The sequence below is a fragment of the Allobosea sp. R86505 genome, from assembly GCF_042466375.1.
In the GTDB taxonomy this organism is placed as follows: Bacteria; Pseudomonadota; Alphaproteobacteria; order Rhizobiales; family Beijerinckiaceae; genus Allobosea.
In genome coordinates this window covers 4473970-4529843 of sequence record NZ_JAXHPY010000001.1, presented here as the reverse complement: position 1 = coordinate 4529843, position 55874 = coordinate 4473970, and the positions used below count along the sequence as shown (strand labels likewise).

53 protein-coding genes and 1 pseudogene (2 of these 54 only partly in view) are annotated in these 55874 nt (G+C 67.5%); 26 read left to right on the top strand and 28 right to left on the bottom strand.

Annotated features, from left to right (window positions below; translation table 11 throughout):
• Positions 1 to 750, top strand: the 3' portion of a protein-coding gene (locus SJY11_RS21855; protein WP_376988836.1) for a ligase-associated DNA damage response exonuclease. 327 nt of this gene lie to the left of the window's left edge; only the last 750 of its 1077 coding nucleotides appear in the window; its start codon lies off the left edge, out of view; its stop codon occupies positions 748 to 750.
• Positions 751 to 760: 10 nt separating this feature from the next.
• On the opposite strand, the gene SJY11_RS21850 is transcribed toward SJY11_RS21855, so the two are convergent.
• Positions 761 to 1534 (bottom strand): SGNH/GDSL hydrolase family protein, encoded by a 774-nt coding sequence (locus SJY11_RS21850; protein WP_376988835.1) that lies wholly within the window; start codon positions 1532 to 1534, stop codon positions 761 to 763.
• Positions 1535 to 1644: 110 nt separating this feature from the next.
• Here SJY11_RS21850 and SJY11_RS21845 point away from each other — a divergent pair, with 110 nt between their 5' ends.
• From SJY11_RS21845 to SJY11_RS21830, 4 genes are all read left to right on the top strand, one after another.
• Positions 1645 to 3282, top strand: coding sequence for a cisplatin damage response ATP-dependent DNA ligase (locus SJY11_RS21845; RefSeq protein WP_376988833.1), 1638 nt, complete (start codon positions 1645 to 1647; stop codon positions 3280 to 3282).
• A gap of 116 nt (positions 3283 to 3398) precedes the next feature.
• Positions 3399 to 4079: a response regulator gene (locus SJY11_RS21840; RefSeq protein ID WP_067996465.1), complete on the top strand. Its 681-nt coding sequence runs from the start codon at positions 3399 to 3401 to the stop codon at positions 4077 to 4079.
• 83 nt (positions 4080 to 4162) lie between these two features.
• A complete protein-coding gene (locus SJY11_RS21835; RefSeq protein ID WP_376988832.1) occupies positions 4163 to 4432 on the top strand; it encodes a DUF6460 domain-containing protein in 270 nt (89 codons plus the stop codon).
• Positions 4433 to 4562: 130 nt separating this feature from the next.
• A complete protein-coding gene (locus tag SJY11_RS21830; protein WP_376988831.1) occupies positions 4563 to 5225 on the top strand; it encodes a DUF2306 domain-containing protein in 663 nt (220 codons plus the stop codon).
• 263 nt (positions 5226 to 5488) lie between these two features.
• Here the strand turns inward: SJY11_RS21830 and SJY11_RS21825 are convergent.
• The 3 genes and pseudogenes from SJY11_RS21825 to SJY11_RS21815 all read right to left on the bottom strand — a co-directional run.
• A pseudogene (locus SJY11_RS21825) lies at positions 5489 to 6141 on the bottom strand (transposase); the annotation flags it as partial.
• 94 nt (positions 6142 to 6235) lie between these two features.
• Positions 6236 to 7324 carry a quinone-dependent dihydroorotate dehydrogenase gene (locus SJY11_RS21820; RefSeq protein ID WP_376988830.1) on the bottom strand — a complete coding sequence of 363 codons (1089 nt, stop codon included), beginning with the start codon at positions 7322 to 7324 and terminating at the stop codon, positions 6236 to 6238.
• Positions 7321 to 7665 (bottom strand): DUF952 domain-containing protein, encoded by a 345-nt coding sequence (locus tag SJY11_RS21815; RefSeq protein WP_376988829.1) that lies wholly within the window; start codon positions 7663 to 7665, stop codon positions 7321 to 7323. Before SJY11_RS21815 ends, SJY11_RS21820 begins: the two co-directional genes overlap by 4 nt.
• 166 nt (positions 7666 to 7831) lie before the next feature.
• Between SJY11_RS21815 and SJY11_RS21810 the strand changes: the two genes are divergently transcribed.
• The gene (locus SJY11_RS21810; protein ID WP_326908252.1) at positions 7832 to 8461 is read left to right on the top strand and encodes a S24 family peptidase; all 630 of its coding nucleotides are present in this window, start codon (positions 7832 to 7834) and stop codon (positions 8459 to 8461) included.
• 15 nt (positions 8462 to 8476) lie between these two features.
• Here SJY11_RS21810 and SJY11_RS21805 read toward each other — a convergent pair whose 3' ends face one another.
• From SJY11_RS21805 to SJY11_RS21790, 4 genes are all read right to left on the bottom strand, one after another.
• Positions 8477 to 9925 carry a sensor histidine kinase gene (locus SJY11_RS21805; protein ID WP_376988828.1) on the bottom strand — a complete coding sequence of 483 codons (1449 nt, stop codon included), beginning with the start codon at positions 9923 to 9925 and terminating at the stop codon, positions 8477 to 8479.
• A gap of 23 nt (positions 9926 to 9948) precedes the next feature.
• Entirely contained in the window at positions 9949 to 11349 is a 1401-nt protein-coding gene (locus SJY11_RS21800; protein WP_376988827.1) for a dihydrolipoyl dehydrogenase family protein, read from the bottom strand.
• 286 nt (positions 11350 to 11635) lie between these two features.
• Entirely contained in the window at positions 11636 to 13960 is a 2325-nt protein-coding gene (locus SJY11_RS21795; protein WP_376988826.1) for a putative bifunctional diguanylate cyclase/phosphodiesterase, read from the bottom strand.
• 134 nt (positions 13961 to 14094) lie between these two features.
• Positions 14095 to 15051 (bottom strand): enoyl-CoA hydratase-related protein, encoded by a 957-nt coding sequence (locus SJY11_RS21790; protein WP_376988825.1) that lies wholly within the window; start codon positions 15049 to 15051, stop codon positions 14095 to 14097.
• Between the two features lie 294 nt (positions 15052 to 15345).
• Here SJY11_RS21790 and SJY11_RS21785 point away from each other — a divergent pair, with 294 nt between their 5' ends.
• The 6 genes from SJY11_RS21785 to SJY11_RS21760 all read left to right on the top strand — a co-directional run bounded on the left by SJY11_RS21785 (position 15346) and on the right by SJY11_RS21760 (position 19682).
• Positions 15346 to 15510 (top strand): hypothetical protein, encoded by a 165-nt coding sequence (locus SJY11_RS21785; RefSeq protein WP_376988824.1) that lies wholly within the window; start codon positions 15346 to 15348, stop codon positions 15508 to 15510.
• Between the two features lie 54 nt (positions 15511 to 15564).
• Positions 15565 to 16854 (top strand): UDP-N-acetylglucosamine 1-carboxyvinyltransferase, encoded by a 1290-nt coding sequence (gene murA / locus SJY11_RS21780; protein ID WP_326908428.1) that lies wholly within the window; start codon positions 15565 to 15567, stop codon positions 16852 to 16854.
• Between the two features lie 32 nt (positions 16855 to 16886).
• Positions 16887 to 17333, top strand: coding sequence for a DUF2948 family protein (locus tag SJY11_RS21775; RefSeq protein WP_376988823.1), 447 nt, complete (start codon positions 16887 to 16889; stop codon positions 17331 to 17333).
• Between the two features lie 67 nt (positions 17334 to 17400).
• A complete protein-coding gene (gene hisD / locus SJY11_RS21770; RefSeq protein WP_376988822.1) occupies positions 17401 to 18693 on the top strand; it encodes a histidinol dehydrogenase in 1293 nt (430 codons plus the stop codon).
• A gap of 50 nt (positions 18694 to 18743) precedes the next feature.
• Positions 18744 to 19232: a UPF0262 family protein gene (locus SJY11_RS21765; protein ID WP_376988821.1), complete on the top strand. Its 489-nt coding sequence runs from the start codon at positions 18744 to 18746 to the stop codon at positions 19230 to 19232.
• Between the two features lie 45 nt (positions 19233 to 19277).
• Positions 19278 to 19682 (top strand): arsenate reductase/protein-tyrosine-phosphatase family protein, encoded by a 405-nt coding sequence (locus tag SJY11_RS21760; RefSeq protein ID WP_376989391.1) that lies wholly within the window; start codon positions 19278 to 19280, stop codon positions 19680 to 19682.
• 39 nt (positions 19683 to 19721) lie between these two features.
• On the opposite strand, the gene SJY11_RS21755 is transcribed toward SJY11_RS21760, so the two are convergent.
• The 8 genes from SJY11_RS21755 to SJY11_RS21720 form a co-directional block, all read right to left on the bottom strand.
• The gene (locus SJY11_RS21755) at positions 19722 to 20939 is read right to left on the bottom strand and encodes a phosphopentomutase (RefSeq protein ID WP_376988820.1); all 1218 of its coding nucleotides are present in this window, start codon (positions 20937 to 20939) and stop codon (positions 19722 to 19724) included.
• Between the two features lie 2 nt (positions 20940 to 20941).
• Positions 20942 to 22573, bottom strand: a complete 1632-nt coding sequence (locus tag SJY11_RS21750; RefSeq protein WP_376988818.1) for an ABC transporter ATP-binding protein — start codon at positions 22571 to 22573, stop codon at positions 20942 to 20944.
• Complete coding sequence (locus SJY11_RS21745; protein WP_376988817.1) at positions 22570 to 23745, bottom strand: ABC transporter permease; 1176 nt, start codon at positions 23743 to 23745, stop codon at positions 22570 to 22572. Before SJY11_RS21745 ends, SJY11_RS21750 begins: the two co-directional genes overlap by 4 nt.
• Position 23746: 1 nt before the next feature.
• Positions 23747 to 24844 (bottom strand): microcin C ABC transporter permease YejB, encoded by a 1098-nt coding sequence (locus SJY11_RS21740; protein ID WP_376988816.1) that lies wholly within the window; start codon positions 24842 to 24844, stop codon positions 23747 to 23749.
• The gene (locus tag SJY11_RS21735; RefSeq protein WP_376988815.1) at positions 24838 to 25212 is read right to left on the bottom strand and encodes a HepT-like ribonuclease domain-containing protein; all 375 of its coding nucleotides are present in this window, start codon (positions 25210 to 25212) and stop codon (positions 24838 to 24840) included. The genes SJY11_RS21740 and SJY11_RS21735 overlap by 7 nt, the downstream gene beginning before the upstream one ends.
• Entirely contained in the window at positions 25209 to 25499 is a 291-nt protein-coding gene (locus SJY11_RS21730) for a nucleotidyltransferase family protein (RefSeq protein WP_376988814.1), read from the bottom strand. The genes SJY11_RS21735 and SJY11_RS21730 overlap by 4 nt, the downstream gene beginning before the upstream one ends.
• 46 nt (positions 25500 to 25545) lie before the next feature.
• A complete protein-coding gene (locus SJY11_RS21725; RefSeq protein WP_376988813.1) occupies positions 25546 to 27414 on the bottom strand; it encodes an extracellular solute-binding protein in 1869 nt (622 codons plus the stop codon).
• 195 nt (positions 27415 to 27609) lie between these two features.
• Positions 27610 to 28149 (bottom strand): c-type cytochrome, encoded by a 540-nt coding sequence (locus SJY11_RS21720; RefSeq protein WP_376988812.1) that lies wholly within the window; start codon positions 28147 to 28149, stop codon positions 27610 to 27612.
• A gap of 200 nt (positions 28150 to 28349) precedes the next feature.
• Here SJY11_RS21720 and SJY11_RS21715 point away from each other — a divergent pair, with 200 nt between their 5' ends.
• Genes SJY11_RS21715 through SJY11_RS21705 form a run of 3 tightly spaced genes read left to right on the top strand, consistent with a single transcriptional unit; the run spans position 28350 to position 30651 of the window.
• Positions 28350 to 29087: a 3-deoxy-manno-octulosonate cytidylyltransferase gene (locus tag SJY11_RS21715; protein ID WP_376988811.1), complete on the top strand. Its 738-nt coding sequence runs from the start codon at positions 28350 to 28352 to the stop codon at positions 29085 to 29087.
• Between the two features lie 18 nt (positions 29088 to 29105).
• The gene (locus tag SJY11_RS21710) at positions 29106 to 29960 is read left to right on the top strand and encodes a prephenate dehydratase (RefSeq protein WP_376988810.1); all 855 of its coding nucleotides are present in this window, start codon (positions 29106 to 29108) and stop codon (positions 29958 to 29960) included.
• Positions 29961 to 29973: 13 nt separating this feature from the next.
• Entirely contained in the window at positions 29974 to 30651 is a 678-nt protein-coding gene (locus tag SJY11_RS21705; protein WP_376988809.1) for a VOC family protein, read from the top strand.
• On the opposite strand, the gene nudC is transcribed toward SJY11_RS21705, so the two are convergent.
• Both nudC and mmsB read right to left on the bottom strand, forming a co-directional pair.
• Positions 30648 to 31604, bottom strand: a complete 957-nt coding sequence (gene nudC / locus SJY11_RS21700; RefSeq protein ID WP_376988808.1) for an NAD(+) diphosphatase — start codon at positions 31602 to 31604, stop codon at positions 30648 to 30650. The genes SJY11_RS21705 and nudC overlap by 4 nt on opposite strands.
• A 43-nt stretch (positions 31605 to 31647) precedes the next feature.
• The gene (mmsB, locus tag SJY11_RS21695) at positions 31648 to 32535 is read right to left on the bottom strand and encodes a 3-hydroxyisobutyrate dehydrogenase (protein ID WP_376988807.1); all 888 of its coding nucleotides are present in this window, start codon (positions 32533 to 32535) and stop codon (positions 31648 to 31650) included.
• Positions 32536 to 32593: 58 nt separating this feature from the next.
• Between mmsB and SJY11_RS21690 the strand changes: the two genes are divergently transcribed.
• Positions 32594 to 32872, top strand: a complete 279-nt coding sequence (locus tag SJY11_RS21690; protein WP_376988806.1) for a type II toxin-antitoxin system RelE/ParE family toxin — start codon at positions 32594 to 32596, stop codon at positions 32870 to 32872.
• Positions 32844 to 33182 carry a HigA family addiction module antitoxin gene (locus tag SJY11_RS21685; RefSeq protein ID WP_305678669.1) on the top strand — a complete coding sequence of 113 codons (339 nt, stop codon included), beginning with the start codon at positions 32844 to 32846 and terminating at the stop codon, positions 33180 to 33182. Before SJY11_RS21690 ends, SJY11_RS21685 begins: the two co-directional genes overlap by 29 nt.
• A gap of 3 nt (positions 33183 to 33185) precedes the next feature.
• Here SJY11_RS21685 and SJY11_RS21680 read toward each other — a convergent pair whose 3' ends face one another.
• On the bottom strand, positions 33186 to 34334 hold the full coding sequence (locus SJY11_RS21680) for an isobutyryl-CoA dehydrogenase (protein WP_376988805.1): 1149 nt from the start codon (positions 34332 to 34334) through the stop codon (positions 33186 to 33188).
• Between the two features lie 22 nt (positions 34335 to 34356).
• Entirely contained in the window at positions 34357 to 35853 is a 1497-nt protein-coding gene (locus SJY11_RS21675; RefSeq protein WP_376988804.1) for a CoA-acylating methylmalonate-semialdehyde dehydrogenase, read from the bottom strand.
• Positions 35854 to 35980: 127 nt separating this feature from the next.
• Between SJY11_RS21675 and SJY11_RS21670 the strand changes: the two genes are divergently transcribed.
• The gene (locus SJY11_RS21670; protein WP_376988803.1) at positions 35981 to 36907 is read left to right on the top strand and encodes a LysR family transcriptional regulator; all 927 of its coding nucleotides are present in this window, start codon (positions 35981 to 35983) and stop codon (positions 36905 to 36907) included.
• Here SJY11_RS21670 and SJY11_RS21665 read toward each other — a convergent pair.
• The 3 genes from SJY11_RS21665 to SJY11_RS21655 form a co-directional block, all read right to left on the bottom strand.
• Positions 36898 to 38196 carry a GGDEF domain-containing response regulator gene (locus SJY11_RS21665; protein WP_376988802.1) on the bottom strand — a complete coding sequence of 433 codons (1299 nt, stop codon included), beginning with the start codon at positions 38194 to 38196 and terminating at the stop codon, positions 36898 to 36900. The two genes, SJY11_RS21670 and SJY11_RS21665, sit on opposite strands and share 10 nt — an antisense overlap.
• Positions 38197 to 38344: 148 nt before the next feature.
• Complete coding sequence (locus tag SJY11_RS21660) at positions 38345 to 40090, bottom strand: ABC transporter permease (protein ID WP_376988801.1); 1746 nt, start codon at positions 40088 to 40090, stop codon at positions 38345 to 38347.
• Positions 40087 to 41076: an ABC transporter substrate-binding protein gene (locus SJY11_RS21655; protein WP_376988800.1), complete on the bottom strand. Its 990-nt coding sequence runs from the start codon at positions 41074 to 41076 to the stop codon at positions 40087 to 40089. Before SJY11_RS21655 ends, SJY11_RS21660 begins: the two co-directional genes overlap by 4 nt.
• Positions 41077 to 41278: 202 nt before the next feature.
• Between SJY11_RS21655 and tal the strand changes: the two genes are divergently transcribed.
• Positions 41279 to 42247, top strand: coding sequence for a transaldolase (tal, locus tag SJY11_RS21650; protein WP_376988799.1), 969 nt, complete (start codon positions 41279 to 41281; stop codon positions 42245 to 42247).
• Positions 42248 to 42273: 26 nt separating this feature from the next.
• Here tal and SJY11_RS21645 read toward each other — a convergent pair whose 3' ends face one another.
• Together SJY11_RS21645 and SJY11_RS21640 are read right to left on the bottom strand one after the other, a co-directional pair.
• Complete coding sequence (locus tag SJY11_RS21645; RefSeq protein ID WP_376988798.1) at positions 42274 to 42783, bottom strand: hypothetical protein; 510 nt, start codon at positions 42781 to 42783, stop codon at positions 42274 to 42276.
• A 110-nt stretch (positions 42784 to 42893) separates the two neighbouring features.
• On the bottom strand, positions 42894 to 44570 hold the full coding sequence (locus SJY11_RS21640; RefSeq protein WP_376988797.1) for a thiamine pyrophosphate-binding protein: 1677 nt from the start codon (positions 44568 to 44570) through the stop codon (positions 42894 to 42896).
• 53 nt (positions 44571 to 44623) lie between these two features.
• Between SJY11_RS21640 and SJY11_RS21635 the strand changes: the two genes are divergently transcribed.
• Both SJY11_RS21635 and SJY11_RS21630 read left to right on the top strand, forming a co-directional pair.
• Positions 44624 to 44878 carry a type II toxin-antitoxin system Phd/YefM family antitoxin gene (locus SJY11_RS21635; RefSeq protein WP_291828787.1) on the top strand — a complete coding sequence of 85 codons (255 nt, stop codon included), beginning with the start codon at positions 44624 to 44626 and terminating at the stop codon, positions 44876 to 44878.
• On the top strand, positions 44875 to 45258 hold the full coding sequence (locus SJY11_RS21630) for a type II toxin-antitoxin system VapC family toxin (RefSeq protein ID WP_376988796.1): 384 nt from the start codon (positions 44875 to 44877) through the stop codon (positions 45256 to 45258). Before SJY11_RS21635 ends, SJY11_RS21630 begins: the two co-directional genes overlap by 4 nt.
• 5 nt (positions 45259 to 45263) lie before the next feature.
• On the opposite strand, the gene SJY11_RS21625 is transcribed toward SJY11_RS21630, so the two are convergent.
• The 3 genes from SJY11_RS21625 to amaB all read right to left on the bottom strand — a co-directional run bounded on the left by SJY11_RS21625 (position 45264) and on the right by amaB (position 49426).
• Positions 45264 to 46451, bottom strand: a complete 1188-nt coding sequence (locus SJY11_RS21625; RefSeq protein ID WP_376988795.1) for a CaiB/BaiF CoA transferase family protein — start codon at positions 46449 to 46451, stop codon at positions 45264 to 45266.
• A gap of 110 nt (positions 46452 to 46561) precedes the next feature.
• Positions 46562 to 47779 (bottom strand): acyl-CoA dehydrogenase, encoded by a 1218-nt coding sequence (locus SJY11_RS21620; RefSeq protein WP_376988794.1) that lies wholly within the window; start codon positions 47777 to 47779, stop codon positions 46562 to 46564.
• Between the two features lie 126 nt (positions 47780 to 47905).
• A complete protein-coding gene (gene amaB / locus SJY11_RS21615; protein WP_376988793.1) occupies positions 47906 to 49426 on the bottom strand; it encodes an L-piperidine-6-carboxylate dehydrogenase in 1521 nt (506 codons plus the stop codon).
• A gap of 109 nt (positions 49427 to 49535) precedes the next feature.
• Between amaB and SJY11_RS21610 the strand changes: the two genes are divergently transcribed.
• The 5 genes from SJY11_RS21610 to SJY11_RS21590 form a co-directional block, all read left to right on the top strand.
• Complete coding sequence (locus SJY11_RS21610) at positions 49536 to 50450, top strand: LysR family transcriptional regulator (protein ID WP_376988792.1); 915 nt, start codon at positions 49536 to 49538, stop codon at positions 50448 to 50450.
• A gap of 88 nt (positions 50451 to 50538) precedes the next feature.
• Positions 50539 to 51762, top strand: a complete 1224-nt coding sequence (locus SJY11_RS21605; protein ID WP_376988791.1) for an NAD(P)/FAD-dependent oxidoreductase — start codon at positions 50539 to 50541, stop codon at positions 51760 to 51762.
• An 11-nt stretch (positions 51763 to 51773) separates the two neighbouring features.
• Complete coding sequence (locus SJY11_RS21600; protein WP_376988790.1) at positions 51774 to 52280, top strand: DinB family protein; 507 nt, start codon at positions 51774 to 51776, stop codon at positions 52278 to 52280.
• Between the two features lie 143 nt (positions 52281 to 52423).
• On the top strand, positions 52424 to 55195 hold the full coding sequence (locus SJY11_RS21595) for a tetratricopeptide repeat protein (RefSeq protein WP_376988789.1): 2772 nt from the start codon (positions 52424 to 52426) through the stop codon (positions 55193 to 55195).
• A 115-nt stretch (positions 55196 to 55310) separates the two neighbouring features.
• On the top strand, positions 55311 to 55874 hold the 5' portion of the coding sequence (locus tag SJY11_RS21590; protein ID WP_376989389.1) for a M20 family metallopeptidase. Its footprint extends 636 nt past the window's final position; only the first 564 of its 1200 coding nucleotides appear in the window; the start codon lies at positions 55311 to 55313; its stop codon lies off the right edge, out of view.

The window sequence follows — 55874 nt, the reverse complement described above, 5'->3', positions numbered from 1 at the left end:
GCCCAGATTGTCGTCGAGTCCGGTGGCCTGCGCATCGTCGCCTCGGGCGACTACAAGCGCGAGCGGGACCCGACCTGCGCCGGTTTCGAGCCCGTGCCCTGCGACATCTTCATCACCGAGGCGACCTTCGGCCTGCCGGTCTTCCGCCACCCGCCCGCCCATGCCGAGGTCGGCAAGCTCCTCGAATCGGTCCGGGTCTTTCCCGAGCGGACGCATATCGTCGGTGCCTATTCGCTGGGGAAGGCCCAGCGCGTCATGGCCCTGATCCGCGAGGCCGGTTACGACCGCCCGCTCTATCTCCATGGCGCCATGGAGAAGCTGACCGAGTTCTACCTGTCGGAGGGCGCGCAGCTGGGCGAGGTCCGCAAGGTCGTCGCCGCCGAGCGCAAGACGCTGGGCGGCGAGATCGTCATCTGCCCGCCGAGCGCGATCCAGGACCTCTGGGCCCGCAAATTCCCCGACCCCGTCACGAGCTTCGCCTCCGGCTGGATGCGCATCCGCGCCCGCGCCCGCCAGAAGGGCGTCGAACTGCCCCTGATCATCTCCGATCATGCCGATTGGGACGACCTCCAGGCCACCATCCGCGAAACCGGTGCGGGAGAGATCTGGGTCACCCATGGCGAGGCTGACGCGCTCGTCCACTGGTGCACGAGCGTGGGCCTGCGCGCCAAGCCGCTGCATCTGGTCGGTTATGGCGACGAGGGCGAGGCGGATGCCGTCACGGAGGGCACTGATGCGGTCGCCGTCTGAGGCCGGGAGCCTATTTCGTCTGCGCGACGACAGGTCGGCCCGACGCCGTGAGCGAAACCAGCCCCGCCGCCATGTCGCGGGCGAGGCAGTCATAGCCCGCATCGCTCATATGGAAGCTGTCCGCCGCGAGCGCGGCCCGGAAGGCCTGGGCGTCGGCGTCGTGCCACTCCCGCATCGTCTCGTAGCGGGTGAAGACGGGGACGTTCTCGCCCTTCGCCACCTCGGCGATGGCCTCGACATAGCTCTGGTAGCGCGCCGGTTCGCGGATGCCGGGGAAATACTGCGGGTTGAGCAGAGCGAGGCTGACGCCGGCCTGCTTCACCACGGCGATGCCTTCGGCGATCATCGCCCGGAACGCCGCCATCTCGCCGCCGCGCACGGCATCGTTCGTGCCGACCTGCCAGATCACGAGGTCGTAGCGGCGCTCGGCCAGCACCGTCTTCAGGCGCGCCAGCGTCTCGGGGGCGATCTCGCCGCCGATGCCGGCATTGGCGATGGTGACCCGCACGCGCGGCCAGGCCGTCGAGAGCAGGGTCTGCAGGCGCGACGGATAGCTCCTGTCGCGCGTCGTGGCGCCGACACCCTCGGTCGAGGAGGAGCCAATGGCGAGAATTTCAAGCTTGCCGCCGGCGGCGATGCGCGGCGCGAGCGCGGCGAGCTTCTGGTTCGGCGCGACGATCGGCGTTTCGCGGCAGGTGAAGGACCCGGCCTGGGCGGCGCCCGACAGCGCCGTCGCCATGGCGATGGCGAGACCCGTGATCCGGATGGCGGCACGCATGGTCATCACTTTCCCCCGAGCGCAGGCCAGCCTGATGCTGCGTTCATGAACGGAAACTGAATGATGCGAAGGGATCGGCGCATTCGTAAACGGGCGCGGCATGGGGAGCCCCGCTCATGAACCGCTTCGCCTGGCTTCTCGACCGGCTGGCCTATGAGCCGCGCCGCAACGCCAAGCTCGCGCTGATCGCGGATTATCTGCGCAGCACGCCCGATCCCGACCGCGGCCTCGCCCTGGCGGCCATGACCGGCGGGCTGGTCTTCCCGAACGCCAAGGCCGGCCTCGTGCGGGCCCTGATCGCCGAGCGGACCGACCCGGTGCTGTTCGCCCTCTCCTATGACTATGTCGGCGATCTCTCGGAGACGGTCGCACTGATGTGGCCGGCGCGTCGGGGGGCGAACGACGTGCCGCATCTGCCGGATGTCGTCGAGGGCCTGCGCAGCGTCGGCAAGACGGAATTGCCGCGCCTCGTCGCCTCCTGGCTCGACGCGCTCGACGAGACCGGCCGCTGGGCACTTTTAAAGCTGATCACCGGCTCGCTGCGCATCGGCGTCTCCGCGCGCCTCGCCAAGACGGCCGCCGCCAGCCTCGGCGGCATCCCGGCCGACGAGGTCGAGCAGGTCTGGCACGGGCTGGAGCCGCCCTATGCCACGCTCTTCGCCTGGCTGGAGGGCAGGGGGCCGCGGCCCGAGGCCACCGATCCCGCGCCCTTCCGCCCCGTGATGCTGTCGCACCCGATCGAGGACGGCGATTTCGAGAAGATGAATCCGGCCGAATTCCAGGCCGAGTGGAAATGGGACGGCATCCGCGTCCAGGCCGTCACCGGCACGCGGCCGAATGGCGAGCGCGTCACGCGGCTGTTCTCGCGCACCGGCGAGGACATCGCCGCCGCCTTCCCGGACGTGGTCGAGGCACTGACGCAGGACGGAGCGCTCGATGGCGAACTGCTGGTGCGGCGCGAGGCGGCGGTCCAGAGTTTCAACAGCCTGCAGCAGCGGCTCAACCGCAAGAGCGTCACCGCGAAGATGCTGCTCGAGCATCCCGCGCATATCCGTGCCTATGACCTGCTGGTCGATGGTGCCGACGATCTGCGCGAGCTGCCGCTCTCGGCCCGCCGCGGGCGGCTCGAGGCTTTCGTGGCCCGCCTCGCCAGCCCGATCGTCGATCTCTCCCCGCCCATCTCATTCCGCGACTGGGAAGAACTGGCCGCCGCGCGGGCAGACCCTGCGACAGCGGGCGCCGGCGCCGATGCGGAAGCCGTCGAGGGCTGCATGATCAAGCGCCTCGACTCGCCCTATCTGCCGGGCCGCCCCAAGGGCCATTGGTGGAAATGGAAGCGCGAGGCCAGGCTCGTCGACTGCGTGCTGATGTATGCGCAGCGCGGCCACGGCAAGCGATCCTCCTTCTATTCCGACTTCACCTTCGGCGTCTGGCGCCTCAGTGAGGGCGGGGCGGACGAACTGGTGCCGGTCGGCAAGGCCTATTTCGGTTTCACCGACGAGGAACTGGTGGAACTCGACCGCCATGTCCGCAAGCATACGCTCAACCGGTTCGGTCCGGTCCGCGAGGTCACGCATACGGGCGACAGCGGCCTCGTCTTCGAGGTGGCTTTCGAAGGGCTGCAGCGCTCGACGCGTCACAAGTCCGGCGTCGCCATGCGCTTTCCCCGCATCAGCCGCATCCGCTGGGACAAGCCGCCGCGGGACGCTGATCGGATCGAGGCGTTGGAGGCGTTGCTGCCGTCGAATGGCTGATTGCGCGCCGTGGCTGGATGGTTCACAGCCTGCCGGGTCGGCGGCCGCCCGCGCCGATGGCTTGAACCGGTGTCCGATTGAGGCACAATGCGGGCCGGGCATGAGGATGGGATCCCATGAAACGACAGCCGTCGACACGGATCGTCATCGCGGATGATCATCCGCTCTTTCGCGGCGCCCTGCGCCAGGCCGTCTCCACCGCGCTCGAAGGCGCCGATGTCAGCGAGGTCGGCTCGCTGGAGGCGCTGACCGAGGCGCTCGACAGCGGCGGCGACGCCGATCTCGTCCTGCTCGATCTCACCATGCCGGGCGTTCAGGGCTTCTCCGGCCTGCTGTTCCTGCGCGCCGACCACCCCGAGATCCCGGTCATCGTGGTCTCCGCCAATGACGACCCGGCCGTGATCCGCCGCTGCATCGAGTTCGGCGCGCTCGGCTTCCTGCCCAAGACGGCCGATGTCGAGCAGATGGGAGAGGCGATCCGGGCCGTGCTCGACGGCGGCGTCTGGACGCCCCCGGGCGTCGATCTGACAGCGCCCGTCGATGCCGAGACGGCGACCATGGTGCGCAACCTCTCGACACTGACGCCGCAGCAGGTGCGCGTGCTGATGATGCTGTCGGAGGGGCTCCTCAACAAGCAGATCGCCTATGAGCTCGGCGTCTCCGAAGCGACGGTGAAGGCCCATGTCTCGGCGATCCTGACCAAGCTCGACGTCGACAGCCGCACCCAGGCCGTCATCGCCGCCGCCAAGATCGCCGGCACCGCCTGGGCCACGGCCGGGGCCTCCGCGACCTCCTGACCCGCGAGCGGGTTGACAGCCCGTTCAGCCGGGGTTCAACCATCCGGGCGCCTGATGGGCGCGGATCGGGGACTTGCTTGACCATGGCCAATGGCAGGATCGAACGCTTTCTCGGCGGCTCGCCGCTCGGCGTGCTCGTGCGGCTGCTCTTCATCTCGCTGCTGGTCGGCGCGGCGATGGCGTTTCTCGGCCTCTCGCCACGCGCGCTGTTCGAGGCCGCGGTGCGATTCGTGCGCTCTCTCGGTGATCTCGGCTTCGGGGCCCTGAGCGAGGTCGGCCAGTGGATCATTGGCGGCGCGCTCCTCGTCGTGCCGCTCTGGCTGCTGTCGCGCCTCTTCGCCGCGCGCCGCTGACGGCCGCGGCTTCATCCCGACAATCGCCGCGGCGTCCGCAAAGAGCGGCGCTAGATCTAAACTCGCACCACCCGAGGCCGCGAGGCCGCACTGAGTTTGGTCGCGACGCCTTTATAAAGATAGATTTCTCATGATACGTTTGCAAAAAATCGAATGGGCCGTTTTGGGCCTTATCTTAGTCTATTCGTTCATTCCTGCCTTTGGCGGTTTGACCCGTGTTCTGGAACTTGCAGGCGGGCCACAAATTTCACCCGTGAACCCGCGGGCTTTGCTTGCCCCAACACCCATCATCCTTCACATCCTAAGCAGCTTTCTGTTCTGTATCGTTGGGGCGCTTCAGTTCTTGCCAAGCATCCGTCAGAAGAATGCGACCGGGCATCGCATGATCGGGCGCGTGATCGCAGTGGCTGGATGCGCTTCTGCGGTCAGCGGTTTGTGGATGACGCATTTCTATGTCTTTTCCGAAGCGTTGCAAGGTCCGGCCCTTTATTGGGTGCGGATTGTCTTGGGAACTGCAATGATCGGGCTCATCGTCTGGGCCGTGGTCGCAATCAGAGCCCGAGACATCTTTCAACATAGCACGTCAATGCTGCGGGCCTATGCTATTGGCCAAGGCGCATCTACCCAGGCCGTCGTCGGCATCGCCTGGATCATCATGGTCGGCTCCGAGGTGATGGGACCGCTGCGCGATGGGCTGATGATCTTTGCTTGGATTCTTAATCTCCTGGTCGCGGAAATCTTGATCCGTTCCATGCTCCGGCCAGCGAAACGACTGCGGGGTAGTTCGTCATAATCTGCAGTGCCGCCCACAACACAACGAAGGGAAACTTGAAATGACATATGAACCGACATTCCCCAAGTGGCGTGCCATTTGACGCAAAGTTGGCCTGATTGTGCCAGTCGAACAAGCGTTTTTCTCCCTGAGCGGCGCCTGTGGTCGCGCAAACGCCTGGAACTGGGCGGATCGGCTCGCGAACCCGCGTCATCCGTGCCCGGCAGCGACGTTCTTCAGCGCGGCCGACAGACCTGTCGTGCCGCTTTCGTTCAGTTTGGGTCCGGATCGAGGACATCCCGCCAGCCGTCATCGCTATGGACGTTGCCATCGCGCAGGGCGCAGCGTTCCAGCATGCCGAACTGGTTGAGCAGGAAGTTGGGGTGGTAGCAGGTGCAGTCGAAGTGCCCGTTCCACGCAGCACCTTCCTGATCGCCATGGGTGGGGCTGACCGAGCTGTCCATGTCCAGCACGATGAAATTCAGCCCATTGCAGTCATGAAACCGGTCGATCCATTGCCCGTTCAAGTTGGCTAGCGCCGCCCGGTTCGCTGCCAAGGCCAGCGTCTTGGTCTCAAACTGCCCCATCTGCGAGGCCGAAGCTGCTTGCGCATCGACAGCCCGGCCGCCCACAACCTGGCGCATAACTGATCGCAGGCGAGACGGTCGGCGTCGTTGAAATCCTCGTATCCGGCCAGTCGCCCGAACACCGATTGCCGGAAAAGCCCGTCGAGCCGGTGGACGGTGTTCTTGCCCCGGCGGTTGTCGGACAGTGCAGCTGAAGCCAGATCGGACAGCCCGAGCGCATCATCCAGCTCGCGCATTACCAGAAGGCCACCGTCGGAACTGAGCTGCGTGCCGCGAAATTCCTGCCGTACGCGAGGGTCGAAGTCCACCCGATCTGCCCGCTGCAAGCCCGCACCCTCCGGGTGATCCATAAAACAAGCCCTTCGCGGCCATCAACACCATGATTTATCAAGGAAGTATCATGATCATGACAGCGAAATCAGCGGGTTGCTTGGGGAATGCGGGCTAAAGCCCCTTGCCGGCCGCGATGGCGGCTGCATCGCGTCCGACCAGCGCGGCGAGCTTCGGAAGCCCGGCGCGGCGCACCTCTCCGGCGAGGCCGGCCTTGACCGTCTTCACCAGTCCGGGCCCCTGGAAGACCATCGCCGAATAGAACTGCACGAGATCGGCGCCGGCACGGATCTTGGCGAAGGCGGTTTCAGCCGAATCGATGCCGCCGACGCCGACCAGGGGGAACTGTCGTTCGACCCGCAGGAAGGCCTCGGCGAGCAGGCGCGTCGAGGTCTCGAAGAGCGGCTTGCCGGAGAGCCCGCCGGTCTCCGTCTTCGCCGGGCTGCGCAGGCTGGCCGGGCGGGCGATGGTGGTGTTGGAAACGATGAGCCCGTCGATGTGGCGGCGCCGCGCGACCGCGATCATGCCGTCGAGTTCCGGCAGGGTGAGGTCGGGTGCGATCTTCAAGAGCATCGGCGTCGGTCGCCCGCCCGCCGCCGCCTCGTCGCGCGCCTCGATCGCCCGGGCGATCAGGTCGTCCAGCGCGGCTTCCGCCTGCAGGTCGCGCAGGCCGGGCGTATTGGGCGACGAGACATTGATGGTGACGAAGTCGGTGAGCGGCGCGAGCCTGCGCGTCAGCACCGCATAATCCGCCGCGCGGTCGGCGGAGTCCTTGTTGGCACCGAGATTGACGCCGACGATACCGCCCCGCGCCCGCCGGGCCGCCAGCCGCTGCGCCACGGCCTCCATGCCGTCGCTGTTGAGACCGTAGCGGTTGATAACCGCGGCGTCCTCGACCAAGCGAAAGACCCGCGGCTTCGGATTGCCGGGCTGGGGCAGCGGCGTGACGCCACCGACCTCGACGAAGCCGAAGCCCAGGCCGAGCGCCCCGTCCACCGCCTCGGCATGCTTGTCGAAGCCCGCCGCGAGACCGACCGGATTGGAGAAGGACAGCCCGAAGGCTTCGGTGGCCAGCACCGGGTCATCCGGAGCCGGCCGCAGCGAGGGCGCGGCCGCTAGCGCCGCGACCGTCAGCCGATGCGCGGTCTCGGCATCCATCTTGTGGATCAGCGGCCGGGCGAGGTTGAACAGGGAGCCGATCACGCGACGTCCTCCGGAATGAGGTGGGCGCCATCGGGCCCCTGGGCGAGCGGCGCCACCCAGCGCACGTCCCGCGTTCCGAGCGGCGCGTAGAGATGCGGAAACAGGTCGCCGCCCCGCGAGGGCTCGTAGCGCAGCGCCGCGCCGAGCTTGTCATCCTCGACCGCGATCAGGAGCAGATCCCGCTGGCCGGCGAAATGCTTCGCCACGGTCTCGCGGAGCTGGGCGCCGGTGGAGAAGTGGATAAAGCCGTCGCTGAGATCGATGGCGGCACCGTCGAAGCGGCCTGCGGCTTCAGCCTCGCGCCACAGGCTGTCGGGGCAGATCTTGTAGATGAGCGGCACGGGCGACCTCGGCGGATGGGGGCTGCGGGACGGCTTAGCGGCTGTCAGGAGGCTTCGCCAATTTTTATCGTCGCCTGCCGCAAAATCAGATTGAAGTCTCATTGAATAGGGGATATTTCCTATGGTTATCCCCGGTTGACGGCAACATCCCTGCGAGGCGCGCGCGGTGCTCTCCCACGATCAGATCTGGACCGCGATCGACGCGCTCGCCCAGCGCTATGGCTTCACCGCCTCGGGTCTAGCCCGCAAGGCCGGCCTCGACGCCACGACCTTCAACCGCTCCAAGCGCATCGGGCCCGACGGGCGCGAGCGCTGGCCCTCGACCGAATCGATCGCCAAGATCCTGGCCGCCACGGGCGCCTCGCTCGAGGAGTTCATGAGCGTGGTGATGCGGCGCGGCGCGGCGCCCTCGCGCACGATCCCCCTGATCGGCTTCGCCCAGGCGGGCTCCGGCGGTTTCTTCGACGATGGCGGCTTTCCGGTCGGAACGGGCTGGGAGGAGGTCGCCTTCCCGGGCGTCGCCGACGAGAAGGCCTATGCGCTGGAGATCTCCGGCGATTCGATGCTGCCGCTCTACCGCGACGGCGACACCATCATCGTCTCGCCGACGGCGACCGTGCGCCGCGGCGACCGCGTCGTCGTCAAGACCGTCGAGGGCGAGGTCCTCGCCAAGCAGCTCAAGCGCCAGACCGCGAAGACCGTCGAGCTCGCCTCGCTCAACCCCGAGCATGGCGACCGCGTGCTGGCCCTTGCGGAGATTGCCTTCATGGCGCGGGTGATCTGGGCGAGCCAGTAGTTCGGGCTGGGTCTCTCAGGCGCTGGCCGATCGAGGCGCCGGCAGCGTCACCCTGAACACCGCTCCGGTCTCCGACGGCTCCAGCGTGATCGTGCCGCCATGCAGCCGCACGAGTTCCGCCGCGATCGCCAGCCCGAGGCCTGTTCCCCCCGGCGTCACCGAGCCGCGGAAGGCCTGGAACAGGTTGGCCCGAGCCCGCTCGGGCACGCCCGGGCCGTTATCGGCGACGCGCAGGACGACCGAGCCGTTGTCGCGCTCGGCCCGCACGGCCAGCATCGGCCTCAGCCCGGCCTCCGCGCCGGCCTGCGTCAGGGCCTGAACCGAATTGCGCATCAGGTTGAGCAGGACGCGCGCCATCTGGTCGGGGTCGCAGGGGGCCACCAGATCGCTCGGGACCTCGTTGGCGAAGCTGACCAGCGCCGCCTCGGCGAGGCCCAGCATCTCGGCCTGCTCGGCCACGAGCTGGCGCAGGGCCACGTCCTTCAGCACGGGAGTCGCCTCGGCGGCCCGGCCATAGGCCAGCGTCGCCTGGCAGAAGTCGATCGCGCGCCCGAGCGTCGCGATCAGCCGCGGCGCGAAACGCTTGATCTTGGCGTCGCGGGTCTCGGTCAGCCGGTCCGACATGAGCTGGGCGGCAGCCAGCATGTTGCGCAGGTCATGATTGATCTTGCTGACCGCGAGGCCGAGTTCGGCCAAGTGCTTCTTGGTCCGCAACTCGCCCGCCAGAGTCATCTGCATCCGCGCCAGCGCGCGCTGCGCCTCGCCGATCTCGTCGGCCCGCTGCGTCGGCTCGATGATCCGGTGCGGATTCTCCGGGTCGATCTCGAATTCCATGACATTGGCGGCGAGCTGGCGGATCGGGCCGACGATCATCCAGTTGAGCGCGAGATAGACGGCGACCGCCGTCAGCCCCGAGATGATCAGCGAGATCACCAGCAGATTGCCCGAGAATTTCAGCAGCGCGTGCCGCAGCGGCGCTTCGTCGATGACGATCTCGACGAAATCGGCCCCGCCGACCGCTTCGCCGATGACGCGGATCGGCATCTGCGCCGGCGGCATGACGAGCGTTTCCAGCGCGTCTCCGATTGCCTCGGCCCAGCCCATGCTGCGCAGGTCGACCGTACGGGAGACCGCTGCGGGCGGCATCGAATCGAGACTGAGCAGCCGCCTCGCCCCGCCGACGCGCGCCGCGATCGCGCGGGCGCCGACGCCCATCAGAAGGCGGTTCTCGCTGCCCTCAGGCAGGCCGTCCTGCGGCGCCCCCTCCAGCACCAGCACGGCGATCTGCGCCGCCGCGAGCCGATCATTGAGCCAGTTGCGCCGGAAATTGGCGACGGAGGGCAGATAGATCAGCACCTCCGCCAGCATGACGAACAGCACCGTCAGAACGAGCAGCTTGGCCGACAGGCCGAGCCGCGTCAGCCCGCGCGGCAGGCTGATCGAGATCTGTTCCCTGTCGGGCATCTGAGGCTGCATCGTCGCCAAGCCTACCCGAAACGGCGCAGGATGCCGATGATGCGGCGCAGCAGCGGCTTGGTGGCGAGGGGCACCAGGAAGGAGGCCGCGGCGCGCTTCGAGACCTCCGACAGCGATGGCCAGGGCGCCAGAAGCTCCGCCAGTTCGGCGGCGCTCATCTCGCGCTTCAGCGCCAGACCGAGGGTCGCGATCAGCTCGTCCGCCTGTGCGCCGACGATGCTGGCGCCCAGGAGCCTGCCCTTCGCGTCGGTGACGAGCTTCACGAAGCCGTCGGTCGTCCGCTTCGCCTGGGCCCGCGTGCTCTCTGAATAAGGCCAGCGCAGGATGCGGACCGCTCCCTGCTTGAGGGCGTCCGCCTCCGACAGGCCGACCCGGGCGATCGCCGGAAAGCTGCGCGTCGCCTGCGGTGCAGCGAGGGGGGCGAAGGCGCCGGGCTGCCGGAACAGGGCGTTGCGCAGCACCAGCCGGGCCTGCTCCTCGGCGACATGACCGCCTCTGACCGAGCCGGGCGCGCCACCGGCACAGTCGCCGATCGCATAGACGCGGCGATTCGTGCAGCGCAGGCCGCGATCGACCTGGATTCCCTCCGGCCCGCGGCGGATGCCGGCAAGTTCGAGGTCGAGCCCGTCGATGGCGGGCTCGGCGGGACCGGCCAGCAGGAGATGCGTGCCCTCGATCGTCCGTTCCGAGCCGGCGGCACCATCGCCGATCACCAGCCGCATACCGCCCTTCATCCGCTCCACGCGCTCGATCGTCGTGTGCTCGTGCAGCGCTACCCCTTCGCGCAGGAGGGTCCGGCGCAGGATGGCGACCGCCTCCGGATCCTCGCGCCGCAGCAGATCGCCATCGTCCACCAGGGCCACATGGCTGCCGAGGCGCCGCATCGCCTGCGCGATTGCGACGCCCGTAGTCTGGCCGCCGAGAACGATCAGCCGCTCCGGCCGGCGCGTCAGGGAGGCCAGATCCGCTACCGAGAGATGCGGGAGGCCGTCGAGGCCGGGAAGGGTCGGCACGACCGTGCGGGCGCCGGTGGCGATGACGAAGCGCCTCGCTTTGATCGCCTGGTCTCCCACCATCACCGTGCTTCGGCTGACGAAGCGCGCGTCCCCCCGGAGCACGGTCGCGCCCAGCGCGGTCAGGCGCTCGGCGGAGACGTTGGGCGTCTGTGCCGCCAGCACGCGCTGGATGTGGTCATGCAGCTGCGCGTCGTCGATTTCCGGCTCCGCCGCGACGATGCCGAACCGCCGTGCCTCGCGGACGGCCTGCGCCCGTGCTCCGGCGGCCGCCAGCGCCTCGATGACGGCGTCGCCGACATCGCCGCCCATCCGGTCGCGCTCGACGACGACGATGGCGACGCCGAAGGCCGCGGCGGCGGTCGCGAAGGCGAGCCCGCCGGTTCCCGCGCCGATCACGCAGAGGTCCGGAGTCAGGGGGGGCAACGGGGCGGAAGACGTCGCGGGATCGCTCACGCCGACACCCCAAGGCACGGTCGTGCCCTGCCGCGGCCGTCGTGCCGAAGCAGCGATGCGAAAGCGTCGTCGGATGCGATCATGCCGTCTCCCTGACGAGCGGACTGTGGGCCACAATCGCTGATGCGTTGTCGCTGGGCCAGAATCAAGGCAGCACTGCCGCGCGAGCCGCTTTCTGCGCCGCAGCGAAGGGTGGCGGAACCGTGCCCATTCGTCACGCCCCGACCGCTCAGGCCACGTGACGGCCCTTTTCCGCCATGGCGGCCAGGGGGGCGGGCTTGCCGAAAAGATACCCCTGCGCGCGCTGCGCGCCGAGCAACTGGACGGCGATGCGCTGCTGCTCGGTCTCGATGCCCTCGACCACGACATTCATCGAGAGCCGGCGTGCCAGTTGGCACACAGCCTCGATGATCGCCTTGGACGCCTCGCTGGAGTTGACCGTCCGCGTGAAGCTCTGGTCGATCTTCACCTGGGCGAAGGGATAGGTCGAGAGATAGGCGAGCGAGGAATAACCAGTGCCGAAATCGTCGAGCGCGAAGGTCACGCCGAGCGTGCGCAACTCGTTGATGACACCCAGCGTCGTCTTGTTGTCCTCGATCAGGAGCGATTCGGTGACCTCGAGTGTCAACCTGTGCGAGGGCAGGCTGGAGGTGAGCAGCGCCAGCTTGACCGCTTCGATGATGCGGCGCGGTTCGCGGAACTGCAGGGGCGAGATGTTGACGGAGACGCCGACATGCGTCTCCCATGAGGCCGCGTCCTTGCAGGCTTGCCGGATCGCCCAGTCGCCGATCGTGGCGATCAGGCCGGACTGTTCGGCGATCGGAATGAACTGGCCGGCGGGAACCATGCCGCGCGTCGGATGGCGCCAGCGCATCAACGCTTCGCGCGAAACCACTTCCCCAGAGCGCAGATCGATGATCGGCTGGTAGAACAGTTCCAGCGAGCCATCCTCGCAGGCCTTGCGCAGGTCGACCTCGATCTCGTGCCGTTCGAGCATCTCCTCGGCCATCGTCGGATTGAAGAACATCAGCGTGTTGCGGCCGGCTGCCTTGGCCTTGTACAGCGCGGTGTCGGCGTGCCGCAGCAGATCGGCCGGGTTGGCGCCGTCGGCGGGCGCCATGGCGATGCCGATGCTGGCCGTGACGTAGACCGTCTTGTTGTCCAGGGCGAAGGCGGGCGTCATCGCGTCGATCATGCGCTGGGCGATGGCGGTGACGACACTGTGGTTCGCAGCCGGCAGGATGAGGAGGAACTCATCGCCTCCGAAGCGCGCCAGCTGGTCGCTGCCGCGGATGGCGCCGCGCAGCCGCTCGGACGTCTCCATCAGCACACGGTCGCCGATGTCGTGCCCGAGGCTGTCATTGACCTGCTTGAAGCCGTCGAGATCGACATAGAGCAGGGCAAAGGACTCGCCGGTCCGCTCCAGCCGCCCGAAGGCGTCGGCGATCGAGCGGTTGTACTCGAAGCGGTTGGCGAGGCCGGTCAGCTCGTCGAAGCGGGCCATCTGCTCGATCCGCGCCTCGGTCGCCTTTCGCTCAGTGGCATCCTCCGTCGACATCAGCACGCCGTCTTCGGCAGCCGGCGCGAAGGTCACGACCAGAACCCTCCCGTTGCGCGTCTGGATTTCCCGGCTCGTCGTCTGCTGCGTGGCCTGGACTTCGGCCAGCGCCTCCCGCAGATCGCGCAGCTGGCCCGCCGCGACCACCTGTCGCTCGACCAGAAAGCGCGCGATCGCCGAAATCGGCGTGCCCGGCAGGGAGAGCGTTTCCGGCAGGCCGTAGAGCGCCAGATGCGGCGCATTGCTCACGGCGAGCTTGAGATCGCGGTCGAACATCGCCAGCCCGTGGATCATCGTGTTCAGGGCGGCGTCGAGCGTCAGGTTTTGCGAATGCAGCGCCGAGGCCAGCGCCTTCGACTGCTTGGTCGCGTCGCTCAGGGCGAGCAGATTGCGATGCAGCGAGTTGGTGATGGCGATGTTGGCCGCAACGTACAGGAACGCGAAATAGCCGATGTACTGGTAATAGACGTTATGGGCCTGGATCAGCCCGATCGCCATCGGAACGCAGAAGGTCAGCAACTGGACGGCGACGAATTTCGGCCGGCCTGCGTTGCGCGAGACGTAGCCCGAGGCGATGGCGATGGTCGAGGCGACCGAGGTGATATGGGCTGCCGGATCGTCGGTATGCGTCAGCGCGGCATAGCAGCTGTAGCCGAGCACGGCGCTGAAAGCGGTGGCGCCGAGAAAGTAATCCCGGTCCCAGCGGCGGGTTTCTTCGTAGCCGTCCCGGGAATGGTCGCCGCGGCGATAGGAAACGAAGGTCGCCAGGCGCAGCAAGACGATCAGCGCGACCACGATCGTCAGCACTTCGAACAGGGCCAGCCCGGTCGAGATCCAGCACAGGAAGGGGGTCAGGATTCCCGCGACGCCGCCGGGAATGATCGAGGCCGGCGACGAGAACAGGGAACTGACCAGCAGGGCGTAGCTGGGCTGGTCGAAGCCTTCGCCCGGGCGCCGCTGCCTGGCATTCCACCATTCCCTCAGCCCGAGCGCCATCTCATCCTGCCTAGGTGGCCGCCGCAGGCGCTGCTGCAGCGCCTGCAATAACTCCCCGATTAAATGCTTTTAAAGGACGAGAGGTAAATGTTTGGTGTTGCCGCATCGGGGCACCGCCATGGCGGCGCGCGGGCTCAGAGGCCGAGCTGGAGGCCGTCGGCCGCGGGTCGCTGATACATCCGTGCCAGCATCCTGTCCTGCGTCTGGGCGATCCGCTGCAGCTTGGAGATTGCGCTCGGCGTCAGGCGCAGCATGCAGTCGGTCCAGATCCGGCCGAGCTCCTGAAGCTCCTGCTGCAGGTCTCCTGCACGCCGGTTGAAGGCCGAAAACAGCGCCGTCTTGGCCGCGTGCATCGGCAGCGAATCCTGGGCGTATTTCCGGATCCAGGCCTCGCCCGTGCCGGTCGGCACCACCGCTTCCAGCCCGCCGGCCTCGAAGAAGGCCTGTGCGCTCATCTCCTCGCCCGACATCAGCATCCGTTCCGCCGCACGCGCGCCCATCCGCCGGGACAGGATGGCGACGGCGGTAATGGGGAAGTGGTTGAACTTGATCTCGGGATAGACGAACGAGGCCTGCTCTTCGGCGATCATGACGTTGCAGGAGCGCGGCGCGTCGATGCCGCCGCCGATCGCCTTGGCGTGAATCGTCGAGAGCGTGACGACCAGCCCGTTGAGGCCGCTCGCATTCAAGACCGCTCCGGCCGCCGAAAGCCGGGCATACTCAGCCAGAGCCGCGCGGTCGTTCTTGGCCAGGCAGTCCAGATAGAAATCGAGATCGCCGCCGAGCGTAAAGAACGGACCCCTGCCACGGAAGGCCAGGAACCGCACCGGCGCCCGGTGATACTGGTCTGGCGCGCCCCAGAGCGCGACGATCGCGGATTGGATCTTCACCAGGCTGTCCAGCAGCTGCAGCGTGAAGACGGGCTTCAGCTCCGGCCGGATCGTGACCCAGAGCGTCTGGATGGCGGGCTCGTAGGCCAGTTGCGTCTCCGGCAGGAAGCCGGCCCGACGGCGGATCGCGTCGATGACCTCGCAGCTGTCGAGCAGAGCTGCGGGAGGGGCGTCCATGACCGAAGCAACTGACTGAAACATGCTGCTCATCCCGTATCGCCGAGCATCTGTGCGATGCCGACAACGTACGTGAAGTTAACAAACTGTAAATGAAATCTCGCCCGAATGGTTAATTACGTTAATCTTTATTACCTAACGTCAGGCGTTAACCTTTTGCAGCGTGCCGGGACGGGGCGCTCGACACAACCGTAACAGAGGACCAGCAATCGCCATGCCGCGCCGCCGTTCGGCTTGTCCAAAGCGGCGCGGGCGGCTAACCATGCGCCGCGATTTCGCCGCGATATGAGCGTTCAACCCCGGTACCGAGTTGTTGCCGTGAACCGCCAGACAGCCGCAGACGAGGAGAAGAGGGCGCGCCTCGCCGCCGCCCTCCGGGAGAACCTGAAGCGCCGCAAGGCTCAGGCCCGGGCTCGTCGCGCGGAGGAGGCGCCCGCGCAGGACGAGGCGCCACGAGCCCAGGCCGACCCCAACCGGTCCTGAACACAGACATTCCTCGCCACCGGTGATCGCCGGGAGGCTCAGCAGGACTTCATGATGGACAAGATCCGCATCACCGGCGGCCAGCGCCTCGACGGCGCCATTCCGATCTCCGGCGCCAAGAACGCCGCCTTGCCGCTGATGATCGCGAGCCTGCTCACCGACGAGACGCTGACGCTCGCCAACGTGCCGCGCCTGTCGGATGTCAGCGCGCTCTCGCGCATCCTCTCCAATCACGGCGTCGATCGCTCGATCGCCGGCAAGCGCATCGGCCAGTCCGCCGAGACCGGCCAGACGATCGCGCTGACCGCACGCCAGATCGTCGACACCTGTGCGCCTTACGAACTCGTCTCGACCATGCGCGCCAGCTTCTGGGTGATCGCGCCGATCCTCGCCCGCATGGGGGAGGCCAAGGTCTCGCTGCCGGGCGGCTGCGCCATCGGCACGCGCCCGGTCGATCTGCTTCTGATGGCGCTGGAGCGGCTCGGCGCCGAGATCGAGATCGAGAATGGCTATGCCATCGCCCGCGCCCCCCGCGGGCTGAAGGGAGCCGAGATTGTCTTCCCTAAGGTCACTGTCGGTGGCACGCACACCGCCCTGATGGCCGCCGTCCTGGCGCAGGGCACTACGGTCATCGAGAACGCGGCCCGCGAGCCCGAGGTCACCGATCTCGCCGCCTGCCTGACGAAGATGGGCGCGAAGATCGAGGGCGCCGGAACGAGCCGCATCGTCGTCACCGGCGTCGCGCGCCTGGGCGGTGCGCATCACGCCGTGCTGCCCGACCGGATCGAGACCGGAACCTATGCCATGGCCGTCGCAATGACCGGCGGCGACGTCGTGCTCGAAGGAGCGCGGGCGGACCTGCTGCAGTCGGCGCTCGACGTCCTGGTCAAGGCCGGCGTCGAGGTGTCCTCGACCAATGCGGGCATCCGGGTGCGCCGCAACGGGCAGCCGCTCGAGGCGGTCGATGTCGAGACCGACCCCTTTCCCGGCTTTCCGACCGATCTCCAGGCCCAGTTCATGGCCCTGATGACGAAGGCCCGAGGGACCTCCCGGATCCGCGAGACGATCTTCGAGAACCGCTTCATGCATGTGCAGGAACTCGCCCGCCTCGGCGCGAAGATCCGGCTCGAGGGGGATTGTGCCCATGTCGAGGGCGTCGCCAAGCTCACCGGCGCGCCGGTGATGGCGACGGATCTGCGCGCCTCGGTCTCGCTCGTGATCGCGGGTCTGGCGGCCGAGGGCGAGACCACGATCAACCGGGTCTACCATCTCGACCGCGGCTTCGAGGCGCTCGAGGCCAAGTTGACGCGCTGCGGCGCCCTGGTCGAGCGTCTCAGCGGTTGACGTCAGGGGATGGCACGGCCAAGAACACCGCCATGTCGGATGATGCCGCAGACCCGTTGAAGCTGATCGCGCTCGATGCCGATGATCTCGCGATCCTCTCGGCCCATCTCCAGGACGCCGTCCTGAAGGTGGCCGATGTCGTCTGGCTGCCGGCGGAGAAGCGCTTCGCCCTCGCCGCCAGGCGGTTCGACTGGGAAGGGGCGGCGCGGGGCCAGCGCCGACGGCGGCTGGCGGCCCTGCATTTCGACCGTGTGATGTCGGTGCGCAGCACGGGGATCGACAAGGCGATGAGCGACCGTGTCCTCAGCCTGCTGGCGATCGGCTTCACCGAGGGTGAGGCGCCGACGGGCGAGATCACCCTGCACTTCTCGGAAGGCGCGGCGATCAGGCTCGCGGTCGAGTGTATCGAGGCGCAGATGAAGGATCTCGGCCCGGTCTGGGAAGCGCTCGGCAAGCCGGAGCATCCCGAGGACGCCTGAGGCGCTTCGCCGCGGACGCGTCGACAACCAGCCACCACCAGCCGAACAGCACCAGCCGGGGACAGCGATGCCGATCAGGCTCGACGACAGCAAGACCGCCTTCGAAGCGGCGTTTCGCGATCTGCTCTCGGCCAAGCGGGAAGTTTCCGAAGAGGTCGACCGCATCGTCGCCGACATCATCGCCGAGGTGCGCGAACGGGGGGATGCCGCCGTCATCGATTACACCCGCCGCTTCGACGCTCTCGACGTCACGGCCGCCACCCTGCGCGTCTCGGCCGAAGAGATCGACGCCGCCGTCGCTGCCTGCACACCGGCGCAGATCGACGCGCTGGAGACCGCAAGGGCGCGCATCGAGGCCTATCATCTGCGCCAGAAGCCGCAGGACGCCTGGTTCACCGACGAAGCCGGCGTCAGCAGCGGCTGGCGCTGGAGCGCGATCGAGGCGGTGGGGCTTTACGTGCCCGGCGGCACGGCGAGCTACCCGTCCTCGGTTCTGATGAACGCCGTCCCCGCCAAGGTCGCCGGCGTCCCGCGCGTGGTCATGGTGGCGCCGACGCCGCGGGGAGAAAGCAACCCCCTCGTCCTCGCCGCGGCGCGGCTGGCCGGCGTGGACGAGATCTATCGCATCGGCGGGGCTCAGGCCGTGGCGGCGCTGGCCTATGGAACGCAGACGATCGCGCCCGTCGCCAAGATCGTCGGCCCGGGCAATGCCTATGTCGCCGCGGCCAAGCGCCGGGTCTTCGGCCAGGTCGGCATCGACATGATCGCCGGCCCCTCCGAAGTGTTGGTCATCGCCGACGGAACCGCAAATGCCGACTGGATCGCCGCCGATCTGCTGGCCCAGGCGGAGCATGACGTCTCGGCCCAGTCGATCCTGATGACGGACGATGCGGATCTGGCGGAGCGGGTCGAGCGTGCGGTCGAGGCGCAGTTGCGGACGCTGCCGCGCGCGGCAATCGCTGGCCGCAGCTGGGAGGATTTCGGTGCGATCCTGCTGGTGGCCGATCTCGAGGCGGCGGTGCCGCTGGTCGACCGGCTGGCGCCGGAGCATCTCGAGATCATGACGGCCGATCCGCACCGCCTGTCGGGGATGATCCGCAATGCTGGCGCGATCTTCCTCGGCGGCCATACGCCGGAGGCGATCGGCGATTATGTCGGCGGCCCCAACCACGTCCTGCCGACCGCGCGCTCGGCCCGGTTTTCCTCGGGGCTCGGCGTGCTCGATTTCATGAAGCGGACATCGCTGCTGCAATGCGGCCCCGAGGCGCTGCGCGCTCTGGCGCCGGCCGCGACGGAACTCGCGCAGGCCGAGGGCTTGCAGGCGCACGGCCGTTCCGTGACCATCAGGCTGAACCTCTGAGGGCCTTTGCCTAGGGAGGCTTGGCCGCCCCCGCTGCCACCGGAGGAACGATGCCCCAGCCTGAGACTTCCGCGAAACAGTGCCTCGTCGGTGTGACGCTCGATCCGTCCTCGCTCGGAGGCGGGTCTCCGGATCAGGAGCATGAGCGCGCCGTCGCCATCTACGATCTGATCGAGCGCAATCGCTTCGTCCTGCCGGGCCACGAGGGTGGCCCTTATCTCGCCCATCTCGCCATGGTCGAGCGCCGGCTGGTCTTCGAGATCCGGGAAGCGGATGGAGCTCCGGTAATCACGCATCACCTGTCGCTCACGCCCTTCCGCGGCATCGTCAAGGACTATGCGATGGTCTGCGAGAGCTACTACGCCGCCATCCGCACCGCGACGCCGTCGCAGATCGAGGCGATCGACATGGGCCGCCGGGGGCTTCACGACGAGGCGGCCGGAATCCTGGTCGAGCGACTCGCCGGCAAGGTCGAGATCGATTTCGATACCGCCCGGCGTCTCTTCACCCTGATCTATGCGCTGCACTGGAAGGGCTGAGGCTTGGATCCGCCATCCTCGCGCAAGGTCCAGAGCGTGCTCTTCATGTGCGCGCAGAACGCCGTGCGCTCGCCGATGGCGGAGGCCATGGCGAAGCACTTCTTCGGCAAGTCGGTCTATGTCCAGTCGGCCGGAGCACGGCGCGGCGAGGTCGATGCCTTCGCGCTCGCGGTGCTCGACGAGATCGGGATCAATGCGCACAAGCACAAGCCGAAGTCGATCGAGGAACTGGAGGAGTGGGAGGGGCTCAACTTCGACCTGATCGTCTCGCTGTCGCCGGAAGCGCATCACAAGGCGCTGGATCTCACCCGGACCGTTGCGGCGGATGTCGAATACTGGCCGACGGCGGACCCCACCGCCGTCCAGGGATCACGCGACCAGGTCCTGGACGCCTATCGCGCTGTCCGGGATGGCCTGATGCGTCGCATCAAGGACCGCCTGACGACCTGAATGTGAAGCTGCCACATCAGCGGGTCGCGGCCGCCTGAGCTACCAGCCGCGGCCGGGCCCGACCGGGCCTATTCCGAGCCAGTGCCCGACCGTCGTCGCGATGTCGGCGAAGCTCTCGCGACGGCCGATCGGCTCCGGCACGATGCCGGGGCCGAAGGCAAGGATCGGAACATGCTCCCGCGTGTGGTCGGTACCAGGCCAGGTCGGGTCGTTGCCGTGATCGGCGGTGAGGATCGCGAGGTCGCCGGGGCGCAGCGCCGCTTCGAGCCGCAGGAGCATCGCGTCGAAGGCTTCGAGCGCCGCCGCATAACCAGGAACGTCGCGGCGGTGTCCGAACTCCGTGTCGAAATCGACGAGGTTCACGAAGCAGAACCCGCCATCGGGCAGGCCTTGCCAGGCGGCGAGCGCGGCCTCGAACATGGCGGCGTTGCCGAAGGGCTTGATCTCCTCGCCCGTGGCACGATGGGCGAAGATGTCGCCGATCTTGCCGACGGTGACGACCGGGCGTCCCTGTGCCGCGAGTCGGTCCAGGATCGTCTCGTCTGGCGGCGGAATCGCGAAGTCCTTGCGGTTCCCGGTGCGCGTGTAGCCGGTCTCGGCCGTCCCGACGAAGGGGCGGGCGATGACGCGCCCGATCCGCAGGGGATCGACCAGGGCCCGAACCTGGCGGCACAGCGCATACAGTCGCTCCAGGCCGAAATGCTCCTCATGCGCGGCGATTTGCAGCACGGAGTCGACGGAGGTGTAGCAGATCGGCTTGCCGGTCGCGATGTGCTCCGCCGCGAGATCATCGATGATCGCCGTGCCCGAAGCATGCCGGTTGCCGAGGATGCCGGGCAGGGCTCCAGCGCGAATGACCGCTTCGACCAGCTCCGGCGGGAACGACTGCTCGAGAGCGGTGAAGTAGCCCCATGCGAACGAGACCGGGCAGCCGGCGATCTCCCAGTGCCCCGATGGCGTGTCCTTGCCCTGGCTGCGCTCGACGCCGTAGCCGTAGCGACCCTCGGGGCGGGCCGGTTTCACGATCCCCGCCAGCGGGGTTCCCGTGGAGGCCTCGCAGGCGTGGGCGAGCCCCAGCCGCACGAGATTCGGCAGGGCCAGAGCGCCGCTGCGCAGGCCGGCGCGGTCGCCCCGACCCTCCGCACAAGCCAGGGCGATGTGTCCGAGCGTATCGGCACCGGCATCGCCGTAGAGATGCGCGTCCTCGGCGCCGCCGCAGCCGACCGAATCGAGCACGATCAGGATCGCCCGGGCCACGGTCAGTCCCTCACAGTGGTGGCGCCGACCGGTTCCAGATTGAGCGCGGCGGCGAGCAGCGCCTGCGTATAGGCCTCGCGGGGCTGCGAGAAGATCGTCTCCGCCGCGCCTTCCTCGACCACCCGGCCGTTCTGCATCACCACCACGCGATGGGCCATCGCCCTGACGACCTTGAGGTCGTGGCTGATGAAGAGATAGCCGAGCCGGCGCCGGGCCTGCAGGTCGCGCAGCAATTCGACGATCTGCACCTGCACCGACATGTCGAGCGCCGAGGTCGGTTCGTCCAGCACGATGAATTTGGGGTCGAGCGCCATGGCGCGCGCGATCGCGATGCGCTGGCGCTGCCCGCCCGAAAACTCATGCGGATAGCGGTCCATCGCCGAGGGATCGAGCCCGACATCGCTCAGCGCATGCGCCACGACCTCGCGACGCTGCGCATAGCTCTGCTGCTTTGCCTGGACCGTCAGCCCCTCGGCGACGATCTCCGCCACCGACATGCGCGGTGACAGCGAACCATAGGGGTCCTGGAAGACGACCTGCAGGTCCTTTCGCTTCGGCCTGACCTGGGCACTCGACAGCCCGTCGATCCGGTCGCCGAGGAAGAGGATCGGCCCTTCCGACGAAATCAGCCTGAGAATGGCGAGCCCGAGCGTCGTCTTGCCGGAGCCGGATTCGCCGACCACGCCGAGCGTCTCTCCCGCGCGGACCTTCACCGAGATGCCGTCGACCGCCTTCACATGACCGGTGGTCTTGCGCAGGAAGCCGGTCTTGATCGGGAACCAGACCTTGATCGGCCCCGCCTCGACCAGCGTCGCGGCATCGTCGGGAACCGGGGCAGGGCGGCCCTTGGGCTCGGCCGCCAGAAGGCGCTGGGTGTAGGCGTGCTGCGGGTTGCCGAAGATCTCCGACACGGGCCCCTGCTCGACGATCTGGCCCTTCAGCATCACGCAGACCCGGTCGGCGATGCGCCTGACGATTCCGAGATCATGGGTGATGAACAGCATGGCCATGCCGAGACGTTCCTGCAGCTCTTTCAGCAGCTTGAGGATCTGAGCCTGCACGGTGACGTCGAGCGCCGTGGTCGGCTCGTCGGCGATCAGCAGATGCGGCTCGTTGGCGAGCGCCATCGCGATCATCACACGCTGGCGCTGGCCGCCGGAGAGCTGGTGCGGATAGGCGTCGAGCCGGCTTGCGGCGTCGCGGATGCCGACCAGTTCCAGCAGTTCGAGCGTGCGCGCACGCGCCTTGTCGCCCCGCAGACCTTTGTGCAGTTCGAGGATCTCGCCGATCTGCCGCTGGATCGTATGCAGCGGGTTGAGCGAGGTCATCGGCTCCTGGAACACCATGGTGATGTCGTTGCCGCGCACCTTGCGCATCGCGTCCTCGTCGGCCGCGATCAGGTCCTTCCCGTCGAACATCACCTTGCCGGAGGGGTGATGCGCCGCCGGATAGTTGAGCAGCTTCAGGATGGACAGGGCCGTGACCGACTTGCCCGAGCCCGACTCGCCGACGATGGCGAGCGTCTCGCCCCGGGCGAGGTCGAAGGACACCCGGTCGACGGCCAGCGTCTCGCGCCCGCCCTGGCGGAAGGCGACGGAGAGATCATGGACGGAGAGGAGGGGGAGAGAGGTCATGCGAACGTCTTCCGCGGGTCGAACGCATCCCGCACCGCCTCGCCGATGAAGATCAGCAGCGACAGCATCAGCGCGATCACGACGAAGCCCGAGAGACCGAGCCAGGGCGCCTGCAGGTTTGATTTCCCCTGCGCCAGAAGCTCGCCCAGCGACGGCGAGCCCGGCGGCAGGCCGAAGCCGAGGAAGTCGAGCGAGGTCAGCGTCGTGATCGAGCCGTTGAGGATGAAGGGCAGGAAGGTCAGGGTCGCGACCATCGCATTGGGCAGCAGGTGCTTGACCATGATGGCGCGGTCGGAGAGCCCCAGCGCCCGCGCCGCCCGGACATATTCGAAGTTGCGCGCCCGCAGGAATTCCGCCCGGACCACGCCGACCAGCGCGACCCAGGAAAACAGGAGCAGGATGCCGAGCAGCACGAAGAAGCTCGGCGTGATGATCGCCGCCACGATGATCAGCAGGTAGAGCGCCGGAATCGAGGTCCAGATCTCGATCACGCGCTGGAAGATCAGATCGGTCCAGCCGCCGAAATAGCCCTGGATGGCGCCGGCCGCGATGCCGATCACCGAGGAGATCCCGCACAGGATCAGCCCGAACAGGATCGAGATGCGGAAGCCGTAGATCAGCCGGGCGACGACGTCGCGGCCCTGGTCATCGGTGCCGAGCCAGTTCCATTCGAGGTCGCGGCAGCCTGTCCCGCCCGTCCTCTCCGCGATGCCCTTGCACTGCTCGTCCCTGAGCATCCAGGTCGGCGGCGCCGGCGCGGGCACCGGCAGGTCGAGATTGTGCGTGCGGAAACTGTAGCGGATCGGCGGCCAGACCGAAAAGCCGTTGGCGTCGATCTCCTTGGCGATCACCGGATCGCGATAGTCGGTGGTCGCGAGAAAGCCGCCGAACTTCTCCTCCGGATAGTTGACCGCGACCGGAAACAGCCACTCGCCCTTGTAGCGCACGATCAATGGGCGGTCGTTGGCCAGGAACTCGGCGAAGAGCGACAGCAGGAACAGCGTCAGGAAGATCCAGAGCGACCACCAGCCGCGCCGGTTGGCCTTGAAGTTGTCGAGCCGGCGCCGGTTGATCGGCGAGAGCTTGAGCCAGCCCTGGGCGGCCTGGGCCGGGGCCAGCGGCGCCTCGCCACGCAGGGCCGCGGCGGGAGAGGCGATCTGCGTGTCGCTCATCTCAGGTCTCCCGCGTCTCGAAATCGATGCGGGGATCGACCCAAGTATAGGTCAGGTCGGTGAGGAGATGCACGAAGAGGCCGATCAGCGAGAAGATGTAGAGATTGGCGAAGACCACCGGATAGTCGCGGTTGACGATCGCCTCGAAGGACAACAAGCCAAGCCCGTCGAGAGAGAAGATCGTCTCGATCAAGAGCGAGCCGGCGAAGAGCGCCCCGACGAAGGCGCCGGGAAAGCCTGCGATCACGATCAGCATCGCATTCCGGAAAACATGGCCATAGAGCACGCCGCGCTCCGAGAGCCCCTTCATTCGCGCGGTCAGGACATACTGCTTGCGGATCTCGTCGAGGAAGGAGTTCTTGGTCAGCAGTGTCGAGGTCGCGAAGGCTCCCAGCGCCATCGCCGTCACCGGCAGGGCGATGTGCCAAAGGTAATCGGCGATTTTGTCGAAGAAGGTCAGCTGCGAGAAGTTGTCGGAGGTGAGCCCGCGCAGCGGAAAGATCTGCCAGAACGAGCCACCGGCGAAGAGCACGATCAGCAGGATGGCGAAGAGAAAGCCGGGAATGGCGTAGCCGACGATCACCACCGCGCTCGTCCAGGTGTCGAATCGCGAGCCGTCCTTCACCGCCTTGCGGATGCCGAGCGGGATCGAGATGGCGTAGGACAGCAGCGTCATCCACAGGCCGAGCGAGATCGAGACCGGCAGCTTTTCCTTGATCAGTTGCAGCACCGGTGCGTCGCGGAAATAGCTGCGGCCGAAATCGAAGCGGATGTAGTCGCCGAGCATCTTGAGAAAGCGCTCATGCGCCGGCTTGTCGAAGCCGAACTGCTTTTCCAGCTCCTTGATGAAGGCCGGGTCGAGTCCTTGCGCACCGCGATAGGCCGAGCCGGCGTCGCCGGCGGCCTGCGCGCCGGCATCGCCGCCCGAACCGCCGCCGACGCGGTCCGCCGCGCCGCCGCTATTGGGATTCTGCAGCTGCGAAATGACCCGTTCCACCGGCCCGCCCGGGGCGAACTGCACGATCACGAAGGAGATCAGCAGGATGCCGAACAGGGTCGGTACCATCAGGGCCAGGCGGCGCGCGATGTAGCTCAGCATGGACGACGCTCGGCTTCAGCAAGCGCTATGATCGCCGGCAAACGCGCGGCAAGCTCAGGCAGAACCGTATCGATAGTCTCCCAGACCGTATTGATGTTGATGTCGAAATACCCGTGGGCAATCCGATTGCGCATTCCTTTCATGCTTTTCCATTTGATATCTGGATGACGGCCCAAGAATCCGACATCGGTTTTTAGCAGGAGCGTGGCGGCTTCGCCAATGATCAGCAGGTTCAAAATGACCGCTTGTTGGGTGCGCTCGTCCACCAAAAAGCTGTCCTTATCCATGCCTTCGACATAGCTCGCGACCTTGAGAGCGGCTTCCAGAATGTGGTTCAGGCGTTCGAGCAGTCGCGGCTCGGCAGTCATATTGGCAGCGCCTCGGCGAGGACGTGCGCACGCAAACGTGGCGGCAGATCGTCGATCGTCACGACATCGACGCTGACACCCAGGATTTCTTCGAGCGCGATCTGCAGCCCGCCGAGGTCAAACAAGGTGGTCTCGGGAAGAGGATCGACCAAGATGTCGAGATCGCTGTTCTGATCGTCCGTGCCGCGGCTCACCGAACCGAACACGCGTGGATTACTCGCGCGGAACCGAATCGTTGTCCGGCGGATCATGTCGCGGTTGAGGGCCAGCGCGGTTGAAGGCTTCATTGCGGTCTCTCGGCTAGGACGGCGGTGACGGAACGCATTTGTGCTCCTAACCACGTCCGATCCGCTTCGCCTTCCCGGCATCATACCACCAGATCGACGGCGCGCCCGAGCCGAATTTCGGTTTGGTCTGCGGCCGATCGAACATGTCCCAATAGGCCAGCCACTCCGTCGGGTTCCACCACATCGGAATCCAGTAGCGCCCGGCGCGCAGAATGCGGTCGAGGCATTTGGCCGCGACCACCACCTCGGCATAGCTGTCGGCTTGGCCGATCGCCGCGATCATCGCGTCGATCGCGGGGTGGCTGACGCCGCCGGCATTGCGGGAACCGCGCGTCTTCGCCGCCTCCGAGCCATAGACGATGCGCAGGCTGTCGCTGGGGATCGCGCTGCCGCCGAGCGCGCGGCTGATGATGTCGAAGTCGAACTCGTCGAGGCGGCGCTGGTACTGCGCGCCATCGACGATGCGCGAGGTCGCGGTGATGCCCAGCCGCTTCAGATTGGCCTGGAAGGGCTGGGTATGAGGCTGCAGCGCGCCCTGCGAATCGAGAAACTCGATCTCGAAGGGCTGGCCGTTGGGCAGCTTCAGCACCGCTCCATCGCGCTTGCATCCGGCGGCGCGGAACATTTCGTCGGCGCGGCGCAGCAGGGCGCGGTCGCTGCCCGAGCCGTCGGATACGGGCGGCAGGTAGGGCTCGCCGAAGACCTCGTCCGGCACCTGGCCGCGGAAGGGCTCGAGCAGCTTGAGTTCGGCGGCAGACGGCAGGCCGACGGCCTTGGAATCCGAGTTCTCGAAATAGGAGGTCATTCGCGCGAAGGACGAGAACATGATGTTCCGATTCGTCCATTCGAAGTCGAAGCACAGGCCGAGCGCCTCGCGGATGCGCGGATCGGCGAATTTCTCGCGGCGCAGGTTGAAGATCCAGCCCTGCGAGCCGGTCGGGTCGGTCTTGGGCAGCGCCTCCTTCTTCACCTTGCCCTCGTGCAGGGCTGGGAAATCGTAGCCGGTCGCCCAGATGCGGGAGGTGAACTCCTCCTGGAAGGTGATCACGCCGCTCTTGAAGGCCTCGAACGCCACCTGCCGGTCGCGGAAATACTCCCAGCGCACCCTGTCGAAATTGTTGACGCCGATGTTCACCGGCAGATCGCGGCCCCAGTAATCCGCCACGCGCTCGAATTCGATGAAGCGGCCCTGTTCGAAGCGCCCGACCTTGTAAGGCCCCGACCCGAGCGGCGGCTCCAGTGTCGAGGCCTCGAAGTTGCGGGTTGACCAGAAGGCTTCCGAAAACACCGGCAGCCCCGCGACGATCAGGTGCAGGTCGCGGCTGCGCTTGACCGAGAGCTGCGCGACGAAGATGTCGTCGCTCTCGGCGGTGGCCGAGGCGAGCTCGTTCAGCATCAGCCGGAAGGAGGGATGCCCCTTGCTCTTCAGCAGGTTCATGCTGAAGGCGACGTCGCGTGCGGTGACACGGCTGCCGTCATGGAAGCGCGCCTCCGGCCGCAGCCGAAACCGGTAGGTCAACTTGTCAGCGGAGACGGCGACGCTCTTCGCCAGCAGCCCGTAGACTGTGCCCGGTTCGTCGCCCGAGCCCGCCATCAGGCTGTCGAAGCAGGAATCCATGCCGGCCGCGCCGTCGCCCTGCAGGACGAAGGTGTTCAGCGTGTTGAAGGTGTCGAAGCTCTGGTTGCCGCTGGCGCGCTTAATCTGGACCGTCAGCGTGCCGCCCTTGGGGGCATTGGGGTTCACATATGGAAAATGCGTAAAATCGGCGGGAAGGTTGAGTTCGCCGAACGTGGAGAGGCCGTGCGCCTCGGCGACCTGCGCGAAGGCGCGCCCGCCCAGCCCCGGCAGCGCCGCGCCGCCCGCGAGGAGCGCGGCACCCGTCAGGGCCCTGCGGCGCGTCATGCGAATCGTCATCGTCTCGCAACTCCCTCGTCGATGGCGGGGCGCCCGAATCGCCCGGGATCATCTGGCCCGTGCCGTCGGCCTACGCAACATCCGACACCATGGTGGCGGCAACACCATGGCCTGCGCAAGCGGCCAGCCGACAAAGCAAAAGCCGGGCGCGAGGCCCGGCTTCGAGACTTCATGAACCAGAGACAGGCCCTTCGCTCAGGGGGTGGGCAGCGGCTTGGGCGCGTCGGCGAGCGAGTTCAGATAGGCCACCATGTCGGCGCGTGTATCGGGGCGTCCGACGCCGGCATAGGCCATGATGGTGCCGGGCATATAGGCCTTGGGGTTCTTCAGGAAGCCGTCGAGCTGCTCGGCCTCCCATTTCTCGCCGGACTTGGCCTTCATCGCGGCGGAATAGGCGAAGCCGTCCACCGCCCCCTTGTTGCGGGCATAGACGTCGTAGAGATGCGGGCCGATCTTGTTGGCGCCGCCCTTCTCGAAGGTGTGGCAGGCCTTGCAGGCGCCGACGGCCTTTTCGCCGCGGGCCACGTCGGCCTTGGCGAGACGGACCGCGATCGGCTCCTCGGCCGCAGCGGCCGGAGCGGACGCGGCGGCCACCGGCTCGTCGCTGGGCAGGTCGAAGCCGGGCACGGCAGGCTTCGTCGGCGCGAACACGATGCCGGCCGTCATGTTGAGACCCATCACCACCAGCAGCGTCGAGAGAACGGCACCGGCGATCTTGTTGGTTTCGATGTCCATCGTATCCGAACCCTCGGCCGCCGGCGCCGTGGCGCAGGAAGCAAGACAGCTTGCGCGACCCCCGCAGGGGCCGACATCCGCGCGTTGCTTAACCGCTTTGCGCGTCTCATTGCAACTCGTATAAGCACGCTCCGCTTTGAGACCTTTTGACGCCTCGCGCCGCGCCTGCGCGCCGCCGCCACCGAGCCCTGCCAGCCATCATGTCGGACCCGCTGATCCTCATCCCCGCGCGCCTCAGAGCCACGCGCCTTCCCGGCAAGCCGCTGGCCGACATCCATGGCGAGCCGATGATCGTCCGCGTCTGGCGCCGGGCCGTGGCGGCCGGCATCGGCCCCGTCGCGGTCGCGACCGACTCGGCCGAGATCCTCGCCGCCGTCGAGGCCGTCGGCGGCGTCGCGGTGATGACCAGCGTCGATCACCCCTCGGGCTCCGATCGCATCAAGGAAGCCGCCGACATCCTCGACCCCAACGGCCTTCACGACGTCATCGTCAACGTCCAGGGCGACTTCCCGACACTGGAGCCCGTCGCCATCGCAGCCGCGATCACGCCGCTCGCCGATCCGGCGGTGCAGATCGCGACGCTGGTCGGCCTGATCACCGACGACGAGGAGAAGACCGCGCCGAGCGTCGTCAAGATGGTCGGCAGCCCTGTCGCGCCGGGCCGCCTGCGGGCGCTCTATTTCACCCGCGCGACGGCGCCCTATGGCGAAGGCCCGCTCTACCACCATGTCGGCATCTACGCATATCGCCGCCGCGCGCTCGACCGTTTCGTCAGCCTGCCGCAGTCGACGCTGGAGAAGCGCGAGAGTCTCGAGCAACTGCGCGCGCTGGAAGACGGCATGCGCATCGACGCCATGATTATCGACCATGTCCCGCGCGGTGTCGACACGCCCCCCGACCTCGACCGCGCCCGTGCGGTCCTGAAGACCAGCGCCTGAAGTTCGAGAGCCGCATTCATGACCATCATCGTTTCCTATCAGGGCGAACCCGGCGCCTTCTCCTCCCAGGCCGCCCTGCAGGTCTTTCCCGATTGCGAGCTTCTGCCCTGCGCCACCTTCGAGGATGCGCTTGCGGCGGTCTCCGACGGCACGGCGCGCTACGGCATGATCCCGATCGAGAACTCGATCGCCGGCCGCGTCGCGGACATCCATCATTTGCTGCCGCGCTCGGGGCTGCACATCATCGGCGAGCATTTCCTGCCGATCCGCTTCCATCTGATGGCGGTGAAGGGCGCAACCCTGGCGACGCTGACGAAGGTGCAGAGCCACATCCACGCGCTCGGCCAGTGCCGCAAGATCATCCGCAAGCTCGGCCTCAAGGCCGAGGTCGCGGCCGACACGGCCGGCTCGGCCCGGCAGGTGGCCGAGGCGGCCGACATCACCCGCGCGGCGATCGCTCCCCGCATCGCGGCCGAGGTCTACGGCCTCGAGATCCTGATGGAGGACATCGAGGACGAGAAGCACAACACGACGCGCTTCGTCATCCTCTCGAAATATCCGGAATTCGTTCGCCAGGGCGCCGCGAAGACGGTGACAACGCTGATCTTCCAGGTCCGCAACCTGCCGGCCGCGCTCTACAAGGCGATGGGCGGTTTCGCCACCAACGGCATCAACATGACCAAGCTCGAGAGCTACATGGTCGATGGCCAGTTCTCGGCGACGATGTTCTATGCCGATGTCGAGGGGCATCCGGACGATCCGGCGCTGCGCCGCGCACTCGACGAGCTCGCCTTCTTCTCCAAGGAGGTGAAAATCCTCGGCGTCTACCCGGCGAGCCCGCTGCGCGAGAACTTCGCGGAAGCCGCGGAGTAAGGGGACTGCCGCCGTGGTCGAGGCCCTATCTTCCCACGCATCGAGGCGGCCCTCCCTTCATCTCGACCATCTGACGGTGATCGCGCCCTCGCTGGCCGAGGGCGTCGCGCATGTGCGGGCCTGCCTCGATCTCGACGTGCCCTTCGGCCAGCGCCACGCCTATATGGGCACGCACAACCATCTGCTGCAGCTCGGCGGCGCGGTCTATCTGGAGATCGTCGCGCTCGATCCGGAAGGACATGCTCCCGGGCGGTCGCGCTGGTTCGGTCTGGATGATCAGGCGGGCATCCGGCGGGCCTGGGACGAAGGGCGCCGTCTGCGCGGCTGGGTCGCGCGCACGGACGACATCGACGCCGTGCTGGAGGGACGCGAAAGCATCTTCGGTCGCAAGGTCGCACTGCCTCCCGAGGCGCCCGCCTTCGATTTCGCGATTCCCGACGACGGCTCGCTGCCTGCCGACGGCGCCTGGCCCTCGCTCATCGACCGGCGCGGCAAGGCACGCTCCATGGCAACGATGGCCGATCTTGGCGCGCGGCTGCAGGCGATCACGCTCGAAAGCCCCGATCCCCTTGATACCCAGCAGCTGTACGACGAGCTTGCGATCGATACGCCGCCGACGGTTCAGCCCGGTCCCGCCTTGCGCTACCGCGCCAGTATCGCGACGCCGGCGGGCCTGAGGGAACTGACCTAGGCGCGCTCGCCCTCGACCGCCCAGGCCCGCAACAGCGTGTTGGCGATGGCGAGATGCTGCGGGCTGGTGAAGCCCTCGGGGTGGGTGCCGTCCAGCATCGCCAGCGCCTCGTCGCGCGTGAACCAGCGCCCGGCCTCGAGCTCGGTCATGTCGAGCACGATCTCGTCGTTCAGCGCTTCCGCGATGCAGCCGATCATCAGCGAGGAGGGGAAGGGCCAGGGCTGCGAGGCGATGTAGCGGACGGTGCCGACACGCAGCCCGGCCTCCTCCCAGCTTTCGCGGCGCACCGCATCCTCGAAGGTCTCGCCCGGCTCGACGAAGCCGGCGATGCAGGAATACATCCCCGGCGCGAAGCGCGCCTGACGCGCCAGCAGACAGGTGTCGCCGCGTGTGACCAGCATGATCACGACCGGGTCGGTGCGCGGAAAATGCAGGGCACCGCAGGCGCGGCACTCGCGCTTCATGCCCGCAGCCCCGGCGATCGTCGGGCCGCCGCACTGGGCGCAGAAGCGGTGGCGCGCATGCCAGTCGAGCAGGGCCTTGCCCTGCCCCAGAGGCCCGAGTTCGTCCTTGGGGACCAGGTTCTTCAACGCCACCGAGCGCAGGTCGGTCACCAAAAGCTCGGCGCGCTCCCGCAGCGCATCGGCCTGCGAACGATCCAGCAGCCGGGCGAAGCGCGGGGCGCCGTCCGGAGCCAGGCCCAGGAAAACCTCCTCGAGACCTTCGCCGAGCAACTCCGTCTCGCCATGGCTGAACCAGACCGACAGCGCCTCGCCCTCGAGCCGCTTGAGAATCGGTGTCTCGCCCGCCACCACCGCGATGCGCGTATCCGAGCGGTGGCGCAGCGCATTCACGGCATCGGGCTTGTCGCGCAGGTCCTCGCGACGGTCGAGCATGTTGACGGCGAAGCCCGTGAGGGCCGAGCGTTCGCGAGGACGGGAGGCATCGTTCATGCCTCCCGTCCTAAACCCCGCTCCCGCCCCCACGCAAGCACGGTTATGGGGCGCTGCGGCCGCGCAGCAGATGGACGATGGCGGAGAAGTCCGCCCCGCCTTCGCCCCAGGCGTTGTGGAGCCCGTAGAGCTGCGTCGCCGCGGCGCCGAGAGGCGTCGAGGCGCCGGCCGCCTGGGCGGCCTCCTGCGAGAGCTTGAGGTCCTTCAGCATGAGCGCCGAGGCGAAGCCGGCCTTGTAGTCGTTGTTGGCCGGCGAGGTCGGCACCGGGCCCGGCACCGGGCAATAGGTCGTCAGCGACCAGCACTGGCCCGACGAGGTCGAGGCGACGTCGAACAGCGCCTGATGCGAAAGGCCGAGCTTCTCGGCCAGCACGAAGGCTTCCGACACGCCGATCATCGAGATGCCCAGGATCATGTTGTTGCAGATCTTCGCGGCCTGGCCGTTGCCGGCGGCACCGCAATGCACGATCCGCCGGCCCATCGCCTTCAGGATCGGCTCGCCAAGCGCGAAGGCCTCGTCGGTGCCGCCGACCATGAAGGTCAGGGTGCCGCCCCGGGCTCCGCCCGTGCCGCCGGAGACCGGCGCGTCGAGCGAGAGGCAGCCGCGCTCGCTGGCCAGCCCATGCGCCTTGCGCGCGCTCTCGACATCGACGGTCGAGCAATCGATCAGCAGGGCACCGCTCTTCACGCGGGGCAGCACATCGCCCCAGACGGAGAGCACATGCTTGCCCGCCGGCAGCATGGTGACGACGATATCGGCGTCAGCGACGGCCTCCTGCGCCGAGCCGGCGATCGCGACGCCGAGTTCGGCCGCGGCGTCCTTCGACGCCTGAACCAGATCGAAGGCGCGGACCTCATGCCCCGCCTTGACGAGGTTCCCGGCCATCGGGCCGCCCATATTGCCGAGGCCGATGAAGGCGATACTGGTCATGGTCTTGATCCTTCCATTCCTCTTGACGGAATACCTTTGAGGGAATAGTTGTCTGGCTGTGATCGGATCGTTCGCGCAGAAAGAGGCCGAACTCCTGTTCCACGACAAGCCGGTCCGGCGATTCGCCGCGATCGAGCGCGTGGTCAGGCGCAAGCTGCTGCTGCTTCATGCGGCCGCGAGGCTCGACGATCTGCGAGTGCCGCCCGGTAATCGGCTGGAAGCGCTGAAGGGTGATCGCGCCGGGCAGCATTCGATCCGCGTCAACGACCAGTGGCGGATCTGCTTCATCTGGAAGGAGGGCGAGGCGCATGACGTCGAAATCGTCGACTATCACTGATGCGGTCGAGCGCGACGAGGCGGTGCTGGACCTGATCCCGCCCGGCGAGGTCCTGCTCGAGGACTTCATGAGGCCGCTCGGTGTCAGCCAGAACCGGCTGGCGCGCGACATCGATGCGCCGGTGAGCCGCATCTCCGGCATCGTCAAGGGTGAGCGCACCATCACGGCCGACACGGCCCTGCGCCTGGCGAAGTTCTTTGGGACCACGCCCGAGATGTGGATGAACCTGCAGACGGATTATGATCTGCGCGCGGCACGGCGCGCGTCCGGGGCGGATATCGACAAGCGCGTGAGGCCGCTTGCCGCATAGCCCTCAGTTCCCCTTGGCCCGGCCGACCAGCCCGCGTGCCACGATCATCCGCATCACCTCGTTGGTGCCTTCGAGTATCTGGTGGACGCGCAGGTCGCGGACGATTTTCTCGATGCCGTAATCGGCGAGATAGCCATAGCCGCCATGGATCTGCAGCGCCTCGTTGGCGACCGTGAAGCCCGTATCGGTCGCGACGCGCTTGGCCATCGCGCAGAGCCTCGTGGCGTCCGGCGTCTTGGCGTCCAGCGCCGCCGCCGCCCGCCAGAGCAGGCTGCGCGCTGCCTCCAGTTCCGTGGCCATGTCGGCGAGCTTGAACTGCAGCGCCTGGAAATCCGCGATGCGTGAGCCGAAGGCCTTGCGCTCCCCGGCATAGGCCAGCGCCTTGTCGAGCGCGCTTTGCGCACCGCCGAGCGAGCAGGCGCCGATGTTGAGGCGCCCGCCATCCAGCCCCGCCATCGCGATCTTGAAGCCGATACCCTCGGGTCCCAGCCGATTGGCGACGGGCACGCGGCAGTTCTCGAAGATCACGGCGCGCGTCGGCTGCGCGTTCCAGCCCATCTTCTTCTCATTGGCGCCGAACGACAGCCCGGGCGTGCCCTTCTCGACGACAACAGTTGAAATGCCCGAGGGGCCGGCCTCGCCGGTGCGCACCATCACGACATAGAGGTCGGAGACGCCGGCGCCCGAGATGAACTGCTTCTGCCCGTCGAGGATGTAGTGGTCGCCGTCGCGGACCGCCTTCGTCTTCAGGGCCGCCGCGTCCGAGCCGGCACCGGGCTCGGTGAGGCAATAGCTCGCCAGATGCTCCATCGAGCAGAGTTTGGGCAGGAAGGCCGCCCGCTGCTCGGCCGAGCCGTAGCGGTCGATCATCCAGGCGCACATGTTGTGGATCGAGATGTAAGCCGCCACCGTCGGGCAGCCGGTTGAGAGCGCCTCGAAGATCAGTGCCGCATCGAGCCGCGTGAGGCCTGAGCCCCCGACGTCATCGGCGATATAGATGCCGCCCATGCCCAGCGCCGCCGCCTGGCGCATCTCCGCGACCGGGAAATGCTTCTCCTCGTCCCAGCGAATGGCATGGGGCGCGAGCGTCTCGGTGGCGAAGGCGGTGGCCATCTCCTGGATGGCGAGTTGGTCCTCGCTCAGCGCGAACATGGCCACCTCCTCCTTGCCTGTCTCAACCCATCGTCGGGATGACGAAGCTCGCGCCGTCCTTGATGCCGCTCGGCCAGCGCGCCGTCACCGTCTTCGTCTTGGTGTAGAAGCGGATCGAGTCGGGGCCGTGCTGGTTCAGGTCGCCGAAGGAGGAGCGCTTCCAGCCGCCGAAGGTGTAGTAGGCCAGCGGCACCGGGATCGGCACGTTGATGCCGACCATGCCGACCTGGACCTTCGAGGCGAAGTCGCGCGCCGCATCGCCGTCTCGGGTGAAGATCGCGGTGCCGTTGCCGTATTCATGGTCGTTGGTCAGCTTCAACGCCTCGTCATAGCTCTCCGCGCGCAGCACGGAGAGGACCGGCCCGAAGATCTCCTCCTTGTAGATGCGCATGTCCTTGGTGACGTTGTCGAACAGGCAGCCGCCGACATAGAAGCCGTTCTCATAGCCCTGCATGGTGAAGGCGCGGCCGTCGACGACGAGCTTTGCGCCCTCTTCGATACCGACATCGACATAGGACTTGATCTTCTCCATCGCCGCCTTGGTCACGACCGGGCCGTAATCGGCCGACGCGTCGGTCGAGGGGCCGATCTTCAGGCTCTCGACCCGCGGGATCAGGCGCTTCACCAGCTCGTCGGCGGTGGCCTTGCCAACCGGAACCGCCACCGAGATCGCCATGCAGCGCTCGCCGGCCGAGCCGTAGCCGGCGCCGATCAGCGCATCGACCGCCTGGTCCATGTCGGCGTCGGGCATGATGATCATGTGGTTCTTGGCGCCGCCGAAGCACTGCACGCGCTTACCGGCCGCGCAGCCGCGGGCGTAGATGTATTCGGCGATGGGGGTCGAGCCGACGAAGCCGACGGCCTTGATGTCGGGGTCGTCGAGGATGGCGTCGACCGCCTCCTTGTCGCCGTTGACGACGTTGAGGATGCCGGGAGGGCCGCCCGCCTCGATGAACAGCTCGGCCAGGCGCATCGGCACACCCGGATCGCGCTCGGAGGGCTTCAGGATGAAGGCGTTGCCGCAGGCGATCGCAGGGCCGAGCTTCCAGAGCGGGATCATTGCCGGGAAGTTGAACGGGGTGATGCCGGCGCAGACGCCGAGCGGCTGGCGCAGCGAGTAGATGTCGATGCCGGGGCCGGCGCCGTCGGTGAACTCGCCCTTCATCAGGTTCGGTACGCCGAGCGAGAACTCGACCACCTCGACGCCTCGCTGGATGTCACCCTTGGCGTCGGGAATGGTCTTGCCGTGCTCGCGGGCGAGCAGCTCGGCCAACTCATCGTTGTTCTGCGCGATCAGGTTGAGGAACTTCATCAGCACACGGGCGCGGCGCTGCGGGTTGACCGCGGCCCATTTCGGCTGCGCCTCGGCGGCGTTCTCGACGGCGGCGCGCAGCTCGGCGGCCGAGGCCAGTGCGACCTTGCCGATGATCGTCCCGTCCATCGGCTGATAGATGTCGGCGGTACGGCCCGAGATGCCGGCGACGTGCTTGCCGCCGATGAAGTGCCCAACCTGACGCATCGCGTCCTCCCCTACCAATGGTGATGTCTCGAACCGGTGCCACCCCTACCATTCACGTTTGTGCACGGCTATAGCGACGTTGGGCGAAGTGGCGTGCGGAAAAGCAAATACCGGGGAGCGCATGGCGATGGAGCGGTTCGATTGGGACGATCTGCGGTTCTTCCTCGCGGTCGCGCGCTCCGGGCGCCTGACCGCCGCGGCCCGCCGGCTCGGGGCCGATCATGCCACGGTCTCGCGTCGGATCACCTCTCTTGAAGAGTCCCTCAAGGCCAAGCTCTTCGAGCGCCGGCCGCAGGGCTACACCCTGACGGCGCATGGCGAGCGCCTGCTGGCCCGCGCCGAAAGCATGGAGACCGATGCGCTCGCGATCCAGAGCGACATCGGCGGTGCCGACATGGTGCTGGCCGGCACCGTCCGCATCGGCGCACCCGACGGCTTCGGCACCGCCTTCCTGGCGCCGCGCCTCGCCAAGCTCGCCAGCGCCTATCCGGGGCTCGAACTCCAGCTCATCGCCATGCCGCGCCTGCTCTCGCTGTCGAAGCGCGAGGCCGATGTCGCGATCACGCTCGCCCCGCCCAAGGAGGGCAAGGTCGTGGCGCGCAAGCTCTCGGACTATCGCCTCGGCCTCTACGCCAGCCGCGACTACCTTGACGCGATGCCCCCCGTCACGACTCCGGAGGATCTCTTCGCCCATCGCATCGTCGGCTATATCGACGACCTGATCTTCACGCCCGAACTCGACTATCTCGACGAGATCGCCAAGGGCCTGCGCGCCCAGGTGCAGAGCTCGAGCGTGCTGGCGCAGATGAACGCCGTCATCGCGGGGGCCGGCATCGGTGTGATCCATCATTTCATGGCGGAGGGCGAGCCGCGCCTCGTGCCGGTGCTGCCCGAGACCGTCTCGATCACGCGCTCCTTCTGGCTCCTCGTCCATGCCGATCTCAAGGACGTGGCCCGGGTCCGCGCGATCGTCGATTTCCTCGTGCGCGAGGCCAAGGCGAGCCGCGCCCTGCTGATGGGCGAGGTACAACTCTCCCCGCTCGCTCACGCCTGAATGCGGTTTCGCCCGGCCTGCTTGGCGGCGTAGAGCGCCCGGTCGGCGTTGCGCAGGGCGACATCGAGGCTGTCGCGAGCCGAGATCTCGGCCAGTCCGATCGAGACCGTGAGCCCGAGGGTGAGTGGCCCGACCGCCATGGGGCGCTGAGCGATTCCGGCCCGGATGGCGTCGGTCAGGGTGCCGGCGTCGCTCTTGTCCAAGCCGGGCAGGAGCAGGGCGAATTCCTCGCCTCCGAGCCTCGCCAGCAAATGGGGCATGCCCGCCAGGGCCTCGCCGAGCTCGGAGGCGAACACGCGCAAGGCCTCGTCGCCCGCATCATGGCCATGCTCGTCGTTGAGCCGCTTGAAGTGATCGATGTCGAGGATGGCGACGCAGGTCGGCTTGTCGGCGCGTCTTGCCTCGGCGATCATTTTCGGGCCGCGCTCGAAGAAATAGCGCCGGTTGAACAGCCCGGTCAGATAGTCGCGCCAGGCGAGGTCGTGCAGCTGGCGCATTCGCAGCAGCGTCTCGGCATTCGACGCGATGCGGCACTGCAGCTCCTCGAGAACGAAGGGCCGCGAGATGAAATCATGCGCGCCGGCCTTGAGGAATCCCGCCGAGATCGCCCGGTCTGTCGAGGAGGAGATGCCGATGACCCGGACCTGCTCGGCGGAATAGCGCCGGCGGATGCGGCGCGCGAGCTCGAACCCGTCCATGTCCGGCATGTTGTAGTCGGACACGACCAGCCTGATGTCCTGATCCTTCTCCAGCATCGTCAGCGCATCGGCGCCCGAGCCGACCTCGACCACCGTGTATTGTTGGCTCGTCAGCATCTGGGCGAGCAGCCGGCGCGTCGTGGTCATGTCGTCGACCACGAGGATGCGCGTTTCGCGATTGGTCAGCGCGCGCTTGACGGATCCGACGAGATTGCCGAGCGCGAACTCGGAATCCTTCAGGACATAGTCGAACACCTCGCGTTCCATGATGCGTGCGCGCGTCGCCGCATTGAAGGTTCCGGTGAACACGATGGTGGGAATGCCGTGACTGACCGTCCAGTCCAGCGCCTCGCCATCGGGAGCGTCGGGCAGATTGAGGTCCACGACCGCGATCGCGTAACCCTCCTGGTCCTTCAGGATCGCGTTGCTCAGATCCTTGAGGCAGGCGCAGCTCGTGACCTTGAGACCCGTCTCGGCCTCGATCATCTGGCGTAGCGCGATCGCGAACGTCTTCGAATCCTCGACGACCAGGACCCTGCGCCTGTCTTGCGGACGGAAGAGAGGCTGCCGTTCCGCGGTACGCTCATTCATCGGCTGGTCCTGGCAGGCATGGGCCCACGCATCTGCCGTAACGTCATGGCCGGATTGAGAATTTCGGCAGGTGCGCGCCGTCAAGCTCTACCCATGATAGGGTTAACGAGATGTTGTTGCCTGCTGCGGCGCGCGCGAGACCGCCCTGTCAGATGCGCCAGGGCAGGACGTTGCCGGGCAGCCGCTTCGCCAGCAGGTTGAGGACCAGCATCGCGGCGAGGATCACCAGCGAGGCGCTGATCGCCACGGCCGCAGCCTCGCCCGCCAGCCCCGCCTCCTTCAGCGAGAACAGCACGACGCCCAGCGTCTCCGTCCCCGAGGACCACAGAAGTGCCGAGACCGTCAGTTCGTTGAAGGCGACCAAAAACACCATCAGGGCGCTGACCATCGCCGCCGGCGCCAGGATCGGCGCGACGATGAAGCGCAGCATCTGCCAGAGCGTGACTCCGTCGAGCTTGGCGGCCTCCTCGTGATGCGCCTCGATCTGCGCCATCGCCGCGAGCGGCGCCTTCAGCGCCAGCGGCAGGAAGCGCGCCAGATAGGCGAAGAGAATGATGAACGGGGTGGCGTAGATGCTGACGCCGAGCAGTGGCAGCGGCTTCAGGAACATCAGGATGCAGGCAATCGCGAGGACCACGCCGGGCAGGGCATAGGGCAGCTCGATCACCACCTCGACGACGCGTCTGAGCCTGCCCATGCGCCGCTCGAGCGCATAGGCGAAGGCAATCGCGACCCCCGCGAGGATCACCGCGGCGCTGCCGGCGAACAGGAAAGAATTTCGGAAAGCCCTGACCGTCACATCCTGCCGCAGCAGCACTTCCGCGAACTTGTCGAAGGTCAGGCTCTGCCAGTTGAGCGCGACGCCGAGCGCAGGCGTCAGTGCCTCCCCCAGCAGGGCGAGGAAAGGCAGGCCGAGCTTGATCGCCAGGAGTAGGAGAAGACCGCCCAGCACGACCGGACGAGCCCGCCCGAGCGTCCAGAACGGCTCCAGCGGGCGCTCGATCTCGACCCTGCCGCCGGCCCGGCGTGTCGCCAGCATGCCGGCCGCGATGCCCACGGCCGCCACCAGCGCGACGAGGATCGACAGCGCCGCCGCATCGGGCAGGCCGGCGGGGCCGAAGCTCGACAACCGGCGATAGATCAGCGTCGGCAGCGTCAGATAGTTCACCGGCAGGCCGAGCAGCGCCGGAATGCCGAAATTGCCGACGCCCGCCACGAAGGCCAGCAGAGCCGCCGCGGCGATCTGCGGCCGCAGCACCGGCAAGAGGATGCGCGAGATGATGGTGGCGGGTCCCGCGCCCTCCATCTGGGCGGCTTCGATCAGCGAATGCGGCACGCTGCGCAGGCCGGTCCAAAGCGTGATCGCGACCAGCGGGGCGTGATGAAGCGCCATCACCAGCGCGATGCCACCGCGCCCGAGCAACGGGTTGGGCGTGCCCGGCGCTGGCGAGAGCCCGATGAGCGCGAGGATCGGCGAGTGCGGCGCGAATAGGCTGAGGAAGGCGAGTGCCGCCACCTGCGGCGCGATCATCATCGAGAAGACGAGCGCAAACGCGATCGTCCGCTTGCCGCGCACATCGGTGACGGCGAGCAGGATGGCGGCCGTGCCTCCGATCAGCAGCGCGCCGATCGCCGAGAGGCCCGCGGTTTCCAGCGTGTGCAGCGTCGCGTTGACGGCGGCCCGGCTGCCGATCTCCGCCAGCGCGGCCTCGGGCGAAAACTGCCAGCCCGGCGCGAAGGCGGCGGCGGCCAGCCGCAGGAAGGGCAGGCCGCCGAACAGGATCGCACAGATCGTTACCAGCACCGGCAGGCCGAGACCGGGAGGCAGGATCAGGGCGCGCCATAAGGGGCGCGGCCTGGTCTCCGGCCACAGCGTTGGGGCCGCCAGCGTCACTCGAAGATCGTGGTGAAACGCTTGCGCGCGGCTGCTTCGTCGGCCAGCGCCTTGGCGGCGTCGAACGGCATCAGCTTGATCGCGGTGCGGGCGGGGTAGCCGGCGGGCAGGGCGACGTCGGGATGAGCCGCGACATAGCCCTGCTTGAGCGCCAGTTCCTGCCCGTCCTTGGAGAGCAGGAAGTCGACGAAGGCCTTGGCGGCTTCGGGGTTCTTGCTGGTCTTCAGGATCGCGACCGGCTCACTGACGGCCGAAACGCCCTCGCTCGGGAAAACGAATTCGACCGGCGCGCCCTTGGCCTTTTCGCGGATCGGCATGAAGTCGACGATCATGCCGTAGAGCTTCTCGCCGGTCGCGACCTGGCGCAGGATGTCGCCGTTGGAGCCGGCCGCGAGCGCGCCATTGGCCTTCAGCGCCTCGTAGAAGGCCCAGCCGGTCGGCAGGTTGCTGCTCAGCGTGATCGTATGGATCATCGCGGCGCCGGAGTTCAGCGGGCTCGGCATCGCCAGCAGGTTCTTGGCCTCCGGCTTGGTCAGGTTGAGCCAGCTCGCCGGCTTCATCGGCGCCTTGGTGTTGTAGACGATGCCGGTGGTGATCAGCTTGGTCGCGAACCAGAACTTGGCGGGGTCGTGGATGCCGGCCGGATAGGCCGAGGTCTGGGCCTTGTCGTGCGCCAGAAGCCGGTTCTCCTTCTTGAGCCCCTCCATCGTCACCGCATCGGCGATCAGGAGCAGGTCGGGCTGCGGGGCACCGGCTTCGAACTCGGCGCGCAGCTTGGCCATCACGCGTGGTGTCCCGTCGCGCACGAAGCTGATGTCCACCTTGGGATACTTCGCCTTGAAGGCATCGATCGTCTGCTGGGCGTCGGTGTTGGGCTGGCTGGTGTAGAGAACGAGCTTGCCTTCGACCGCCGCGGCCGGGCCGCTCAGCAGCAGGCCGGCGACGAGGCCGGCGCTCAGCACGGAATAGGATGCCTTGAAGCGCATGGTGGTCTCCTGCTGGGATGTTCTGGGTGGGTCTGCGCTGGCGGTAGTCTGCGCATATGACATATCCATGAAGCTGTCGTCATGAGGCGGATGTTCGTTCCGTCCGTCTCTCTGCAGGGCTCCCCTGTGTCGCGGCGGGTTGACCCTCCCGTCCGGGCATCCCACCTTCCGATCTCAAGCCTCTGCCTGCGACGGGACCGCCATGACCGCCTCCAAGCTCGACCAGCTCCGCCAGATGACCACCGTGGTCGCCGATACCGGCGATATCGAAGCGGTCCGTCGGCTCGCCCCGGTCGATTGCACGACGAATCCGACCCTGATCCTGAAGGCGGTCGAGACCCCGGCCTATGCCGATCTCGTCGAAGAGGCCGTCGCATGGGGAAAGAAGGCCGGCGGCGGAGACGATACGGTTCATGCGGTCTGCGACCGTCTCGCCGTCACCTTCGGCGCCGAACTGACGAAGATCGTGCCCGGCCGCGTCTCGACCGAGGTCGATGCCGATCTCTCCTTCGACACCAGGGCCACGATCGACAAGGCGCGCGCGCTCATCGCCGCCTATAAGGAGCGGGGGATCGAGAAGGACCGCATTCTCGTCAAGATCGCCTCGACCTGGGAGGGCATCCAGGCGGCCAAGGTGCTGCAGGCCGAGGGCATCGACTGCAACCTGACGCTGCTCTTTTCGCTGCCGCAGGCAGTGGCCTGCGCCGATGCCGGCGCCTTCCTGATCTCGCCCTTCGTCGGCCGTATCCTCGACTGGCACGTCAAGGCGGGGGGCGGTCCCTACACGGCGGAGACCGACCCCGGCGTGGTCTCGGTGAAGAGCATCTACGCCTATTACAAGAGCTTCGGCATCGCGACCGTGGTGATGGGCGCCTCGTTCCGCAACACGGGCGAGATCGAGGCCCTGGCCGGCTGCGACCGGCTGACGATCGGGCCGGGGCTGCTCGATGAACTCGCTGCGGCGACGGGAGATCTGCCGCGCAGGCTCTCGCCCGCATCGTCGCCTCAAGCGGATTCGGAACTGGCCAAGAAGATCATTCTCGACGAGAAGGCCTTCCGCTTCGCGCTGAATGAGGACGCCATGGCGACGGAGAAGCTTGCGGAAGGCATTCGTGGCTTCGTCAAGGACCTGAGGAGCCTGCGCAAACTGGTCGCGGCGCGGTTGGTGTAGCCGAGATCGGCCAAACCGCCGGCGGATCAGTTCGTCTTCGCCGCGGCCTGAGCCGTGATCGCCGGCTTCGGCGGAGCGGTGACGTTGTCGAAGAAGCTGCGGCCGCCGGCCGCGGCCATCTCGAGCTGCTGCTTCCAGCCCTTGCTGTCCTTGCCGGCGCTCAGCGCGGTGAATTCAGCGCGGAGATTGTCACCGCCGCTACGGGCGCCCTGATAGACCATGACGCCCTGGGCCGTGACGACGATGTCGCCGCGGCGCAGTGTCGGGTCCTTCAGATACCAGTGCGGGTCGGTGGCCGGGTCGAGCTGGACCACCGGAGGTTTCGGCTTCGACGAAACCTCCGGCGCCTTCGGGCGGGACGGGCGCTGCTGCAGCGGCTCGTCATATTCGTAGATCGGCGTCGCCCGCAGGCGCGGTCCGCCGCCGAAGATGGCGCGGCCGAGCTCCTCGAACAGGTTCGCCGCCTGGACCGACGGCGCGCCCGAGACGGCCATCGCCGCCGCCAGCCCCAACATCGTCATCCGCCGCGCCGTCATCGTCGCCATCCTCTGCCAATCGGCTGATCAACGAGGAATGGTCGCAAAAGGTTCAGCGCAGGTTCACCGATGCGGTTAACATTTTTTTCGCGATGCGGCGGCTGCCCCCATCACCCTTTGGCCGCCAGCGCCTCAGCGCGGATCGTCGAGAGCGACTTGGCCGGCGTGATCGCCTCCGGATCGAGCAGGCAGTGAATGATCGAGGGCTTGCCCGAGGCGACCGCGCGCTCGAAGGCCGGGCCGAACTGCTCGGTCGTCTCGACGCGCTCGCCATGCCCGCCAAACGCACGCGCATACGCCGCGAAGTCCGGATTCTTCAGCGTCGTCGCCGAGATGCGGCCCGGATACTCCCGCTCCTGATGCATCCGGATGGTGCCGTACATGCCGTTGTCGACGACGATGACGATGACCGGGAGGTCATACTGGACGGCCGTGGCGAAATCCTGCCCGTTCATCAGGAAGCAGCCATCGCCGGCGAAGGCGACGACAGTCCGCTCCGGATAGAGCCGCTTGGCGCCGATCGCAGCCGGCACGCCATAGCCCATCGAGCCCGAGGTCGGGGCCAGCTGCGTCGCGAATTTCGTGAAGCGGTGGAAGCGGTGCACCCAGGTCGCATAATTGCCGGCACCGTTGCACAGGATCGCGTCGTCCGGGAGGTGGTTGCGCAGCCAGCGCACCATCTCGCCGGGATGGAACGTGCCGGCGACTGGGGCCGGTTGCTCGCTCCAGCCGAGATAGGCCTCATGAGCCGCGGCCGCCGCGCCGGCCCAGGGGATCTCCTGCGGCGGATGCACCGTCTCCAGCGCCGCGCAGAAGGCGGTGGGCGAGGCGTTGATCGCCAGCGTCGGCCGGTAGACGCGGCCCAGTTCCTCGGGGTCGGGATGGACATGCACCAGCGGCCGGCCGGGATTGGGAATGCCGAACAACGAGTAGGACTGGCTCGGCATCTCCGACAGGCGCCCGCCGACGAGGATGACGAGATCGCTCTCCTCGATCCGCGCCAGCAGCTTCGGATTGGGGCCGATGCCGAGATCGCCGGCGAAGTTGGGGTGGTCGGCCGGGAACAGCATCTGCCGCCGGAAGGAGACGGCGACGGGCAGGTCGAAGCGCTCGGCGAAGCGCTGGAAGCGCGCGATCGCCTGCGGGTCCCAGCGCGAGCCGCCGAGGATCGCGACCGGCGATTTCGCAGCCCAGAGCCGCTTCTGCAGGTCGATCGTCTGAAGCAGCGACGGATGGGTCTCGGTCACCTGATAGGGTTCGGCATCGATCGCTTCGACGACGTCGGTCAGCATGTCCTCCGGCAGCGCAATCACCACGGGGCCTGGCCGACCCGAGGTCGCGACATGGAAGGCGCGGCTGATGATCTCGGGGATGCGCTCGGCCTGGTCGATCTCGGTCGCCCATTTCGTCATGGTGCCGAAGACGGCGCGATAGTCGAGTTCCTGGAAGGCTTCGCGCTCGCGCATCGAGCGGTCGATCTGGCCGACGAACAGGATCAGCGGCGTCGAATCCTGATGGGCGATATGGACGCCGGGCGAGGCGTTGGTGGCGCCCGGCCCGCGCGTGACGAAGCAGATGCCGGGCTTACCGGTGAGCTTACCGGCGGCCTCGGCCATCATGCAGGCGCCGCCCTCGGCCCGGCAGATCGTGACCTTCAGCTTGGCGTCGTGCAGCGCGTCGAGCACGGCGAGATAGCTCTCGCCGGGAACGCAGAACGCGTCGGTCGCGCCATGGATCAGGAGTTGGTCGACGAGGATCTGCCCGCCGGTGCGCTTGGTCGTCGTCATTGCGGCGTTTCCGTTACTTGACTAAGTTGGTCATGTTGAATGAGGAGGCGGCCATGACGCGCGTCACCGTCCACGAAGCCAAGACCCATCTTTCCCGCCTGCTCGAAGAGGTCGAGAAGGGTGGGGAGGTCGTGATCTCGCGACGCGACAAGCCAATTGCGCGGCTGGTGCCGATTGAAACGGTGCAGCCGGAGGTCATGCCGGCGCGTCGGCCGGGCCGCATGCAGGGCCTGATCGATATCGGGCCGGAGTTTTTCGACCCGCTGCCGGACGATGAACTGCGGCTTTGGGAAGGCCACGGCGATTGAGGCTTCTGCTCGATACCTCGACGCTCATCTGGTGGGCGAATGACAGCGCGAGCCTGAGTCGCGCCGCACGGACAGCCATCACCCGCGCTGAAATCGCCTTCGTCAGCGCGATCACGGCCATGGAGCTTTCGACGAAGCTGCGGATCGGCAAATTGCCCGAGGCCGCTTTGCTGGTGGAGGAGTTCGACCGCCGCTGCGCCGATGAGAGCTTCGTGCTGCTGCCGCTGTCCCATCGCCATGCGCTGTTCGCCGGCTCGATCCGAGGAGAGCCACGCGATCCCTTCGACCGCATGCTGGCGGCGCAAGCGATCATCGAGGACCTGACAGTCGTCGCCTCCGACACCGCCTTCGACGCCCTCGGCGCGCGCCGCCTCTGGTGACGCGCTCACCGAGCGGCTCCGCCCCAGGCCGGATCGTTCAAAATCTCGTCGGCATGTTGGCCCAGCCGCGGGCTCGGGCGCGGCGAGACCTGCCGGACGCCGTCCATCACGATCGGCGAGGCGACGGTCGGGATCGCGCCACCCTTTGCTTCGGTGCTGGCGAGATCGACGCGCACGCCGCGAGCGATCACCTGTTGATCGGCGAAGACTTCGTCCACCGCATTGATCGGGCCGGCCGGCACGCCGACCCTCTCCAAAGCCGCCAGCAGATCGGCCTTGGTGTAACGCTGGCAGAGCGCATGCAGCCTCTCGGTGAGCGCGACGCGGTTCTTCACCCGCCAGCGGTTGTCGACATAGTCGGGGTCGTCCGCCAGCGCCGGCTCGCCCAGCACCTCGCAGAGCTTGCGCCACTGCCCGTCATTGCCGGTGGCGATGATGATGTGCCCGTCCGCGACCGGGAACACGTCATAGGGCACGATATTAGGGTGCGCATTGCCGAGACGCGCCGGCAATTGGCCCGAGACGAGATAGTTCAGCGCCTGGTTGCCGAGTACGGCGATCTGGCTGTCGAGCAGCGCCATGTCGAGCGTCGCGCCTTCTCCGGTGGCGTCGCGGCGCCGCAGCGCCGAGAGGATACCGATCGTGGCATAGAGCCCGGTATAGATGTCCGCCGTCGCATAAGCCGCTTTCATCGGCGCGCCCTCGGGCTCGCCGGTGAGCGACATCACGCCGCCCATGCCCTGGACCAGGAAGTCGTAGCCGGCGCGCGGCGCATAGGGGCCGGTCTGGCCGAAGCCCGTGACCGAGCAATAGATCAGGCGGGGATAAGCCGCGCGCAGCGAGGCCGCGTCGAGCCCGTACTTCTCAAGGCCGCCGACCTTGAAGTTCTCGACCACGACATCGGCATGGGCGGCGAGCTTTCGCACCAGCGCCTGGCCCTCGGGCGTGCGGAAATCGGCGGTGATCGAGCGCTTGCCGCGATTGGCCGAGTGGAAATAGGCAGCCGACAGGTGCTCCTCGCCCGTGCCCTCGACGAAGGGCGGCCCCCATTTGCGGGTGTCGTCACCCTCGGGCGCCTCAACCTTGACGACATCGGCGCCGAGGTCGGCCAGCACCTGGCCGATCCAGGGCCCGGCGAGGATGCGCGCGAGTTCGAGGACGCGCAGGCCGGCGAGGGGAGGTGTGACGGTCATGGCGCCTTTGGCTCGACGTCATGGTCGGGCTTGACCCGACCATCTCCGGGGAAGTTCACGCGGGACGAGATGCCCGGGTCAAGCCCGGGCATGACGGCTGCCGGATACGCTCAGAAAAACGCCTGCAAGCCCGTCACAGCCCGCCCGAGGATCAGCGCGTGGACGTCATGCGTGCCCTCATAGGTGTTCACCGTCTCGAGGTTCGCGGCGTGGCGCATGACATGGTACTCGATCGAGATGCCGTTGCCGCCATGCATGTCGCGGGCCTGGCGGGCGATGTCGAGCGCCTTGCCGCAATTGTTGCGCTTCACGAGCGAGATCATCTCCGGGGCCATCTTGCCCTCGTCCATCAGCCGGCCGACGCGCAGCGAGCCCTGCAGGCCGAGCGAGATCTCGGTCAGCATGTCCGCGAGCTTCTTCTGGAAGAGCTGCGTCTGGGCGAGCGGCTTGTTGAACTGCTTGCGGTCGAGGCCGTACTGGCGCGCGCGGTGGAAGCAGTCCTCGGCCGCGCCCATCACGCCCCAGGAGATGCCATAGCGGGCGCGGTTGAGGCAGCCGAACGGACCCTTCAGGCCCGAAACATTCGGCAGCAGATTCTCTTCCGGAACGATGACGCCGTCCATGACGATCTCGCCGGTGATGGAGGCGCGAAGCGAGAGCTTGCCGCCGATCTTCGGCGCAGACAGCCCCTTCATGCCCTTCTCGAGGATGAAGCCGCGGATCTGGTTGTCATGCGCTGATGACTTCGCCCAGACGACGAAGACATCGGCGATCGGCGAGTTCGAGATCCACATCTTCGAGCCGGTCAGGCGATAGCCGTCGGCGACCTTCTCGGCGCGGGTCTTCATGCCCGCCGGGTCGGAGCCGGCATCGGGCTCGGTCAGGCCGAAGCAGCCGACCCATTCACCAGAGCCGAGCTTGGGCAGGTACTTCTTGCGCTGGCTCTCGTCGCCATAGGCATAGATCGGATACATCACCAGCGAGGACTGGACCGACATCATCGAGCGATAGCCGGAATCGACGCGCTCGACCTCGCGCGCCACCAGCCCGTAGGAGACGTAGTTGGCGCCGGCGCAGCCATACTCTTCCGGGACAGTCACGCCGAGCAGGCCGAGTGCACCCATCTCGTTGAAGATCGAGCGATCGGTCTTCTCGTCGAGATAGGCCTCCGAGATCCGGGGCTGCAGCTTCTCCTGCGCGAAGTCGCGCGCCGTGTCGCGGATCAGGCGCTCGTCCTCGGTCAGCTGCTCGTTGAGCAGGAAGGCGTCGTCCCAGGTGAACTCGGCCAGCTTGTGGCTCGTGCTGTGGCTGCGGGCGGCTTCGGCCATGGTCGTCTCCCTCAAGGTTCCTGCGTCATGGTCGGGCTTGACCCGACCATCTCGGAAGCCAGCGGACTGGTCCAAGAGATTCTCGGGTCTGCGCTGCGCTTCGCCCGAGAATGACGTGCTGTTGGATCACGCATCCACATCGAAGCTGACGCCCTGCGCCAGCGGCAATGTCGTGCCGTAATTGAGCGTATTCGTGGCCCGGCGCATATAGGCCTTCCAGGCGTCGGAGCCGGCTTCGCGGCCGCCACCGGTTTCCTTCTCGCCGCCGAAGGCCCCGCCGATCTCGGCCCCCGAAGGACCGATATTGACGTTGGCGATGCCGCAATCGGAGCCTTCGCCCGAGATGAAGGTCTCGGCCTCGCGCATGTCGAGCGTGAAGATCGAGGAGGACAACCCGGCGCCCACGGCATTCTGGATCGCGATCGCCTCGTCGAGCGTCTTGTACTTCATGACGTAGAGGATCGGCGCGAAGGTCTCGCGCGCGACCGGGCCGGTCTGCGCGGGCATCTCGACGATCGCCGGGCGGACATAGAAGCCCCCCGTCCCGACCGTGACGCGCTCGCCGCCATGCACGGTGCCGCCGGCAGCCTTGGCTTCCGACAGCGCGGCCTGCATGCCCTTGAAGGCGGCCTCGTCGACCAGCGGGCCGACCAGCACACCCGCCTCACGCGGGTCGCCGATTGTCACCGAACCATAGACCTTGATGAGCTTGGGGATCAGCGCGTCATGGACGCTCTCATGCACGATGAGGCGGCGCAACGTGGTGCAGCGCTGCCCGGCCGTGCCCATCGCCGCGAACGCGATGCCCCGCAGCGCGAGGTCGAGGTCGGCCGACGGCGCGACGATTGCCGCGTTGTTGCCGCCGAGTTCGAGGATGGCGCGGGCGAAGCGGGCGGCGAGCTTCTGGCCGACCTCCTGGCCCATCCGGGTCGAGCCCGTGGCCGAGACGACCGGGATGCGGTGATCCAGCACCAGAATGTCGCCGATCTCGCGACCGCCGATCAGCACCTCCGACAGGCCGGCGGGAGCCTCGGGGCCGAAGCGCTTCATCGTCTTCTCGACGATGGCCTGGACGGCAAGGCCCGTCAGCGGGGTCTTCTCGGAAGGCTTCCAGACCACGCTGTCGCCGCAGACGAAGGCGAGTGCGGCGTTCCAGGACCAGACCGCGACGGGGAAGTTGAAGGCCGAGATCACGCCGCAGACACCGAGCGGATGCCAGGTCTCCATCATGCGGTGGTTGGGCCGCTCGGTCGCGATCGTCAGGCCGTAGAGCTGCCGCGACAGGCCGACCGCGAAATCGCAGATGTCGATCATCTCCTGGACCTCGCCGAGGCCCTCCGAGGTGACCTTGCCGGCCTCCATCGTCACCAGCAGGCCGAGATCGTCCTTGGCGGCCCGCAATTCCTCGCCGAGCAGGCGCACGAACTCGCCGCGGCGCGGCGCTGGCACCTTGCGCCACGCCAGGAAGGCGGCATGCGCCCGGCCGATCGCGGCCTCCGCCTCGGCGGCGCTCGTCTCACGCAGCGTCGCGACGCTCTCGCCCGTGATGGGCGAGCGGGCGGCGAGGCCGGCAGCGGCGAAGGCGGCGTCCGTGACGCCGAGGCGTTTCAGCAGCGCGAGCGCGTCCTGGGGGAGACTGGTGGTCATGATGCGTCCTGGTCTGAGCTCGGCCAAATCTGAGCCTGACACCGGAGAATGCCCCCTTACGCACTAGGCGGGCAACCGATATGTTCTCACGACTTGATGAGGAGGGCTCATGAACCTCGAGATCGTGCCAGGACGCCTCACGGTGCCGTCGCTGTCCGCGTTGGCGGCCTTCGAGGCTGCGGCGCGCCATGGCAGTTTCACCCGCGCGGCGGAGGAACTGAACCTGACGCAGGGCGCCGTCAGCCGGCAGGTCGCCCATCTCGAGAAGGTGCTGGGCGTCGCCCTGTTCCAGCGCGCAAGGCAGCGCGTCGCGCTGACGCCGGCCGGTGCCGCCTATGCGGCCGACATTCGAGACGGCCTCTCGCGGTTGGCGGCGGCGACCGTCTCGACCATGGCGTTCCGGGGCGCCGGCGGTGTTCTGAACCTCGCCATTCTCCCGACATTCGGCACGCGCTGGCTGATCCCGCGCCTGCCGCGCTTCACCGAGGCACACCCCGGCATCACCATCAACTTCACCACGAAACTCGTGCCCTTCGACTTCGCTCGTGAGCCGCTCGATGCCGCCATCCATTTTGGCGATCCGCTCTGGGCAGGAGCGCGGCTTCACCGGCTGATGGGGGAAGAGATCGTTCCCGTCGCGGCGCCGTCGCTGGTCGCCCGGCTCGGGATCCGCGCGCCGGGCGACATGCTGCGCGCGCCGCTGCTGCAGCAATCGACGCGTCCGCGCGCCTGGGCGGACTGGCTCGAACAGCAGGGCCTGCCGCCGCAGCGCGCCCTGATGGGGCCGCGCTTCGAGCAGTTCGCCATGGTCTCCCAGGCGGCCGTCGCCGGGCTGGGTCTGGCGATCGTCCCCCGCTTCCTGATCGAGGAGGAGTTGCGCTCCGGCGCACTGGTCATTCCGTTCGACAGGCCGGTGACGGGAGCGGAGGGATATTACCTCGTCTACCCGGAAACCCGCGCAGACCTCCCGGCCGTCCTCGCCTTTCGCGATTGGCTGCTGGGCGAATGCGCCGCCACGGCCTGACTCGACAACCGCAAACGCTCACGCCATTCATGCGCCCAGTTCACCAACAGGGTGCGGCGAGCGCGCCCTGGTCAGCCCGGATGCCGCCATGTCGTCTTCGTCCGAAACCGCCGACGTCGTCATCTGCGGCGGTGGTGCCCTCGGCTCCTCGGTCGCCTACCATCTTGCCGCCGATCCGGGTTTCAAGGGCAGGATCGTCGTCGTCGAGAAGGATCCGACCTATCGCTACGCCGCCTCGGCCCTCTCCGCGGCATCGATCCGCCAGCAATATTCGAGCGCGGTGAACATCCGGATCTCGCTGCACGGCATCGACTTCCTGCGCAACATCGGCACCCGGCTCGCGGTCGAAGGCGAGGCGCCGGTCATCGATCTGCACGAGGGCGGCTATCTCTATCTGGCGGGTGAGGAAGGGGCTCCCGTGCTCGCCGCCAACCAGGCGCTGCAGGCGGCCGAGGGGGCCGATATTGCGCTTTATGCTGCACCCATGCTGCGCAGCAAATTTCCCTGGATGAACATGGAAGACATCGCCTGCGGCAGCTTCGGCGTGAGCGGCGAAGGCTGGTTCGACGGCTGGGCCGTGTTGCAAGCCTTTCGCAAGAAGGCGCGGTCACTGGGTGTCGAATACCGACAGGGAGAGGTGGCCCGCTACATCGTCGAACAGGGCCGTATCACCGCCGTCGAACTCGCCGATGGCAGCCGTATCGCCTGCGGCGCGGCGGTGAACGCCTCAGGGACGCATGGTGCCCGCCTCGCCGCCACGGCGGGCATCGAGATCCCCGTGCGGTCGATGAAGCGCTACGTCTTCTCGTTCCTCTGCAAGGGCGAGGTCGACAACTGCCCGCTGCTGATCGACCGCAGCGGCGCCTGGTGCCGCCCCGAGGGCAAGCGCGGCAGCGACGGCCAGCTCTTCATCGGCAGCTGTTCGCCGCTGACGCCCGAGCAGGACCGGGAGTGGATCGAGACCGACGTGGATGTCGAGGATGTCGACTGGGGCTTCTTCGAGGAGGTCGTCTGGCCGGCGCTCGCCCACCGTATCCCGGCCTTCGAGCTGATCAGGCCCGGCCGGGCCTGGGCCGGCCCCTATGACATGAACGAGTTCGACCACAACGCCATCGTCGGCCCTGCGGTGGGCCTCTCGGGTCTCTACCTCACCAACGGCTTTTCCGGTCATGGCCTGCAGCAGGCGCCGGCGGTCGGGCGCGGTCTCGCCGAGCACATCCTGCATGGCGGCTATCGCAGCCTCGACCTGTCCGATCTCGGTCATGAGCGTATCGTCGCCGGGCAGCCGCTGCTGGAAACCAACATTATTTGATCGGGCCTGCCATGATCGACACGAGCTATGTCCGCACCATGGCGCGCTACAACGCCTGGCAGAACCGCAGCCTCTTCACGGCGGCATCGACGCTCGACGACGCGGCGCGGCGGCAGGATCGCGGCGCCTTCTTCGGTTCGATCCACGGCACGTTCTGCCATCTGCTCTGGGGCGACCGGATGTGGCTTTCGCGCTTTGCCGGCACGCCCAAGCCGACCCAGCGCATTCATGAATCAGCCGACCTCGTCGCCGACTGGGACGATCTCGTCGCCCAGCGGCAGGCCTTCGACGGTACGATCGCTGAATGGGCGCGTGACATGTCGGTTGAATGGCTGGCCGGCGATCTCGTCTGGTTTTCCGGCGCGACGCAGCGCGAGATGCGCAAGCCGCGCGCGCTGCTGGTCGTCCAGCTGTTCAACCACCAGACCCACCACCGCGGGCAGGTCCACGCCATGCTGACCGCGGCCGGCGCGAAGCCGGACGACACCGATCTGATGCTGCTGGAGCCGGAAGCCTGAGCGGCGGCCGGGTTGGGCGCGCGCCCGCGACGGCCGCTCGCAGCCAGGCGCCGCCTGCCGCGCGAAGCGGCATGACGGTCGGGGTCGCCTCTGCTAAGATGCCTCAGCGTCAGCCAGCGATGGTCGGCAGGGGAGGGTGGTCGATGGCCTGCTCGTTCTCACGGATCGCATCGCTCGCCGCGCTGCCACTGGTCGCGGCCCTGGCATTCTCTCCCACGCAGGCCTTCGCCCAGAAGGCCGACACCGTCGCGCTCTGCAGGGCCGAGAAGACCGAGCGCGCGATCGCCGCCTGCACCACGATCATCAAGGGGCGCGGAGACCGCAAGGCGAAGGCCACGGCGCTGCTCAGCCGCGCCCAGGCCTACTGGGCCCTCAACCGCCTGGCCGAGGCCGAGAAGGATTACAGCGAGACGATCGTGCTCGCGCCCAAGGCGATGGCGCTCTATCGCGACCGCGGCCAGATCCGCTTCGGCCTGGGCAACAACGCAGGCGCGATGGCCGATTTCACCACGGCGATCGAGATGGCTCCCTTCGACGCCGACAACTACGCCAATCGTGGCTACCTGAAGATGTTGCAGTATGACTTCGCCGGGGCGGGCGTCGACCTCCGCCAAGGCCTGTTCTGGCAGAAGGACCATCCCCGCAGCGCCTACATGGTCGGGCTGCTGCATTATTCGACCGGCCGTTATGGCGATGCCATCCAGCAGATCGACAAGGCCCGCGCCGCCGGCTTTCGCAGCCCCGAGGCCTTCGTCACCAAAGCGCGCAGCCTGTTTTATCTCGGCACCTTCGATCCCGCGATCCGCGAGGCGACGGAGGGGCTGGAGGCCTTTCCGACCCAGTCCAGCCTCACCGAAATCCGCGCCCGGGCGCGTCTGGCCCGGCGGGACCTCGAGGGGGCGCTGGCGGACGCCGAGACGGTGATCAAGGCGGCCCCACGCAATGGCCGCGCCTATGCCACGCGCGCCGCGATCAGGCTGGCGATGAAGGATGTCGCTGCGGCGACCGCCGACGCCGACAAGGCGATCGAACTCGACCCGTCGCTGTTCGACGCCCATGAGCTCAAGGCCGACATTCTGCTGACTTCGGGCAACGAAGCGGCGGCCCGCGCGGTCCTCGCGGCCTCAGCCGCGCGCACCGATGCGAAGATGGCCTACGACATCGCCTCCCGCGCCCGCCATGCCGCCCGTGTCGTCGAACTCGACAAGCCCAAGCCGATCCTCGTCACCGATCTCGACGAAGCCGAGTTGAAGGCCCGTTGCGACAAGCGTGACGATCCGCTGCGCTTTGCCAGTTGCGACCGCCTGGTGGAAACCGCGACCTCGCCGCAGCAGAAGGCCGACCGGCTGATCCTGCGCTCGCGGGCGCGCCCTTTCCCCGAGCAACTGGGCGATCTTGATCTCGCCGTTGCCGCGGCGCCGGATCACCTCCCGGCGACGATCGCCCGCGCCTACGCGCACATGGCGACCTATCGCTACGATGCCGATCTGAAACCCTATGAGCGGGCCTGGGCGGACGCCGACAGCGCCGTGCGTCGTGCGTCGCCCGGGGCACCGGCGTACGCGGAAGCCCTGCTGACGCGTGCGACGGCGGCTCAGGGCAAGGGCGATTACGAGGCGGCCATCGCGGACCTGACCGAGATCCTGAAGCGCGAGGGGGCGGCTCCCTATGCCCTCGAAATGCGCGGGACAATGCAGCTGATGGCCGGCCGCGCCGCAGAGGCGCTGGCAGACCTCAGAGAAATCCGGCGGGTGGTGCCCGATGACCGCCGCCGGTTTCTCAATGACGATGATCTCGTCATCGCCCTCATCGAAACCGACAACACCGATGAAGCGTTGGCCATCCTCGATGGTCAGCCGCAGGGCCATCTCGGCAACGAGACGACGCGTCAGGCGCTGCGCGCGCGGACCCTGCTCGCTCGTGGCGATGCGGCTGCGGCACGTGAAATCGCTTCGGCCGCACTCACCTCCAATCGCGCCCACAGCGGTGCCAGCGCCGTCCGCGGGATTGCCTCCGCCCAACTTGGGAATGCCCTCGAAGCGGTTGCTGACCTGACCGCCGCAATCGACGAGACGGTCGCGATCCCTCTCAAAGCTGCGAGCATGGGTATCACGCCGGGGCACATGGCGAATCTGTTCCTGTATCGCGGGCTCGCGCGTGTTCAGCTGAACCAGTCCCGGGCCGCCCATGCCGATTTCAGCGAGGCGATCCGGCGCATGCCTGATCGCGCACGCGCCTATGGCGAACGCGCGAGGCTATCCCTCGCCGCCGACAACCCGGCTGCGTTGACCGATATCGCCATGGCGCTGCGCATCGAGCCCAACGAGCCGCGCTGGCAGGCGCTCGCCGCGCGCATCAACCTGGCCACGGGCGATCTGCCCGCCGCCGAGCGCTTCGCCGGCCTTGCCCTTGCGGCTCCCGCCCCGGAGCCCGGCCTGCTTCTGCTGCGTGCGAAGGCGAGGCTCGGGCTTCGCAATTTCGGTGGCGCCGTCGAGGATGCGACAGCGCATCTGGCGGTCGCGGCGAACGATGCGGACGCTCTGCTGATCCGCATTGAGGCGCGCAACGGGCAGGGCGATCTCAAGGCGGCGCTGGCCGATGCGGAAGCGGCCCGCACGGCGCGCGGCGACGACGCCCGGATTCTGCGGGCACTGGCCGAACTGAGACGCAGCAATGGTGACGTACCGGGCGCCATCGGTGCGTTCGAGGACGCGGCGGGGAGGCCCGATGCCGCCCTTTTCGCCAACAAGCGGCTCGGCGATCTCTATGCCGAGATCGCCTCGGATCAACTGGCGCTGGGCTATTACGCCAAGGCGCTCGAACAGCCGGTCCGAACACCCGATGACGAGGCGTTGCGCGCCCAGGCTCGTGCCGCGCGGGACGCGCTCATCCGGAAAATGGCGGCGCCGAAATAGGCGGTCCACGCTTTTTGCGCAGCCCCGTTCGCAGCGACGCGCTTCCGGTCTGCAGGCACCTTGTCTAAGCTCCGGACTAGTCCCGTCCGGAACCATGAGAGCAACCATGAGCGCGATGCCCCCCGAGGAAGCCAAGGTCGTGGCCTGGCTCGCCGACCGCAAGGAGGCGATGGTCGCGTTGCTGCGCGAGATGGTCGATACCGATTCCGGTTCCTACGACAAGGAGGGCGTCGATCGCGCCGGGCAGGTCCTCGCCCGCTTCCATGAGCGCAACGGGCTCGAGGTCGAGATCATTCCCGATGGCCGCTACGGCGATGCGGTCAAGGCGCGTCTGCCGAACCCCACCGCCAACGACCAGCGCCCGGTGCTGCTGCTCGGCCACCGCGACACCGTCTTTCCCAAGGGCGAGCCGGTGCGCCGGCCGTTCTCGATCAAGGATGGCCGCGCCTATGGGCCGGGCGTCGCCGACATGAAGGCGGGGCTCGTCATCGAGGCCTTCGTCGCCGCGGCCTTCGCCGAATGCGGCGGCCTCTCCGCCCCACTGACGATGCTGACGACGAGCGACGAGGAGATCGGCTCGCCCTCCTCGCGCCCGGTGATCGAGGCGGCGGCGCGCGAATCGCGCTGCGTCTTCAACGCCGAGCCGAGCCGCCTGCCGGTCGGCAGCGATTTCGCGAAG

Excerpts from the sequence above, each read along its gene's own strand:
- mmsB (WP_376988807.1), bottom strand. The coding sequence starts at position 32,535 with ATGACCAGTATCGCCTTCATCGGCCTCGGCAATATGGGCGGCCCGATG.
- nudC (WP_376988808.1), bottom strand. The coding sequence starts at position 31,604 with ATGAACGATGCCTCCCGTCCTCGCGAACGCTCGGCCCTCACGGGCTTC.
- SJY11_RS21710 (WP_376988810.1), top strand. The coding sequence starts at position 29,106 with ATGACCATCATCGTTTCCTATCAGGGCGAACCCGGCGCCTTCTCCTCC.
- hisD (WP_376988822.1), top strand. The coding sequence starts at position 17,401 with ATGCCGATCAGGCTCGACGACAGCAAGACCGCCTTCGAAGCGGCGTTT.
- SJY11_RS21655 (WP_376988800.1), bottom strand. The coding sequence starts at position 41,076 with ATGCGCTTCAAGGCATCCTATTCCGTGCTGAGCGCCGGCCTCGTCGCC.
- SJY11_RS21725 (WP_376988813.1), bottom strand. The coding sequence starts at position 27,414 with ATGACGATTCGCATGACGCGCCGCAGGGCCCTGACGGGTGCCGCGCTC.
- SJY11_RS21750 (WP_376988818.1), bottom strand. The coding sequence starts at position 22,573 with ATGACCTCTCTCCCCCTCCTCTCCGTCCATGATCTCTCCGTCGCCTTC.
- SJY11_RS21740 (WP_376988816.1), bottom strand. The coding sequence starts at position 24,844 with ATGCTGAGCTACATCGCGCGCCGCCTGGCCCTGATGGTACCGACCCTG.
- SJY11_RS21635 (WP_291828787.1), top strand. The coding sequence starts at position 44,624 with ATGACGCGCGTCACCGTCCACGAAGCCAAGACCCATCTTTCCCGCCTG.
- SJY11_RS21730 (WP_376988814.1), bottom strand. The coding sequence starts at position 25,499 with ATGAAGCCTTCAACCGCGCTGGCCCTCAACCGCGACATGATCCGCCGG.
- SJY11_RS21595 (WP_376988789.1), top strand. The coding sequence starts at position 52,424 with ATGGCCTGCTCGTTCTCACGGATCGCATCGCTCGCCGCGCTGCCACTG.
- tal (WP_376988799.1), top strand. The coding sequence starts at position 41,279 with ATGACCGCCTCCAAGCTCGACCAGCTCCGCCAGATGACCACCGTGGTC.
- SJY11_RS21775 (WP_376988823.1), top strand. The coding sequence starts at position 16,887 with ATGTCGGATGATGCCGCAGACCCGTTGAAGCTGATCGCGCTCGATGCC.
- SJY11_RS21805 (WP_376988828.1), bottom strand. The coding sequence starts at position 9,925 with ATGCCCGACAGGGAACAGATCTCGATCAGCCTGCCGCGCGGGCTGACG.
- SJY11_RS21850 (WP_376988835.1), bottom strand. The coding sequence starts at position 1,534 with ATGACCATGCGTGCCGCCATCCGGATCACGGGTCTCGCCATCGCCATG.
- SJY11_RS21620 (WP_376988794.1), bottom strand. The coding sequence starts at position 47,779 with ATGGCCGAAGCCGCCCGCAGCCACAGCACGAGCCACAAGCTGGCCGAG.
- SJY11_RS21745 (WP_376988817.1), bottom strand. The coding sequence starts at position 23,745 with ATGAGCGACACGCAGATCGCCTCTCCCGCCGCGGCCCTGCGTGGCGAG.
- SJY11_RS21600 (WP_376988790.1), top strand. The coding sequence starts at position 51,774 with ATGATCGACACGAGCTATGTCCGCACCATGGCGCGCTACAACGCCTGG.
- SJY11_RS21610 (WP_376988792.1), top strand. The coding sequence starts at position 49,536 with ATGAACCTCGAGATCGTGCCAGGACGCCTCACGGTGCCGTCGCTGTCC.
- SJY11_RS21640 (WP_376988797.1), bottom strand. The coding sequence starts at position 44,570 with ATGACGACGACCAAGCGCACCGGCGGGCAGATCCTCGTCGACCAACTC.
- SJY11_RS21685 (WP_305678669.1), top strand. The coding sequence starts at position 32,844 with ATGACGTCGAAATCGTCGACTATCACTGATGCGGTCGAGCGCGACGAG.
- SJY11_RS21845 (WP_376988833.1), top strand. The coding sequence starts at position 1,645 with ATGAACCGCTTCGCCTGGCTTCTCGACCGGCTGGCCTATGAGCCGCGC.
- SJY11_RS21840 (WP_067996465.1), top strand. The coding sequence starts at position 3,399 with ATGAAACGACAGCCGTCGACACGGATCGTCATCGCGGATGATCATCCG.
- SJY11_RS21665 (WP_376988802.1), bottom strand. The coding sequence starts at position 38,196 with ATGAATGAGCGTACCGCGGAACGGCAGCCTCTCTTCCGTCCGCAAGAC.
- SJY11_RS21675 (WP_376988804.1), bottom strand. The coding sequence starts at position 35,853 with ATGCGTCAGGTTGGGCACTTCATCGGCGGCAAGCACGTCGCCGGCATC.
- SJY11_RS21790 (WP_376988825.1), bottom strand. The coding sequence starts at position 15,051 with ATGTTTCAGTCAGTTGCTTCGGTCATGGACGCCCCTCCCGCAGCTCTG.
- SJY11_RS21625 (WP_376988795.1), bottom strand. The coding sequence starts at position 46,451 with ATGACCGTCACACCTCCCCTCGCCGGCCTGCGCGTCCTCGAACTCGCG.
- SJY11_RS21605 (WP_376988791.1), top strand. The coding sequence starts at position 50,539 with ATGTCGTCTTCGTCCGAAACCGCCGACGTCGTCATCTGCGGCGGTGGT.
- SJY11_RS21680 (WP_376988805.1), bottom strand. The coding sequence starts at position 34,334 with ATGTTCGCGCTGAGCGAGGACCAACTCGCCATCCAGGAGATGGCCACC.
- SJY11_RS21645 (WP_376988798.1), bottom strand. The coding sequence starts at position 42,783 with ATGACGGCGCGGCGGATGACGATGTTGGGGCTGGCGGCGGCGATGGCC.
- SJY11_RS21795 (WP_376988826.1), bottom strand. The coding sequence starts at position 13,960 with ATGGCGCTCGGGCTGAGGGAATGGTGGAATGCCAGGCAGCGGCGCCCG.
- murA (WP_326908428.1), top strand. The coding sequence starts at position 15,565 with ATGGACAAGATCCGCATCACCGGCGGCCAGCGCCTCGACGGCGCCATT.
- SJY11_RS21765 (WP_376988821.1), top strand. The coding sequence starts at position 18,744 with ATGCCCCAGCCTGAGACTTCCGCGAAACAGTGCCTCGTCGGTGTGACG.
- SJY11_RS21715 (WP_376988811.1), top strand. The coding sequence starts at position 28,350 with ATGTCGGACCCGCTGATCCTCATCCCCGCGCGCCTCAGAGCCACGCGC.
- SJY11_RS21760 (WP_376989391.1), top strand. The coding sequence starts at position 19,278 with ATGTGCGCGCAGAACGCCGTGCGCTCGCCGATGGCGGAGGCCATGGCG.
- SJY11_RS21830 (WP_376988831.1), top strand. The coding sequence starts at position 4,563 with ATGATACGTTTGCAAAAAATCGAATGGGCCGTTTTGGGCCTTATCTTA.
- SJY11_RS21735 (WP_376988815.1), bottom strand. The coding sequence starts at position 25,212 with ATGACTGCCGAGCCGCGACTGCTCGAACGCCTGAACCACATTCTGGAA.
- SJY11_RS21835 (WP_376988832.1), top strand. The coding sequence starts at position 4,163 with ATGGCCAATGGCAGGATCGAACGCTTTCTCGGCGGCTCGCCGCTCGGC.
- amaB (WP_376988793.1), bottom strand. The coding sequence starts at position 49,426 with ATGACCACCAGTCTCCCCCAGGACGCGCTCGCGCTGCTGAAACGCCTC.
- SJY11_RS21670 (WP_376988803.1), top strand. The coding sequence starts at position 35,981 with ATGGAGCGGTTCGATTGGGACGATCTGCGGTTCTTCCTCGCGGTCGCG.
- SJY11_RS21720 (WP_376988812.1), bottom strand. The coding sequence starts at position 28,149 with ATGGACATCGAAACCAACAAGATCGCCGGTGCCGTTCTCTCGACGCTG.